Below are 57,671 nucleotides of genomic sequence, written 5' to 3'. Positions count from 1 at the left end.
ACAGACAATACGCGAATGTTCGAGGAAGCGTCCGATGATGCTCTTCACGTGAATGTTCTCGGAAAGTCCCTTGATACCGGGGCGCAAACAGCAGATGCCGCGAATCACCAGCTCGATCTGCACGCCGGCTTGGCTCGCACGATAGAGCGCATCGATCAGGCCGGGATCGACCAGCGAATTGACCTTCACCCAGATGGTACCGGGACGTCCGGCCCTCACATGCGCGATTTCATCCTCAATCAATTGCAGGATCGTCGGACGCAACGTCATGGGCGCGAAAGCGACCTTCTCTGTCCGCTGCGGTTTGGCGTAACCGGTCATGTAATTGAACAGCCGCGCCGCGTCATGGCAAAGGCCGGGGTCGCTGGTGAAGAAGCTGAGATCGGTATAGATCTTGGCGGTGATCGGATGATAGTTGCCGGTACCGTAATGCACATAGGTACGCAAGGTCGGGCCTTCGCGGCGCATCACCATCGACACCTTCGCATGGGTCTTTAAAGCGACGAAACCGTAGACGACCTGCACGCCGGCACGTTCCAGATCGCGCGCCCAGCGGATATTCGCTGCTTCATCGAAGCGCGCTTTCAATTCGATCAACGCCGTTACCGATTTGCCCGCTTCGGCCGCTTCGATCAGCGCTTTGACAATCGGGCTGTCTTCGCTCGTCCGGTACAGCGTCTGCTTGATGGCGACGACATTGGGATCCCGCGCTGCCTGCAGGATGAACTGCACGACGACATCGAAGCTCTCATAAGGATGATGGACGACGATATCCTTCTGCCGGATCGCGGCGAAGCAATCGCCGCCGACATCGCGAATACGTTCGGGGAAACGTGGATTGAAGGGCTGGAACTTCAGATCCGGCCTGTCCTCGATGATGAGCTTCGAGACGCTGGCAAGACCGAGCAACCCGTCGAGCACAAAAACGTCCTCGCGGCTGACATCCAATTCGTTGACGACGAAGCTTAAGAGATCTTCCGGCATTTCCGCATTGACCTTCAACCGGATCACAGTTCCCCGGCGGCGACGCTTCAAGGCGGATTCATAATGGCGGACCAGATCCTCTGCTTCCTCGAGGATTTCGATTTCGCTGTCGCGGACCAGACGGAAAAAGCCTTTGCTGATGACATCGGAACCGGGGAAGAGATGGTCGAGATAGAGACTGACCAGGCCTTCCAGGGTGACGAAGCGGACATTGTGGCTATTGCCACCGGGCAACCGGATGAAGCGCGGCAACTGGTTCGGCATCGGCAACAGCGCGCGCAGAATTTTACCGTCGATCGCCTGGCGCAATTCCAGCGCCATCGAGAAACCCTGGTTCGGAATGAAAGGGAAAGGATGCGCGGGATCGATGGCCATCGGCGTCAGAACGGGGAAGATCTGATCCAGAAAATAGCTGTCGAGCCATTCGCGTTCGCTGGCGGTCAGCTCGGCCAGATCAATCACCGCAATGCCGTTTTCGCGCAGCTCCTGGCGTAACTGATGCCACCACATCTGCTGATTGTGCATCAGCTCGCCGCTGCGACGCTTGATCGCCGCCAATTGCTGCGCCGGGGTCAAAGCGTCAGAACTGGTGATCGCGACACCTGCCCGGACCTGACCCAGGAGGCCGGCCACCCGAACCATGTAAAATTCGTCGAGATTATTGGCCGAGATCGAGAGGAAGCGGACCCGCTCCAACAGCGGATGAGCCTTGTTCCCCGCTTCTTCCAGGACGCGTTCATTGAAAGCCAGCCAGGACAACTCGCGGTTAATAAACCGATGCGGCGACGTGATATCGATCGAGGAGGTTATTTGCTGCGAATCGTCCACGTCTTCCACCCTTTCTCCCGACCGCTGAAACGGCCCAGTCGCGACGGCATATTGGTTTGGCCGGCACCATTTTAAGCATTCTGGCTTAAGCTGCCGTCTAATTAAAGATCGACCCTATAGCCAAGTTGTATGGCAATCATATGACATTTTCATTGAGCTCACACCCCGGCTTCAGGCCGACGGAGCCGAGTTTTCTTGAGATTTTCTCGGACTGTCCCATATTGATTAGACTTGATGACTCTGATGTTGCGGGTCTGGGTATCGTAAACTGTCGTTGGTCTGGGAAGGGGATAAACGTGAAAAGGCTGATGCTCTTGCGTCATGCGAAATCCGCCCGGGATCAGCCGGACCTCCCGGATGCGGAGCGTCCATTGGCAAAACGCGGTATCAAAGCGGCTCCGTTGGTCGGCCGTTATATTATGGCCGAAGGGCTCATCCCCGATCTGGTCCTCTGCTCCGCGGCTGTCCGAGCCAAGCAAACCTGGGACCTGGTTTCGGCAGCCTGGCCCCATCAACCGCGACGACAACAATTGGCCAGTCTCTACATGGCGACACCCCGCGAAATGCTGTCCACGGCCCGGGAGTATGGTGGCGATACCGACAGTATCTTAATCGTCGGCCACAATCCGGGCATCGGCGATCTTGCCACCTGGCTGGTCAATCAGGGCGATGCAGGCGAGATCACCAGGATGCAGAGGAAATTTTCCACGGCGGCTTTGGCCGTCATCGACCTGCCGATCGAAAGCTGGCGCGACTTTCGCGATACAACTGTCAGCGCCTGGAATGGCCAGCTCGTCCGCTTTGTCGTTCCTCAGGATCTCGCCGCGGGAATCTAGCGCGACTTCGGTCACTCCTACTTCCAGTAATGGTCGGCCTTCAGGAAGGTTTTCCAGATACGATGGAATTGCTGCAGGTTGACATCGATGCGACTGGCCTGCCAGCCGAGGACGATACCCCGTGCAAGTTCGATCTGTTCCTTGTCGACAGTCCCTGCGGCATGCAGATCGTCCAATAGATCAGGCAGAAGCCGCTGACCAACGAAGGCATCGTTCAAGACTCCGAGACAGTCCTGAATGTCGGAAAGCGCTTCGCTATATTCCTTATATGGCCGCGATTTGTAGAACGACTTAAAGGCGTCGCCAAGATATCGCATTTTTTTGCCGGCGACGCGCAATTCGTGCAACTCGCTTTCCGCGATCCGTCCGTCAGCCCCACGACGCATCAGCTTCTTGTGCTGCTTTTTTAATAGCCGACCGGCGAAATCGGAGGCCCTGGTGCTGAGACTGGCCGTCGCAGAACTCCGCTGCCAACCGCGCGAGGCAAGCCAGCGATAGAGACGCAACTGAATCTCAACATAGCGCGGCTGGTCGAGCGTTTTATGAGTATGGTGGCGGGCCTCATGACAGCGATTCTTAGCCACCTCGAGCAAATGCCCGATCGCATCCCGGTCGGGAAAGCGCGCATGAATTGCCGTCAGCGTTTCGGCAATGAAGACATCCAGATCCCGTGCCGGACCGAATTGCTGCTGCAACCAGCGCAGATCATCCGAGAGCTGGAGATAAACGACTTCATCCATCAAGTCGCGATATGCGCGCACGATGCTGCGAAAGCGCCGCAAAGCGACGCGAAATTGATGAATGCCTTCGGGATCTTCGTTCTGTATAACGGCCGCTTCATTGGCATGCAGGGACGCCAGGCAATGTCCAGCGATCAGATGAAAGGCCTCGCTGACGTCGCAATCCGCCGACAGATCGAAGCCAGAGGATTTGACCGGTCCTGCCACATGGCCGGCCCGTAATCCGTAGCCGCGTGCGGCCTTGGTTTGATGTCCGAGGCGAAACGGCAAACGTCCAACCGCCGCCTCGGCAAAAGAAAACAGGGCTGCCGGGTCGCCCTGTTTCAACTCCAGCTCAACTTCCTGGATTGGTAATTGTTGGTCGCCGACGATGATTTGTCCCCGATCCAAGGCCAGTTCGATCACCGCATTTTCGAGCGCAATTTCCCAAGTCGCCCGACGATAATCCGTCGTGAAAGCCGGCTGCAGCCGGGCCGCCAGATCGGCATCACGACATAGTTCCTGGATTTCGGCATCCTGCACGAGCGCCAGATTGGGCACATCATCGGCAATCTGGCTCTCGAACTCGCGATAGGCTTGCGCGCCCGTTACTTTTGTGGTCGGCGCTTTAAGCGTTTGAATACGATAATGTCCAGTCCGCCGGATCCGCAGCGCCATGCCCTGACGCCGCAGCCACTCGTCCTCGCTATCGAAATAGGTATTCTGCAAATGCCGATTACTGGCCGGTCGCATTTGCTCAAGGTCAAAGGCCGCAGCGATCTTGGCCGGCGTGTAGGTTGTCCGCTTGCCAGCTACCGATTCCGGCAAGGTCAACTTAAGCTCGATCTCGTCAGCCATTCCGTCCCCGTACGATACGTCGCGAGAACCTACACAGCCATCTATTTGCTTAATAGTGACATTTTTATTTCAAGAAAACTATATCTTCGTGATTTGTTTTAGGCAAATTGACCGATTTTGCGGCGGACCCCTAGCGAGAAGAATGACAGAAATCGCAAGAAATTAGCTAATGTTGCGATACTGGTTTTCGCCGGGAATAAATTGTAACCATTCCTCGTCTACTCTGACCGCGATCTCCACCGGGGACAACATCACATTAGGGAGAACTTGGCGAATGCATATTCGAAAACTGTTCATTATGACGCTGGCAGCCGCAGGCATTCTGGGCGCGGCGAACATGGGACATAAGAGCCAGGCAGACGAAAAGGTTACCGACGTCCGCGAAGACGGCATGAAGGAAATGGGCAAGGCCCTAAAGTCTATTAAGGGCCTGATCTCAGATAACGGCGATAAAGCGGAGATCGCCGCGCAGGCGCAGAAGATCGTCAACAACTCTGCGAAGATTCCCACTTGGTTTCCCAAGGAAGCCGGTCTCGGCGAAGCCGCCAAGCCGGTAATCTGGGAACAGTGGGATAAATTCGAAGGCAATGCCAAGAACCTCAATGCGCAGGCGTCTCAGCTTGTGGCGGCGGCACAAAACGGCAGCGACATGGGCGCCATCCAAACGCAGTTCACGAACACCGGAAAGGTCTGCGGCACCTGTCACGAGGACTTCAAGAACCAGAAGGACTGAGCGCTTCAGGCGGTTGCCTATAGCAGATGTTCAAAGGCGGCTGAGTCCAGCCGCCTTTTTCTTTGCTCTTGGCTTGCCCACGCGTCTAGAGGGGAAAGGCGAAATAGATCCAGACCGGCACTACCGCTGCAAGGACCAGACACAGCAAAGCACGCCACACGGACGCGCGTGTCGCGCGACCCTCGTTAACCGCAGTTTCCACAACATCCGCCGGCAAATTCGCCGTGCCGGTAATCATCGCGCGTACCAAGTTCTCCCGCTTCCAGAAACGGTAGAAGAGGATCGCGACGATATGCAAACCTGCCAGGGCGAGGATGAGATTAAAATTGAACTCATGATAATCGGAGAGAAAGTCGCTCACACGACCGGGGACGAGATTGTAAAGCGGTCCGTCGAAATCCTCGAAATCGCTGGAAAAAAGTCCCGTGCTGGCCTGTAAGGCGACAATCAGGAGCAGAGCGAGGGCCATCAACCCGCCAGCGGCATTATGGCCGAAGGTATAGGAAGGGCGGCGTTTCCCCGCCATGCGCAGATAGCTGAAGGCCGCGCGCGGATGACGGAGAAATTGGCTGAAGCGTGCCGATGGACTGCCGCAGATGCCCCAGAGAATTCGGAAGATGAGAAGCCCGATAATGGTCAGCCCGCTCAAGTAATGAAGCCGCAAAGGGCCATTCTCGCCCAAATACCAACTGGCCAGCAGGCAGGCGACCAGCAGCCAGTGGAACAGCCGCGTGGGCAAATCCCACAGCGGTACCGATCGGAGATTGATGTCGTCAGGCTTCATCTGGACCCTTCCGTTATTTGGCATGAGAACGCACTGGCTTGCGCGGTTTTTCAGGACACGCGATCGGACCGCCATCCTGAAACCATTCGGCCATCAGATCGACGAAGACCCGGACCTTCGGCGACAAATGCCGATTCTGGGGATAGACCACATATAGGTCGTGTTTATTCACCGAAAATTTCTGCAGGATCTGTCGCAGCCGCCCGGATTCAATATCGGGACCGACAACGAAAGCCGGCAGTAAGGCAATTCCTGCCCCCGCACGCAACGGGTCCAACAGCAACTGCCCGTTATTAGTGTGAATATTTCCGTCCACGCGCACTATCTGATGCCCCTGTGGCGTATTGAAACTCCATTCGAAAGGCGATGTCGACAGGGTATAGATCAGACAGTTGTGATGAGCGAGATCACGGGGCTCCTTCGGCGAACCATGCTTCTTCAGATAGGAGGGCGCCGCACAGACGATGCGTTCGACCGGACAGATACGCCGGGCAATCAGCGTCGAATCCGGCAGAGTGGTCCGAATGCGGATGGCGACATCGAAGCCCTCCTCCAGCAGATCGACAAAGCGATCGTTCAATTCGAATTGCACGGCCAGTTTCGGATATCGTTTCTGCAATTCGCAAATGAGCGGACCCAAGACGGCTTGGCCGAAATTGTTGGGCGCACTGACCCGCAACCGCCCTGCAGGCTCAGCCTGCAGATTGCGCACCTCCGCTTCGGCGGCTTCGATCTCCTCAAGCAGGCGCACGCAACTGTCGTAATATGCCCGTCCCGCTTCTGTCACATTGAGACGCCGCGTCGTCCGATGCAGCAAAGCGGCACCCAGATAGGTTTCAAGATCGCTGATCTGCTTGCTCACCGCCGCCTTGGAAAGGCCCAAGGTGTGTGCCGCCGCCGTGAAGCTGCCGAGGTCGACAACCTGACGAAAGGCGCGCATTGCGCCGACCTGATCCATGGAGGTCCCCAATTGTATCCAATTTCCGAACAATCTTATCAGGACTTTCCTGATTATCAAATGCGCCCGCGCCATTTAGGTTTTTGTCGAGGCCGGTCCAACGAGATGTGTGAGAGATGCGGCGCCGGCCGAGTCCAAGGAGAGATGTCATGAGCAAGATTTTGGTTCTTTATTATTCCAGCTATGGCCACATTGAGAAGATGGCCGACGCCATTGCGGAAGGCGCCCGCAAGGTCGCTGGCACGGACGTAACGATCAAGCGCGTACCCGAACTCGTTTCCGCCGAAATTGCCGAAAAGGCGCATTTCAAACTCGACCAGAAGGCGCCGGTTGCCACGGTTGATGAATTGCCGAGCTATGACGCGATCATTTTCGGCACGCCGACGCGCTTCGGTAATATGGCTGCCCAGATGCGCAATTTCCTCGATCAGACCGGCGGCCTCTGGGCCAAGGGCGCGCTGATCGGCAAAGTCGGCAGCGTCTTCGCCTCGACCGCCACACAGCATGGCGGACAGGAAACGACCATTACGTCTTTCCATACGACGCTGCTGCATCAAGGCATGGTCATCGTCGGCACACCTTATTCCTGCGCTGGCCTGACCAATATGAACGAGATCACCGGTGGCACACCTTACGGGGCCACAACAATGGCTGGTGCCGATGGCAGCCGCCAGCCGAGCGAGAACGAACTGTCGATTGCTCGTTTCCAAGGCGAACATGTCGCCAAGATCGCAGCCAAGTTGAGCGCGTAAACATCTCTCCGCGCTTCACAAGCGGCACCGGCCGGATGTTCCGACCGGTGCCGTTTTCTTTGGGGGACTTTTCGATCAAGCCAGCAATTCAATGGAGCGTCGACCCAAGGGCGTAAATCCGCACTTGACATCAGCCGTCCTCTTCGCGGAAATGAACGTGGGCTACGCTCCCCCACCGGAGCGCAAACGTTCTGGAAGGGACGACATGACAAGACCGACTCTGCGGCCGCTCGTGCCGCTGTTTTCGTCTGGTCCGTGCGCTAAACGGCCAGGCTGGACTCTGCAAACCCTCACCCATGCGCCTCTCGGCCGTTCGCATCGCTCGGCAGTCGGCAAAAAGCGCCTTGCCGAGGTTATCGACCGCAGCCGTGCTATGCTCGGCATCCCGGCCGATTACCGGATCGGCATCCTTCCTGGCTCCGACACCGGCGCGATCGAAGCAGCTTTATGGTCGCTCCTTGGACCGCATCCCGTCGATGTGCTCGCCTGGGACAGTTTCGGCCTCGACTGGGCCACGGATATCACGGAAGAACTGCGCTTCACTGCGCATGTGCAGAAGGCGCCCTATGGTGCACTGCCCGATCTTGCCGCAGTCGACTGGTCGCATGACGTGGTCTTCACTTGGAACGGCACAACCTCTGGCGTAAGGCTGCCGAATAGCGACTGGATCGCCGCCGACCGCGTCGGCCTTTCGATCTGCGATGCGACCTCCGCGGTCTTTGCCATGGATTTGCCTTGGGGCAAGCTCGATGTCGTCACCTGGTCGTGGCAGAAGGTGCTGGGCGGCGAGGCAGCTCATGGCATGATCGCGCTGAGCCCGCGCGCCGCGGCGCGGCTCATGGAACATCGTCCAACCTGGCCGGTGCCGAAGATCTTCCGCCTCGCCAGGAACGGCAAGATCAGCGAAGGCATCTTCAAGGGCGAAACGATCAATACGCCATCGATGCTCTGCGTCGAGGACCAGATCGATGCACTGAAATGGGCCGAAGGGTTGGGCGGCCTGCCCGCTCTCGTCGCTCGCAGCGAGAAGAACTTCCAGGTTGTCGCCGATTGGGTCGCGAAGACAGGTTGGATCGACTTCCTCGCCGCCGATCCGGCGACACGCTCGACCACCAGCGTTTGCCTGAAGATCGTCGATTCCCGTGTGACTGCTTTGCCGCAAGAAGCACAAGCGAGCATTGCCAGCGCCATTGCCAAGCTGCTGGACAAGGACGGCGTTGCTCATGATATCGGCAGCTACCGTGACGCACCACCGGGCCTGCGCCTGTGGTGCGGTGCGACGGTGGAAACAACCGATCTCGTCGCCTTGCTGCCTTGGCTCGACTGGGCCTTCGACAGCGTCATCGCCTCTCAACTCGAAACAGCGTGAGCATCATGAGCAAGGTACTCATTTCCGACGAGCTGTCCCCGGCAGCCGTGCAGATCTTCCGCGACCGCGGCATTGAAGTTGACGAGAAGATCGGTCTCAAACCTAAGGAATTGCGCGAGATTATTGGCCGGTATGACGGACTTGCGGTGCGCTCAGCGACCAAGGTGACGGCGGAAGTGATCGCCGTCGCCGAGAATCTGAAGGTGGTCGGCCGCGCCGGTATCGGCGTCGACAATATCGACGTCAAAGCGGCGACCGGGCGCGGCATCTGCGTCATGAACACGCCGTTCGGCAATTCCATTACCACGGCCGAGCATGCGATCGCGATGATGATGGCGCTTGCGCGACATATTCCCCAGGCCGATCGCACGACCCATGCCGGCAAGTGGGAAAAGTCCCGTTTCGTCGGCATCGAACTTTATGCCAAGACACTCGGCATCATCGGCTGTGGCAATATCGGCGCCATTGTCGCGGACCGTGCCCAGGGGCTGAAGATGAAAGTGATCGCCTTCGACCCGTTCCTGTCGCCGGAACGCGCCATCGATCTTGGCGTCGAGAAAGTGGAGCTCGACGAACTGCTGAGCCGCGCCGATCTCATCTCGCTGCATACGCCGTTGACCGAGCAGACCCGCGGCATCATCAATGCTGCCAATCTGAAGAAGTGCCGCCCTGGCATACGTCTGATCAATTGCGCCCGCGGCGGGCTAGTGGTCGAAGAGGACCTGAAAGCCGCCCTGGATTCGGGCCATGTCGCCGGTGCAGCTTTGGACGTCTTCCAGACCGAACCGGCGACCGATAATATCCTGTTCAATCACCCGAATGTGGTGACGACACCGCATCTCGGCGCTGCAACCATGGAGGCGCAATTGAACGTTGCCATCCAAGTCGCCGAACAGATGAGCGAATTCCTGCTTCATGGCGCCGTCACCAATGCGATCAACATGCCAGCGGTGACGGTTGAGGAGGCGCCACGGCTGAAACCCTATATGAAGCTGGCGGAGCAACTCGGCACCTTTGTCGGTCAAGCCGAGGAAGGCCCTATCGATCGCGTAATCATCGAATATGAAGGCCATGTCGCCGGTCTCAATACGCGCCCGCTGACCGCCATCCTGCTGCAGGGTCTACTGCGGCCGTTGATGGATTCGGTCAATATGGTGAACGCGCCTATCGTGGCCAAGGAGCGCAATATCGAGGTCTCCGAGGTGAAGACGGATCGCGAAGGCACATACCACACGCTGATTCGCCTGACCGTGGAAACAAAGAAGCGCAAGCGCGACATCGCCGGCACCCTGTTCGCCGACCGCCGCCCGCGCATTGTCGAAATCAAGGGGATAGAGATCGAAGCGGCCCTTGGCCCGCATATGCTCTATATCACCAATGAGGATAAACCGGGCATGATCGGCCATCTGGGGAGCTTATTGGGAGATAATGGCATCAATATCGCCACCTTCGCCCTGGGCCGAGCGGTCCAAGGTGGCGATGCCATCGCCTTGATCGAAATCGACGGGCCGATCCCCGCGAAGATCTTGCGTCAAGTCCAGGCTTTGCAGCATGTTCGACAGGCGAAGGCCCTGATTTTCTGACCTGCGGCGCCTCAATGGTCCCCACAATGAGAGAGGGAAGCAAATGGCAACGGAGCGAAAATCCAGCAAGAACGGTAAAAAGATTCAACTCGACAAGCTTCCCTCTCTCAATCACCGATCTTCCGAATACTATGAGGAATTGCTGACGGAGCAGCAAAAAAAACTGACGGAGATCCAGCATCTCTTCCTGTTCCGCGGCGAACGGGCGGTGATCGTGTTCGAAGGTATGGATGCCGCCGGCAAGGGCGGCACCATTCGCCGCATCGCCTGGGCATTGGATCCGCGCAGCCTCAGTGTCTGGCCGATCGCCGCGCCGAATGAAATTGAGAAACGGCAGCATTATCTGCAGCGTTTCTGGGCTCGCATGCCGGAGAAAGGGCATTTCTCCGTCTTCGACCGCTCCTGGTATGGCCGCGTTCTGGTGGAACGGGTGGAAGCATTCGCACAGGCGGCGGAATGGAAACGAGCCTATGGCGAAATCAACGAGTTCGAGCGGCAACTGACAGATAGCGGTATCCGCATCGTCAAACTGTTCCTGCATGTCAGCAAGGACGAGCAGCTACGCCGCTTTCAGGCGCGGCTGGACGATCCGCTGAAGCGCTGGAAACTTTCTTATGAAGATTTCCGCAACCGCGAAAAGTGGAAAGATTACATCACCGCAGCAGAGGATATGTTCGACCGGACCAACACCGCCAATGCGCCCTGGCATGTAATTCAATCCGACAACAAGCCCGCCGCACGCTGCGCCGCGTTTGACATCATCCTCAAACGGCTGAGCCAGGGCCTCAATCTGAAAGAATCGGTCATCGATCCCCAGGTTATTGAACTGGCGCGCGATATCCTGTCGGTCGGAGCCACGCGATCAAGCATGGGCAAACAGGTAAAGACCAAAGAAGGTTAGCTGAATTTCGCCAGATAGGCGTCGGCAAGATCGGCGGTGCCTGCGGTATAGGCGACACCGAGGCCGCGCGCGAGATTCGTCTCATGATGCGAACCGATCCAGGCCACCAAGAGAAGCCGGCGCATCATGATGAAGGTCGGAATCTCGGCCTCCTCCTCGACCGTCAACGGCGCGACCTTGCGATAGCCGCGTATCCAGGCATCGACCAGGTCCGGCACATCGGGGCGATGTTCGATGAAACTCAATGCCGTACCGATATCGTAAAGGAACCAGCTGAATCCCGAATCGTCGAAATCGATCACCTTGGTTGCCTCGCCTTCGACCAGAAGATTGGCCAGGCGGATATCGGCATGCACCAGGCCGAAACGTTGCGGGCCGGTGCCGAAAGCATCGAGCCGCTTTCGAATGGTTTCAGAAAGCCGTTCGAAAAGTTTCAGATAGGCGGGCGTCATGCCCATGCCGTTCTGCCAGTGTCCCCAGATCGACAGCGCCCCCAGCGCGCCATGATGGTCCCAGCGCTGGCGGATGAAGCCGTTCGGCAGCCGCCAGTTGCGGCTATGGCGATGCATATGGGCGCTGACCGCACCCAAGCGTTCGAACGGCCCCAGCAGATCGTCCTCGGATGGTTCGCGGCCCGTGAGGTAGGTGAACATCACGGCATGGCGCGGCTCGGGCAGCTCGTCATTGGCAAGGCGCTGGATCAGCGTGCCGTCGCTGGCGGGGATCGGGGCGGCGGTGATGACACCTTCCTCTTTGCGCAAGGCATCGATCCATTGCAGTTCCGATCGAATTGCCGCCTCATTGTGGTAGCCGCGGCGATGAATGCGAAGAATGCTTTGTTTGCCCTGGACTGGATCCTCGACGAGATAAGTGGCGTTTTCCGAGTAGTTGATCAATGTCGCCGTGGCGTCCGGCGAGAATCCATAGCGGCTCAATGCCTGCTCCGCCAAACGTCCCAGCTTCGCCAGGAACGCTTCGACCGTCATAACTGCATCGGCGCTCATGAAATCCTCTTAATCCGTTTTCAGGGGGGTAAACCCGCTTCTGATTGGCAAGAGGGGACTGAACGGTCAATAACCGAAGCGGCGTTGATCCCGCTGGCCGCGACATATCACGGCCGGCTGAACGATATCCGTCCGCCGCTCTTGCGAAAGCCGGGCTATTCTACGTACAACGGACCGGAATATCGATCGCGGCATCATGAAGACACACACGACCGGCAAGACGGATAGAGATGGATCCGGAAAGGACAGGGGAAGCAGCGGGCGCAGAGGCGGCCGCCGCCAGCCGGCCTCGTCCCGGCAACCCCGGAAACAACAGCAGCAATCTCAGAGCAAGTTTCCGGCACCGCTGTCCGAAGAGGAAACCCTGGCGCGCCTGCTTTACCGCGACGGCCTGATCCTGATCATCGACAAGCCGGCTGGCTTGCCGGTTCATGCCGGCCCCGGCGGCGGACCCAATCTGGAGCAATGCCTGGATGCCCTGCGCTTCGGCCTGCCAAACCCACCCGCACTGGCCCATCGCCTGGACCGCGACACCAGCGGCTGCCTCGTCCTGGGACGGCATCGAAAGGCCTTGCGGAAGCTGGGACTGATGTTCGCCGGCGGTCAGGTGGAGAAAACCTATTGGGCCATTGTGCGGGGCCGTCCGGCTGAAACCGCTGGCACGATCGACCTATCCCTGAAAAAGCTGAACCAGCGCACCGGCTGGCGCATGACGGTCGCCGACAAGGATGATCCCGAGACGCAAAAGGCGATCACCGATTACCGGCTGCTCGGCAGTGACGGTACGATCTCATGGCTGGAATTGAAGCCACGTACCGGCCGCACCCATCAAATCCGCATCCATTGCACGGCTCTCGGCTGTCCGCTGATCGGCGATCCGGTCTATGGTCCCGACGCCGCCGGCAATCGTGAAGCTGGCACCAAGCTGCATCTGCATGCGCGGGCCATCAGCCTGCCGCTTTATCCCAACCGGGCGGCCGTTGCGGTTGAAGCAGCGCCGCCGCCACATATGCTGGCGGCCCTTGCGCAATGTGGCTATATCGCCCCCGAGACGCTTACGCCGCAAACGGCAGGCTGAAGCTCACGGTCGTCCCATTGCCTGGCGAGCTTTCAATTTCCAGGACACTGCCGTGCAATTGCACAAGCCGGCGGCAAATCGCCAAGCCCAGCCCGGTGCCGGGACCTGCGTCAGTGTCGTTGTGACGGATCTGCCGATACGGTTCGGCAATTTCCTTGAGATCGTCCGCACTGATGCCGCGTCCGGTATCGCTGACAAAAATGCGGCAACCGGAATTTTGCATCGCCACGGTCACCCCGACATATCCGCCGTGGGGCGTGAACTTGATCGCATTGGAAATCAAATTGACCAGGATCTGTTTCAGCGCGCGGGGATCGGCCATGACAGCGGGTAACTTGGGGTCGATCTTGATGTCAAATTTCTGACGATGATCCTTGGCCAGGCCAGACATCATGCGATGGACCTGCGTCACCAGGGCGGACACATCCGTCGGTTCCGGCTTAACTTCGAACTTACCCGCTTCAATCTTGGAGAGATCAAGCAGGTCGTTGATCAGATCCAGGAGATGCTGGCCGCTGCTATTGACGATGTCGATGAATTCGCGGCGCCGCTCTTCGGGGAATTCCTTGGCGACATCCAGGCGCAAAAGATCGGTGAAACCGATGATGGCATTGAGCGGCGTGCGCAATTCATGCGCCATGGCGGCAATGAACAGCGACTTTTGCTGCAGCAGGCGTTCCGCATGGGCCTGGGCTTGGGCGCTTTCCTGTGCCAGGAGAGCCATGTCCTTTGCCTGCCGTGCAGCACTCTCTTTCAGTCGCCGCAGTTCCAGCGAGTCGACCACCATGCCGGCGAGGTCCCGTAACAGATCCTGTTCCTCATCGGTCAGCCTGCGCGGCTGTTGATCCATGACGCAAAGCGCGCCCAGCCGATCGCCTTGCGGTGTGATCAGCGGAGCGCCCGCATAAAAGCGAATATAGGGAGCATCGATGACCAAGGGGTTCTGGGCAAAGCGGTCATCCGTGACGGCATCCGGCACCATCATCACATGGTCTTGCCGGATCGTATGATCGCAAAAGGCGATGCTGCGGGCGGTTTCCTGAAGATCAATGCCGATCCGGGCCTTGAGCCATTGCCTGTCCAGATCGATTAGCGAGATGAGGGCGATTGGCACACGGAGTATCGCGGCAGCCACACGCACAAACCGGTCGAAGGCCTCCTCGGCCGCGGTATCCACAATGCCATAAGCATCGAGCGCCGCCAGGCGGGCGTGCTCGCTGGTATCCCGCGCAAGTACATCACCCGTTGCCAACATGCACCCGACACCGAAAATGAAGCCTCGCCGGCTACCGCTATCCGGGTATGCCGGTATGATAGTGACTATCCCAGTACAAAATTGCTGTTCGGTTAATGTCTTGTAGCCGCTGGCAAATACCTTCGCCAGCGCTTTCTGGCGGTTTCCGGCGTTCGATTGTGATTGTCGCGATAAGGCCACCTCGACCTGCCTGGACCACAATATAGCCATGCAAGTTCAATAGCTTGACGGCATGAAGGCCGGTCGCTTAGGACTTCAGACCGGTCGCTGCAGTCCTGCGGTTCAATCTTTCGCTCCTGGCGCGCTGCATGCCGGCAAGGGCTACAGTCCGGTCCATCGCGATCTTTCAGCATATTCAACGGTGATGACGCTCCATGAACAAGCCCAGCTTCGTTAAGCTCAGTGCCGCGGAAACGCATAAAGTGGTGCTAGGCGCAATGATCGCCCTGTTCCTGGCCGCGCTCGACCAAACCATCATCGCGACCGCCTTGCCGTCGATTGGCTCGGATCTCGGCGATTTTCATTTAATGGCCTGGATCGTTACCGCCTATTTGCTAACCTCGACCGCCGCGACGCCGATCCTGGGGAAGCTCAGCGATCTGCATGGCCGCCGGCCCATCATGCGTATCAGCATCCTGATTTTCCTCCTGGGCTCGGTGCTCTGCGCCCTGTCGCCCTCGATGCCGTTTTTGATCTTGGCCCGGGCGCTGCAGGGCTTCGGCGGTGGTGGTCTGATCACCCTGGCGCAGACAGTGGTGGCTGATGTCGTCTCGCCGCGTGAGCGAGGGCGCTACGGCGCCTATTTCGCCGGCGTCTGGGCAGGATCGTCGTTGCTGGGCCCCGTCCTCGGCGGCTTCCTGACGGAATATGCGAGCTGGCACTGGATCTTCTGGATCAATCTGCCCATCGGTCTTGTCGCCATCTTGATCACTGATCGGATCCTGCATCGCCTGACGGGCCGCGGCGGGGCACGGCGCATCGATTATGCGAGCGTTCTCTGCTTCATCATCAGCAGCACCTCCTTTCTGCTGGCGCTGTCCTGGGGCGGCACGGAATTTCCCTGGGTTTCTTGGCAGATCATCGTCGCCCTTGCCTGCAGCATCGTTACCGGATCGATCTTCGCCTGGCGCCAGCGTCGGCTTGATGAACCGATCATGCCGCCCCGGTTCTTCTCCGATACGGTCGTCACCCCGGTCCTGATCGCCATCTTCCTGGTTTTCGGCGCCTATCTTGCTCTGGCTGTCCTGGTGCCGACCTTCCTACAACTGTCGTTGCTGCAATCGCCTCGCGATGTCGGCCTGTTGATGATCCCGCTGCTATTGTCGAGCACGGCCGGTGCGGCGATGTCGGGGCAATATATCCATCGCACTGGCGGCTATAAGCTGCCGACGCTTCTAGGCCTTCCTCTGGCCATTGCCTGTCTGGTGCTGCTCGGTATTCTTGCCACCCAGGCAACGCCGATGCTGACCGCCGGATTGCTGCTACTGACAGGGCTGGGGATCGGGCCGATCTTTCCGATCGCCAATGTCGCCGCGCAGAACGCCGTCGACCGGCGCGATCTTGGCGCCGTCAGCGGCGCCATCAGCTTTGCCCGCGCACTCGGCGGCGCCGCTTCTACGGCGGGTGGTTCAGCCTTGGTATTAGGTCTCATGGTCGCGATGATGCCGGCCCGTGCGGCAGATGGCGGCCTCACCGAAATCCTGAGCCATCCCCTGGATGCGGCTGCACGGCTTGACCTTGCCCATGCCTATACGATCTTTTTCTTCATCGTCGCCGGAATCCTAGCCGCCGGCTTGCTTGCCTTTTCCAGAATCGAGCAACGGCCCTTGCAGGACAGGCGGACAGTAGACACCTCGGCAGAAGCGGGCTGACATAAAGAGGGGCATGCACCGCATGCCCCTTTGCTTCATCGGCAGAATTGGCTGCCTCAACCGCCGGCCTTCACTTCCTCGAACATCTTGGTGATCTTGTCGTTGTTGCGGATCGGCCGTGTAAACACGGTCGCTTTCAGCATCGTGTCCGGATCGGTCGGCAGCTGCAGCTCCTTCAGCTTCGCCTCGCCCACTGCCTTCATCGCATCGGCATTCGATGAGCCATAGCCGTAATTCTCGATCAAATATTCGCCAGAGGCGTCGGCGAGCCGGGCATTGATGAAGTCATAGGCCAGATCGGCATGCGGCGTACCCTTGATCATGACGAAGCCGCAGACCCAAGTGAGCATCCCTTCCTTGGGATTCATGAATTCAACGGGTACGCCCTGCTTCTTGAGGCTCACGGCCGAGGCATTCCAAGTCATCGCCGCAACCAGCTCACCCGAGGCCAGCGCCTGTTCAATCGACGTCATGTCGGTCGTGTACATTTTCAGCAATGGTCGCTGCTCCTGCAGCTTCTTGCGCGTCGCCTCAATCTGGTCGTCATTCATGTCGAAGGGATCGAAGCCCGCCAACAGCCCAGCCACCATCGGCGTATCGTGAACTGCGTCGATCGTCGCGATCTTGCCGGTATACTTCGCGTCCCAAAGCAGTTTCCAGCTCTGCTCGGGATTTTTCAGAAGATCGGTGCGATAGGTAATCGAGGTATTGCCCCAGTCCCATGGCACCATCCAGGTCTGGTCGCCTTCCACCAGCCCCGGCAGATTGCGCAGGACCGGCGAAATCTTGCTCCAATTCTTCAGCCGCTTGGTATCGATCGGCTCGATGAGGCCTGCTTGCCTCCAGCGCTCGACCTTGTCATAGCAGGGATGCGCCAGGTCCGGCCGGAAGCCGGCTTTCACCTTGGTGAAGGCTTCGTCGTCATCGCCGAACATGGCCACATCGAGCGAATCGGGATGCGCCGCTTCGTAGGCCTTATGGAAGTCAGGCAACTCGTAGCCGCTCCAGGTGAAGTATGAGAGCTTATCGGCGGCAACCGCCCGGCCGCCCCAAACGGCGGCAACGGCGCAGAGCCCAAGCGCGGCGCCGATCAAAACTTGCCGGCGCGAGCTTGCGGCAGATGTTTTCTGTCTCATGGGTACCTCCCAATTTCTGGCGGTCTTGCATGGACATGCCGGATGCCGCCCGGGCCGGCACGCTCTTCAAGTGACGTTTTGCGCCGCGCCGCGGCGACGAAGCATCTCACCGACAACGATCAAAGCCAGCGTGCCCAGCAACATGCAGGAGCCGAGAGCCAGAATTTCCGGTAACCGGCTGGGGAACCGTAATTGCCCCCAAATGTACAGTGGCAGGGTGACGTCGGTGCCGGCCAGGAAAAAGGCGATGACGAATTCATCGATCGACGCGGTAAGGCATAGAATGATTGAGGCAGCGATTGCCGAAACCGAGAGAGGCAATGTGATCTTCAAGAAAGTGCCAATCTCATTGGCACCGAGATCCAGTGCTGCCTCTTCCAAGGTGCGATCCAAGGTGACGAAGCGGCTCATCATGATCGAGAGGCTCAGCGGCGTACAGAAGACGATATGCCCAATTGTAATAGCGGTCAGCGAATTGCCGAAGCCGATGGTTCGCAACAGGACCAGAAGCGAAATGCCCATGATGATCGAGGGCATCAGCAGCGGCATCATGCTGAGTGCGGTGAGCCCCTGCCCGCCCGGCCAGCGATAGCGCACCAGGGCGAAGCCACCGAGCACGCCGATCGTCGTCGACATCAATGATGCGGCCACACCGACCTTCAGGCTGTTGCCGGCCGCCGTCAGCAAGGCCCCATTGCGACCAAGGGCGATGTACCAGTCGAAAGTCCATTCCTTCAAAGGAAAGGCGACGTGAATGCCGGAATTGAAACTGAAAAGCAGAATGAAGACGGATGGCAGATAAAGGATAACCGCAAAGAGACGGGTATAAAACCATAGCCATTGGCGCCGCATGCCGCGCAGCATGGCGGAGACAGATAGATTGCCGCTGGCCGGCAGGTAGCTTGCAAGAGGTTGCTCGGTGGTCATGCATTGCTCCTGGCGCGCCGATGGCCGAGCGAGAAGAGAATCAGCAAGGGAATGCCCACGGTCAGGATGGTTGCAACCGACATGGCGGAACCGGCCGGCCAGTCATTGGCCTTGCCGAAGGCCGATTGGATGAGATTGGCCACCATCACACCTTCCGGGCCACCGACCAAGGTGGGCGTGATGTAGTCGCCGACCGTTGGGACGAAGATCAGCACCGCCGCCGAGATGACGCCCGGTGCCGAGAGCGGCAGGACGATCTTCAAAAAGACGCTCGCCGGACGCGCTCCGAGATCGGAAGCGGCTTCCAGCAAAGCGCGCTCGATGCGATCCAGCGAGACATAGATCGGCAGGATGGCGAAGGCGAGATAGGCATGGCTGAGCGCGATGATGACGGCGCCAGGATTATAGACCAGGAAAGCCAGCGGTTGATCGATCAAGCCAAGGCCCAACAGGGCGGAATTGAGCACGCCATTGAACCCAAGAATGATCTTCCAGCCGAAGATCCGCAGCAGATAGCTGGTGAAGAACGGCGCAGAGACGATTACCAAGAGGATATGCTTGGCCTGCCCCGCTTTGAAGGAAATGAAATAGGCGACCGGATAAGCCAAAACGATGGTGACGATTGTCACCAGCGCCGAGATAACGAGAGACCTGCCGAGCACACGCCAGAAAAGCGGCCGCGCGACATTATCCTGATACGCCGCCCAGGTGAAATCGGTGAACAAAGCGGCGGGATCGGTGCGCTGAAAACTGAGCACCGTGATCAATCCCAGCGCGATGACCACCGTCAAGATCGAGGTCACTCCCAGCGGTGTCAGCAAAAGATATCTGCCGACTCGTTGGCGCATGCTTCGCATTGTCGCCCAGTTCCATTGCTCCCCTGCCCGCATCTTCGGTTTGGAGATTTGAACGAGTCAATCGATTTTTCAAAATTTTGAAAATCTTTGTAGTTCTTTTCGAATCGCAGGCGGTTAATCCCGACCGTTGCAGGCGGCAGAACCCGACAGCAAGGCTCGCCGATGCTCCGCTCGGCGAGCCTTGTGCAGCTTGATCAACCCGCCTGGAATCTGTCGGCGTATTCGTTGCGCTTCGAGACGAACCAGCTTGCCTGTTCCGGCCACCACCAGAGTTTGTTCAGGGCATCGCCGGGGAAAGCCGATTGCAAGAACTTCTTCTGCGCTTCGGGCGCAGCATCAGCCGCCCCTTTGGCAACTGGATTTCCACTATAGGCCTGGGCCCAGGCCAATGCTCCTTCCGGCGTGTTGACCCAGGACACCCAAGCCTCGGCCTGGGCGATATTCTTCGCCCCCTTGAACAGCACGAAGGTCTGCAGCCAGGCGGCAGCGCCTTCCTTGGGGGACAGATAGCCGATCGGCAGCCCCTCCCTCTGCAAGGCCTGGGCCGAGGTATCCCAGCAATTGCCGATGACGCAACCATTGGTGCGGAAAGCGCCCTGTGCCGAATTCTCGTCCTTCCACCATTGTGCGACGTGACTTTTGAGTTCCAGTGCCTTTTTGATGATGACATCGTAATTTGCCGTCATCGAGGCTTCGTCCTTGAAGGAATCGTCATAGGGCTTCGGCAGTTTGCCTTCACCTTCTAGCCACCGCCCGATCGTCATCAGGCCGGAATGCGGCCGCACGGTCACCTTGCCGGCATATTCATCCTTCCACAGATCGCCGAGACTGGCTTGCGGATAGGTGAGCTTCACTTCATCGGTGTTGAAGGTCAGGGATTCTGTTCCCCAGACACTGGGCGACGCATAGAGCTTGCCGCCCATCTGGGCCGGCTTCATCGCCGAGCCGTTCATGATACCGGGTTCGATACCGTCGGCATTGATGTTCTTGTCGCCCCAGGGCTGCAGGAAATCCTGCTCGACCCAGTTCTTGATACGATCGGCTGTCGGCTCGCAGACATCGAAGCCGCCGGCCGCTCCGCCTGCCTTGGCCTGCGCGACCATCGCATCCTGGTCAGGTTGTTCAGTAAAATTGACGGTGATGCCCGTCTTCTTGTTGAAGGCGTCGAAGGCCGGCTTGAAGTCATAACCGGCCCAGCCCAGGAAATTGAATTCGCCCGAGGATGAAAAGGCATCCCGGACGATCCAGGGTGCGCCTAAAGAGACCGTACCGATGACGGCTGACGCCTTCAACAATCGGCGCCGGGATATCGCGCGATCAAGGCGCGCGACGGAATGGTGATGCTTACGCTTTGCCGTTTTACGCTTTGTCATGGAGTCCTCCTTCAACCCGTTAGTCATGCCAAGTTATTCTTTGACATTCCGATGGCTGAACTGACCGCTCCACCCCAAGCAGCCCATCGTCACCGATAGGCTCGAAGCCGGCAGGCCTCCGGCACATCGGCTGATCGCCGATGTGCCGGAGCGGTTCGTGGCATTAGGCCGACATGAACCTATCAGCATATTCGTTACGCTTCGAAACAAACCACGTCGTCTGTTCCGGCCACCACCACAGCTTATTCAGGGCATCGCCCGGGAAAGCCGCTTTCAGGAACTTCTTCTGCGATTCCGGTGCCGCATCGGCACCGCCCTTAGCCACCGGATTACCCGACCAGGCAATGGCCCAAGCGAGCGAGCCTTCGGGGCTGTTGATCCAGGAGATCCAGGCTTCGGCCTGGGCGACATTCTTCGCCTTCTTGAACAGGACGAATTCCTGCAACCAGGCCGCAGCACCTTCCTTCGGCGAGATATAGCCGACCGGCAGGCCTTCCTTCTGCAGCGCCTGGGCCGAGGTATCCCAACACTGACCGATCACGCAGCCATTCGTACGGAAAGCACCCTGGGCGGAATTTTCATCTTTCCACCACTGGGCGATGTGGCTCTTCAGCTCGATCGCCTTCTTCAGAATCGCATCATAGTTCGCCACCATCGACGCTTCATCCTTGAACGAATCGTCATAGGGCTTCGGCAACTTGCCTTCAGCTTCCAGCCAGCGGCCAATCGCCATCAAACCGGAATGCGCACGCAGCGTCACCTTGCCAGCATATTGATCCTGCCACAAATCGCCCAGGCTCGCCTGAGGATATTCCAGCTTGATCTCATCCGTATTGAACATCAGGGCTTCCGTTCCCCAGACGCTGGGCGAGGCATAGAGCTTGCCGTCGACTTCGCCCTGCTTGGCGGCGGAGCCGTTCATGATGCCCGGTTCGACGCCGTCGAGATTGATCTTCGCGGTGTGCCAGGGCTGGATGAAACCCTGCTCGACCCAGTTGCGCACCCGATCGGCGGTCGGCTCAGAGATATCGAAGGTATCGCTGCCGCCAGCTTTCGCCTGGGCCGCCATCGCATCCTGATCGGGCTGCTCGTTGAAATTGATTTTGATACCGGTTTTCTTGTGGAAAGCCTCGAAAGCCGGCTTGAAGTCATACCCGGCCCAGCCGATGAAATTCAATTGGCCGGACGAGGAAAAAGCGTCGCGCACAAGCCAGGGCGCGGTCACGGCCGCGGCGCCGAGCGTTGCAGTCGTCTTCAGCAGCAGGCGGCGCGAAAAGGCGCGCGCGCTAGCGGCTGTCGAATGAGTTACGTCACGTTTCTTCAAAACATCCTCCTTGGTGACCTATATCGTGATTGGCTCCGGTCGAAGCGCAGGCGGGCGGAATCTAACCACCCCCTATTGCAATCTTGTGACCAAATTCAAGCAGCGCGAGCGAGAGCTGGGGATAAGTTGCGCGAAATCGCAAATAAATCTTGCGATCTCGAACTCCGCCAGCCGAACGCCCTTTTCAATATTTTGCCTGACAATGCATATCGCCCCCGTTTGCTGCGTCCCGCCTCATGGACGTTCATTATTTTGTAATTATTCAGCAATCGATCATAGCCGAAGGAGTTGAAAGAAGACAATGACGATCCTTTTCGCGGTTGCAGCATATCCTTTCATGACAGACCAATGCTCAAGGAATGACGAGCTTCAGAAGAGGCAGGTCAGGGCGCGTTTGCGATTTCGAACATAGGTGGCCGGAGTCATTTGCAGTAAAACGAGCCGCGCGCGTCCGAAAATGAAAAGCTCAAGGAGAGTTCATGACCACGCCGCGCACCTTGCTGCAACACGCCAATGCGCCCTTACATCCAAGCGCGCTTTCGCAATCCGCCGTGATCGTGATCGATGCTCAGGAGGAATATCGCTCCGGCCGCCTGCCCTTGCCTGGGATCGACGCGGCGACTGCTGAGATTGCGGATCTCCTCGCCATCGCCAGGCAGCATCACATGCCGATTTTTCATGTCCTGCAACAAGGTCGTCCGGGTGGCCTGTTCGATCCGCAAACGCCGTTCGCCCAGGCCATACCGACGCTTGCCGCCAAGGATGGCGAACAGATTGTCGTCAAATCCTTGCCCAATGCCTTTGCCAAGACATCGCTCGATGAGCTGATCCGGGCCAGCGGCCGGACTGAGCTGATCATTGTTGGCTTCATGACCCATATGTGTGTCAGCGCGACGGCGCGCGCCGCCCTCGATCTCGGATATCGCTCCACCATCGTGGCCAATGCGACGGCAACCGGCGATCTACCGGACCCTTTGCAAGGCTCGACAATTACGGCCGCAGAACTTCATCGCAACGCCCTGGCCGCCTTGGCCGATCGCTTCGCCATCGTGGTGCGGGATGTCGCCGCTTTGACCAAAGGGTAAGTTCAGCGTCGAATAGCCGCAGATGAATGATCGCATTGGCCTTGGGATGGAGGTAACATTGCATCCGCCGCCCTGCCGATCGAGGAACCGCAATGAATAGAGAAGCAGTCGATCCCAGCGATGCCATCGAGACGATGATACTGCCGCGCAGCAGGGATCTCGGCGGTTTCGAGGTCAGCCGCGTGCTGCCGGCGATCGGCAAGCGAATGGTGGGCCCTTTCATCTTCCTCGACCAGATGGGGCCAACGACATTGTCGCCTCAGCATGGCCTTGATGTACTGCCTCATCCGCATATCGGCCTTTCCACGGTCACCTATTTATTTGAAGGCACAATCGTGCATCGCGACAGCGTGGGCTCGGTTCAGGCGATTGAGCCGGGCGCCGTCAATTGGATGACGGCGGGCAGCGGCATTGCTCATTCCGAGCGGACACCGCCGGAACAGCGGCAGCAACCGTCCAGGATTTTCGGCATCCAATCCTGGGTGGCCTTGCCCAAGAGCCAGGAAGAAGTCGCACCGAGCTTCGTCCATCATGGGGCCGACACGCTGCCTCACTTCGAGATGGAGGGCAGCCAGGTTCGCGTGATCGCCGGATCGATGTTCGGTGCAACCTCGCCGGTCGCCACTGCCTCTCCCCTGTTCTATGCGGAAATACGCATGTCGACCGGAAGCAGCTTTGGCGTGCCGGCGGAATTCCAGGAGCGAGCCATCTATCTGATCGACGGACAGATCGAACTCGATGGCAAGGTCTTCGATGCCGCGCGTTTGCTGGTTCTGAAACACGGCCCCGCCTTTCGATTGAGGGCGGTGACGCCGGTGCATCTTTTGCTGCTTGGCGGCGAGCCGATGGACGGGCCGCGTTATATCTGGTGGAACTTTGTCTCCAGCTCCCAGGCTCGAATCGAAGCTGCCAAGGCGGATTGGAAGGCGAGACGGTTTGACCGGGTTATCGGCGAGACGGAGTTCATTCCGCTACCGGAATGAAGAAAAATTGCGACCTCGATCTCGCCGGCTGTCGCCGAACGGTCATCGAGCTGAGACAAAGAGGTAAAGATACGGCGGCATAGTTGCTCCTTATGTCAAATCTAGCCGCCCTTGAAATGGAGCCTATCGAGCTCAGCTATGCCAGCCAATGCGACGGGCTGGTGGCGCGCGGCTTCATCCACCTCACTGAAATTCTGACCGGCCAGATCAAGCTGAAACGGCTTTACGAGCTCTATCGGTCGGAAATGCGGGGTCGCATGGATTTCTGGGTGGCTGCGATGCGGCTGCTCAACATCAGCATCAGATATGATGCCGCCAAGCTGGCAGCGGTTCCGAGGAACGGGCCGCTGGTCATCGTTGCCAATCATCCCTTTGGCCTGGTCGACGGTTTGCTGATCGGCAATCTGACCAATCACATTCGGTCGGATTTCAAGGTTCTCACGAATGCACGGCTCTATCCGCCCGATGCCGATGTGCAGCAATATATTCTGCCGATCGATTTCGACCCCACCGAGGCTGCCCGCCAGACCAACCTTGCCACGCGCGCGGCGGCCCGAGCTCATTTGAAGGCCGGTGGGTGCCTGATCGTTTTCCCCGCCGGCGGCGTGGCCACTACGCCGACTCCCTTTGCGCGGCGGGCCATCGATTTGGATTGGAAGCCCTTTACGGCGCGCCTCATACACGAAGCGAAAGCCAGCGTGCTGCCGATCTATTTCCACGGTCAGAACAGCCGCTTATTCCAGATCGCCAGCCATATCAGCATGACGGCCCGCCTCGCCCTTCTGCTGCATGAAGTCGCCAATAAGATGGGGCGGCAGTTTCGTGCGACGATCGGCGATGTCTTTGCCTATGAGCAGGTGCAGCCGATACGCGATAGCCGGGCTTTATGCCGCTTCCTCAGAGACCGTACTCATTCGCTCGCTGACTGACCGGCAGCAGCCTTACACTCAAGCCGCCAAACCGCGTCAGGCGTGTGCTTCCGTCTCATGAAATGAATCATTGGCCACATTCTGCAGCATTCCGATATGGGCATTGTCCGGTTCCGCTAAGCGGCCGCGATAGAGGCAAGCAATCAGATCCGACTGGCTAACCACGCCGACAAGCCGGCGATCGTGATCGATGATCGATACATGATGCAAACCGCTATCCGACAATAACGGAACCAACTGAACGATATGCGTGTCATCCCGTGCCGTCGGCACCGATGAGGTCATGATATCGCCAACCGTTTTCCGGCGGTGCTTGCGGCCCCACCCTGTGCGTCGGATCAAGCGGCTGAAGCGTGCTTCGAAGCCATCGAACCGGTCCTGGTCGATTTGCTTGACGAAATCCTCCAGCGTGACAACGCCGAGAACGTGACGGGAATGGTTGTCGATCACCGGCAAAGCCTTCAAACGATGCCGCCGCAGCAGCGTCCAGGCATCCTGGAGATCCGTTGACGGATCGACGGCGATGACATCGCGCGACATGATATCGGCGCAGAGAATGTCACCGAAGCGCCGCCGATAGGCATGCATCTCCGTCTGCAAGAACAGATTTTCAAGATCGTCGCGGCTGATATCCAGGAGCTCGCGATATTCTTTCAGCACTTCATCCAGATCGGCGGGGACGAAACCGAGACGATCGCCCGGTTTCGGATCGGCGGTCCGATGGATATTCGTGTGCACCACCTGTGCCACGTGCGGATAACGATGCCGGGCGAGATTATTGAAGATCAAGGCAGCCAGCAGCAGGAAAACGGAGTTCAACCCCACCGGCAGCACCACAAACCCATAACCGAGATTGTGAATTGCTGGACCGCCAAGCACGGCGGTCAGGGCCACCGCGCCACTGGGTGGATGAATGCAGCGCAGCACAAACATCGCGCCGATCGCTACTGCTACCGCAACCGCGGCGGCAAGAAAGGGATCGCTTAGATAGAGCGCGGCGGTCACACCGATCGTCGCAGAGACGAGATTGCCGCCAATGATGGACCAGGGCTGAGCGAGCGGACTGGCCGGCACGGCGAAGAGCAGGACGGCGGATGCACCCATTGGCGCAATCAGCAGGGGAGACGCGCCGTCGGGTCCCAGAACGTAGCGGCTGGCAAGTCCGGTGAAGACGATACCGAGTAATGCGCCGACGCAGCTCCGCAGCCGTTCCCAGCCGTTGCCTGTCATCGGCCCCGGTACAAAACTCCGGAGCCAGCGTATTAGTCCCTGCACGATAAGCTATTCCCGAAAGCGAGGCCGAAGATGGTCGCCATGTAGCGGGCGATGCCGGAAATAGCAAGTCGCGGAGAATAAATTCTTATTCGAGCCGGATAAACTAAAACGGTAAAATCTTCTTTTTGGTATACCACACGTCTTTCGCGATTGCGAACCGCTCTGTATCATCGCTACCGCTGATTGTTGCTGGGGCAGGGAGCCTTATCATCCGTAATGATCCAACATCTGCTTTCCGGCTTCCTCGATGTAGTGCTACATGCCTCGGTGATCGGCCTCGCCTGCTTAGGGATCGGCTGGTATAAACGGGCGGTCGACAACCTCCAATCCTCGATACGCTGGCTTATTTGGGGCCTCATTTTCGGCGGACTTGCCGCCCTGACCATGCTCCAGCCAACCTTGCCGCTGCCCGATTTGCTCATCGATGTAAGAGCAACGATGATCGCGTTGGCCACCTATTTCGGTGGCTGGGCCGGCGGATTGGGCGCCACTGCGATCACCATGATCGTCCGGCTCTGGATCGGCGGATCGATGGCATTGGTCGGTATGGCCGGTATCGCCGTGGCCTTCATCGGCTCTTTAATATTGCTGCAATGTTTCGCCTATCGGCGCGGCAATCTGCGTCTATGGCAATGGTCGCTGCTCGGCCTCATAGCCGGCATGAGCGGCAGCGCTCCCTCTTTTCTGATATACGAGCCGAGCCAAGCCTGGCGGTTGGTCAGCTTGGGCGCGCCCCAACAGACCGCGGCTGTCTGCCTCAGCACCATCAGCTTTGCCTATATCATCATGCGTGTCGATCAATCACGCCGTAATCAACAGGCCCTCGCCCTGCGCGAGCAGCAACTCGTGGCCGCCAATGAAAAGCTGACCGCATTAATGCGGCAATTGGATCAGCGCAATGCCGATTACGCGGTGGCGCTCGAAAAGGCGGAAGCGTTCAGCCGCGCCAAATCGCAATTCCTGGCGAATATGAGCCACGAGTTGAAAACTCCATTGAACGCGATCCTTGGCTTCTCGGATCTCCTGACCCTGCCGGAAACCACATTGGACAGTGGGAAGATCATTCCCTATGCGGCCGACATCAACCGATCGGGACAGCACCTGTTGAAGATTGTCGATGATGTCCTGAGCATGGTGCGGATCGAAGCCGATACCATCGTCGCCGAGCGCGCGCAATTTCGGCTCGACAAGCTTGCTGAAGATGCGATCAACAGCCTGCGCCCCCTGCTGCACGAGAAGCAGCAACGCATCGTTACCAAGGTGGACGTAGAATTGCGCGGGAACGGCGATCCGGCGCTGATGCGACAGGCCCTGATACATGTGATCAGCAATGCGGCTAAATTCAGTCCACGCGGCGCCCTGATCCGAATTGAGGCCGAACAGATCGACGACGGTACGACCGAGCTCCGTATTATCGATAGCGGCGACGGGTTTGACGACGCCACGCGCGAAGATGCGTTCCAGCCCTTCTGGCAGCGTGACAATTCGAATTCGCGAGAATATGGCGGCCTCGGCCTCGGCCTCAGCATCGCTCAACACTTCATCGAAATACAAGGCGGCAAGATCAGTATCGATCGGGCCGCGTCCGGCGGTGCTTGCGTACGATTGCAGATCGCCGCCGCATTCGGCGAGGCTCCGTCCAGCAATTGAGTTCGATATCTGTTGCTACGACGCGGCCTGCCAGGCCCTCGCCATGGCCGCGGCGGCCATTGCGTCATAAACCGTTCGCCGCTTCTGGCGGTCCTCAGGCTCTGCGTAGATGCCGACGATGACTTTGCCGATGCCCGGCACGCCACAGGTCACCGGCAGGAGCAAACGGTGATATTTGGCCAAGGCTGATCCACCGATCGAGCTGTCAATCATCCAATAGACCGGCGCCAGTCGATCCACCATCTGATCATAAGGTGCGAGCAAGGCGCCGCGCGCATGATCCGGCACAGCTTCATCCAGCAACTGTCCCGTCCAGTCGCCACCATCATACTCCGTCACGGCGTGGCCGGAGAGCACGACGCGCCAGCGTGGATAGCGTGAATGATAATCCGGCTTTTCCGCCGCAATGATACCGATATGGCCGAACCAGGGACGGAAATCTTCGGGCATGAAATCCGTTCGATCGGGCATGCGGCGATGATGGAGGCGGGAATGCCAGAGGGTATAGAGATCCTGCAATTGCTGCTGGGGAATGTGCATGCTTCCTCCTGCGGCGATTTCTCAGCCAGTTTGCAGCAAAGATGCGGAAATTTGAAGGTAAAGCCGCGAATGATCGACACACGCTCCGCATTTTCCAAGTCATCCGTTATTGCAAATAAAAGCTGTCTTTCTGCGAGCACACTCGTCTTTACGAAATATAAATTTCTTTACCTCAAATGTAAGAATAACCGCGTCTCCGATGCTTAGAGGCGACAGAGAGAATTTTGGGGGAAATCAAATGTCGAAGGGACAACTCGGCGTCGCACTGGGCCGTTTGTCATTAAGCGCCAAGATATTGTTGTCGGTGATCGGCGCCCTGCTGATCGGGATGGCGGCGATGGCCTATATCCTGTCATCCAAGAGTTCGAACACCACCGAAAAAATGGCGCTAGAAAATGGACGCTCCCTGGCCAGCGGCATCACCTCTCGCGTGCAAAGCAATTTGAATCCCGGCTTCAAGACCATCGAGGCGATACGTGACGCCTTTATCGGCTTGCAGGGCAAAGGCGTTACCGACCGCATGATGTATTTGGCGATGATTGAAAGCGCGGTCAAAGCCAATCCGCAATATCTGGCGATCTGGACAGCCTGGGAACCGAATGCAGTAGATGGCAAGGATACGGACTTCGTCAACAAGCCGGGCCATGATGCCACTGGTCGTTTCGTGCCCTATGTCGTCTATAAAGACGCCAATAATGTCGATCTGACGCCACTGGTCGATTACGACAAGCCGGGCCCCGGCGACTATTACTTGTTGGCCCGAAACTCCGGCAAGCCGCAGATCGTCGAGCCCTATCCTTATCAAGTCAATGGCAAGACCGTCGTGATGACCAGTCTGGTGACGCCCATCATCATCGACGGCAAGATCAAGGGCGTTGTCGGCCTCGATCTTAATCTCGAAAGCATTCAGACCAGCCTTGACGCGATTAGGCCTTATGAAACCGGCAATGTCTCGCTGATTTCCAATCAGGGCAACTGGGCAACGTTCCGCGATACCAGCAAGATCACCCATCCGATCGACGCAGAAACCCCCTCGCTCACCCAGACGAAGGCGGCGATCGCGGCCGGCCAGCCATATACATATTCAGATTACTCGAAATCAGCAGGCACGACTGTATTCCGGGTGTTCGAACCAGTTACCATCGGCCAGACCACAACGCCCTGGTCGGTGATGGTCAACCTACCCCAGGATAAGATTTTGGCGCCCTCGCGTGAGTTGACCACGTTCATTCTGGTCGCTGCAGCCGTGTTGATCATCATCATGGCGATCATCATCACATTCCTGGTGCGCGGCCTGATCGCCCGTCCCCTGACAGGCCTGACGCAGACGGTCGGCGCCTTGGCTGAAGGAAATACCGCGGTTGACGTTCCCTCCACACAGCGCGGCGACGAGCTCGGTGTGATGGCGCGGGCGATCGATGTGTTCCGGGGCAAGCTGATCGAGATGGATGAAATGCGCCAGCGCCAAGCGGAAGCCGAGCGCGAAGCGGAAGTGGAAAAGAAGCGCTTGATGAACGAGCTTGCCGACAATTTCGAAAGCAGCGTTCAAGGCGTGGTCCAGGCGGTCTCGTCCTCGGCGACCGAGTTGCGGGCCAATGCCCAATCGATGTCCAGCGTCGCGGAAGAAAGCACGCGGCAGGCTTCGGCAGTCGCTGCCGCGGCGACCCAGGCATCGGCAAATGTGACGACCGTTGCCGCAGCTTCCGAAGAGCTCTCCGCCTCTATCGGCGAGATCAGCCGGCAGGTCTCGGACAGCACCAATGTCGCCCGCGCCGCGGTGGATGAAGTTGCGAAAACCGGTGAGACAATCGAAAGCCTCGCTCAGGCGGCCGACAAGATCGGCGGCATCGTCCAGATGATCAATGACATCGCGAGCCAGACCAACCTGCTGGCTCTCAATGCCACGATCGAAGCCGCCCGCGCGGGCGAGGCCGGCAAAGGCTTCGCCGTGGTTGCCTCCGAGGTCAAATCCCTTGCCAATCAAACGGCGCGGGCGACAGACGAGATTTCCGGTCAGATCGGCAGCATGCAGGAGATCACCCGCCAGGCGGTCGATGCCATTCAGCATATCAGCAGCACCATGGGGCGGATCAGCGAGATCTGCAGCACCATCGCCGCGGCGGTGGAGGAGCAATCGGCAGCAACCCAGGAAATCTCCAACAACGCGCAGCAGGCCGCGGCCGGCACCGATGAGGTCAATCGCAATATCACCGGTGTCTCCGAGGCGGCTCAGGAAGCGGGCGGTGCCTCAACCCAGGTCCTCACCGCTGCAAGCGAATTGTCGTCGCAATCCGAGATGCTGAAGATGCAGGTCGACACCTTCATCGCCAGGATCAGGGCCGGCTGAGGCATTACGCACAAGCATTAAACAAAAAGGGCGTTCCCGTGAGGAACGCCCTTTTCTTTGCGCGATGCGATCTTACGGTGCCGCCACCACCATGGCGGTGAACGGCCAGACATAAGCCTGCAACATGACCAGGATGCCAACCAGGCAGGCCAGCGCAATCGAATGCCAGAAGACGAAGCGCAGGATCGATCCCTCATGGCCAAACCAGTTGGTTGCCGTCGAAGCGACGACAATCGATTGGGCATCGATCATTTTGCCCATTACACCGCCCGATGAATTGGCAGCGCTCATGAGGATCGGTGACAATCCGAGCTGTTGCGACGTAATCTTCTGCAGGTTGCCGAACAAGACATTCGAGGCCGTATCCGATCCGGTCAAAGCAACGCCCAACCAGCCGAGCAAGGTACCGAAGAAAGGATAAAGGACGCCCGTCGTCGCAAAAGCAAGGCCGAGGGTCGCATCGATCCCCGACAAGCGGGTCAGCGTGCCGATGGCCAGCATTGCCGAAATGGTGATTAGCGAATAGGCGCAGACCCGGATCGTTCCGCCATAGGCCTTGACCAGGCGTCCCGGAGAAAAGCCCATAAGGAAGCCAGCAATGATAGCCGCGATCAGCATACCGGTGCCGGTGTAAGACAACCAGGTAAAGGAGAAGACGGCCCCTTCCGGTGTCGGCTTCGCCACGACGGGCGGCACCTTGGTGATCATCTTGTCGAGACCCGGCACCGGATAATTCCAGGTCGCCCAGGCATTCACCGCAGTTTTGAACCACCGGGTGCCCCAAACCAGCAGCACCACGCAGACAATGATCCAGGGCAACAGCGCCATCCAGACTTGGTTGTTGCTCGGCCTGGTTTCCGGCTCCCGCGGGACAATCCGCCCCTCACCGGAAACATCGCGACTGCGCAACGCCGGCGAGGTCCAGACTTCCCTCGGACGCCAGATTTTCAAAAAGCCGATCAGGCAGGCCATCGAAATCAGCGAGGCACCGACATCGACGATCCAGGGATTGATGTAATTGGAAATCACGAATTGTGGTACGGCGAATGAAATGCCGCAGACCAGGATCGCCGGCCAGATCTGCAACATCCCACGCCAGCCGGCGAAAGCCCAGATCAACCAGAAAGGAACAATTAAAGAGAAGAAGGGCAATTGCCGCCCCACCATCGCGCCGAGCAGGTAAGGATCGAGACCCGTTACCTGCGCCAGGCCCTGGATCGGGGTGCCCAGCGCACCGAAGGCGACGGGTGCCGTATTGGCGATCAGCGACAGGCCAGAGGCCGCCAAAGGCGAGAAGCCCAATCCGATCAGAATGGCGCCGGTGACAGCTACGGGCGTTCCGAAGCCCGAGGCGCCTTCAAAAAAAGCGCCGAAGGAGAAAGCGACCAGCAGCAGCTGAAGGCGCCGGTCATTGGTGACACCGCCGATCGCGGTTTTCAGGACATCGAATGCCCCTGTCTCCACAGTTAGGCGATAGAGGAAGATGACGTTGAGAACGATCCAGCCGATGGGAAAAAAGCCGGTCACTGCGCCTAGGACGGTCGCACGCAGGGACAATTCTGCCGGCATGGTGAAGGCAAAGATGGCGACGAGGTTGGCGACGATCAACGCAATGATCGCCGCGATATGCGCCTTGACCTTGTTGGAGGCAATCAGGATCAGCAGCACCAGGACGGGCAGGGCTGCCACGATCGTCGACCCCGCCATCGATCCCAATGGATTATATACTTGCTCCCACGTCATCGATTTCCCCCTTCGATGTTGGTGTTTGTTATCGACCTGGTGAGTTCAGCGAAACATGCGTTCTCGGACCGCTGCCGCTTGCCCGGAAAGTCCGTCGTTTGCAAATGCCTCGAACAGTGCAGTCGGCGCCAAATCAATGCGGTCACTATCCGGCTTAATCGCACGCAAAATCGCCTCGCCTTGGACTAGACGAGGTTTCTGAATTTAAGTGAACCGGAAATGCGAACGCATCCAACCTCCATGATCGATGGCGTAGACCGCCTTCACCCTCTCGATCAATACGGGCTGAAACTTGTCATCAAGAACCTACTATGATTCTCGCAGGCGGGCAAATTGACCTTTAGACCAATGATGTTGCCGACAAAATAAACCCGGCAGCGTTCCCGCTGCCGGGTTCATAATCGGCCAGATCATTACTGGCTAGAGCCAGATCCGCTGGGTGCGGGTGCCGTGCCGCTCGGCGAGGGTGCCGCTGACGGCTGGCCTGACTGGTTCGCAGAATTCATTTCGGAAGCCTGGGCCTCCTGCGTCTTGAAGCTCGGCGCCGCCTCAAGCTGTTCCTTCGAATAATTGACCTTTACCGCCTGCCGCTCCGGCTGCAGATCGATTTCTTTCCACTGCAAGCCTACCGGCTTCGCGCCGATGCCGAGCACGCCCCCCACCGACAGGACGACACCCTTCGCCGTCCCGTCCCTATCGAACAGCACGTCCTTTACCTTACCGACTTCTTTGCCGTCGGCGTTGTACACCTTCATGCCGATGAGCTTATCGGCACGGATTTCCCCGCTGCTTTCGGCCGCGATGATCGCATCCCCCGGTGGCGGGGTCGGCGCCTCTGCAGTGGTAGAGGTCGATGCATCCGGCGTGGCGGAGGGCGTCGGTGCAGGAGCAGGCGCCGGCGATGTAGTGGTGGGTTGGTTGCTATCCTGGGCGAGGGCCGGCGCAATACTCACCGGCATGGCGGCGACGCTCAGAACGGCGGTCGTTAACAGAAAGCGTTTCAGCATCTCGCATCTCCTTCCTGCCGTTTCCGGACGTGATAATGCCGGACGCTTCCGGCACTGACTGTCCAGACGATTAGCGAGCAAGACTCACGTAAGGCGGCTGGCTGGCACGCTCAAGCTGACTGCATTCACGCTATGGTGAGATTTGCGTCATATCCGTCCCCACCTCGTCACAAGCCCGTGACGAGGTGCCGGCATCTCTAAGGTGGAGTGCAGGGTGACTGAAATTTTATGAAAATTAGGACAAATGCTTGTTCAGAAATGCCAGACTGCGTTTAAGTGCAGCCTCATGGCTGGTTGCGTTAAACGACTCGCGTTCGTCACAGCTGAAGCCATGACCGGCGCCCTTGTAAACATGAATTTCGATTTCAGGGCGCGTTTGGCGAATCTTCTCGACATCGGTGAGCGGAATGCCGTGATCGTCTTCACCGAAATGCAGCAGTACCGGCACTTTTGGCTTCTCACCCGCATGGGCTGCGATCATTGCGCCATAATAGCCAATGGCACAAGCGAGACCGTTAAGCCGCGCTGCCGATAAAAAAGCCAGCGATCCGCCCCAGCAATAGCCGATGGTCGCAATCTTGCCGACATCAGACAGCGCCTGAATGCCCGCCTGAACGTCAGTTAACGTATCTGTCAATTGAACCTGGCTGCGCAGTTTAAGACCGCGTTCCATGCCCGTCTGGTCATAGCCGAGCTCCACATTGCGTTCCGCACGGTCGAACAAGGCAGGCGCCAGAGCGACATAGCCTTCCGCAGCGAAACGATCGGCCACAGCCCGTATATGATGATTGACGCCGAAGATCTCCTGCAGCACGACAAGTGCGCCTTTCGGGCGGCCGGCAGGCTCCGCGCGATATCCGCTGAGTTTGAACCCATCGGCGGCCTTCAATTCGACAGTATGTCCCATTTGCGTACCCATTCTGTAAAGATGCGTCCAACTATATTCATAATCGGAATGGCTATTCTACGCCCCCATCCCTGGGCTTCAAGGGTGGATGCTGCAAGCGGCTCAAGCGCAGCGGCACTTTGCGTCATCATTTAACTTGCGTCTTCGGAAATCTCTTACTCAAATGCTGGCGGAAGCCTGCGCTTTTTCGTCAGCTATTGCTCAGACGCGAAAGTCATATTGCGATACCGCGACGACCTGTCGATTATTCCCGGCAAGAGATACGATACGTATGACACAGCCACCGCTCAGGAAAACACATCGCGTCGATACACGCCCACCCTTTGATTGCATTGCATTGCTGTTACAAGGCGGCGGTGCGCTCGGCGCCTATCAAGCCGGCGTCTACGAGGCGCTTGCCGAAGCGGGACTGCAACCTGACTGGGTGGCGGGTATTTCGATCGGCGCCATTAATGCCGCATTGATCGCCGGCAACGCGCCGAAGGAACGTGTCGCGAAATTGCGACAGTTCTGGGAAGAAGTCACCGTGGTGGGGGGAACGGGTTGCGGGGATAGCTGGTTTGCACCGCTGCTGCGCGGTGATGCAACGCGCACGGCCTTGAACCAAATCAGCGCGTTTCAGGCAGCGACTTTCGGCGCCCCCGGATTCTTCGCGCCCCGTCTGCCGGGACCATGGTTCTATCCCCCCGGCATGCATCAAGCGACCAGCCTCTATGACACGAGTTCCCTGCTGACCACGCTCGAGCGTCTGGTGGATTTCGATCGCCTCAATCATGACGGAATGCGGCTCAGCGTCGGTGCGGTCAATGTCCGCAATGGCAATTTCAGTTATTTCGACACGACGACGCACAAGATCGGCCCGCTTCATGTGATGGCGAGCGGTGCCTTGCCGCCGGGCTTTCCTGCGGTCGAAATCGAAGGCGAGTTCTATTGGGATGGCGGCCTGGTATCGAATACGCCGCTGAGCTGGGTCGTCAATAACGAGCTGCGCCAGGATACGCTTGCGTTCCAGGTGGATCTCTGGAACGCGCGCGGCGTATTTCCGCGCGACTTGGCGGAAGTCATGATGCGCCAGAAGGAGATTCAATATTCGAGCCGGACGCGTGCCAATACCGACCAGTTCAAGCGCATGCAACGCTTGCGTTGCGCACTCGGCAATCTGCTGTCGCAATTGCCGCCGGAGCTACGCGAGAGTGACGAAGCGAAACTGCTCGGCACCGTCGCATCCCATAAGGTCTACAATATCGTGCACCTGATCTATCGCACGGCCAAATATGAAGGTCATTCCAAGGACTACGAATTCTCCCGGCAATCGATGGAGGACCACTGGCGTGCCGGCTATTATGATGCGGTGCGGACGCTGCGCCATCCCGAGGTGTTGCAGCGGCCCACCAATCTGGAAAGCGTGAGGACCTTCGATCTCGGCAGCGATGCACGTGATTGAAGGCCCGGCTCATCGTCGCGAGAAATGGCTTTTCAGCGCATCGAAGCCTGCCTGATAGACAGCCTGGCGGAAAGTGTTCACCAGTTCCTGGCTGCGTTGCGGCTCGCAATCGAAATCCGAATACCATTCGACGACGCAACGGTCGCCGTCAGTGACCGGCGTCAATTTGAGCGTGGACACATAATTGACCACGCCGAAGGGCGAGTCGAGAATCACATAAGTATAGCTATGGTCACGATCAGATAAGGCGAGAAGCTGTTCGCGGAAATTTGCTCCGTCCCGCAAATTGAAGTTTCGGATGCAGCCGATCTTGTCTGGAGCCAGCCCATCTTCGATGCGGCTGTCTTTGATCGCCGGATGCCATTGCGGCAAAGCGTTGAAATCGCGAATTCGCTTCCAGACCTGTTCAACTGGCGCGTCAATGACGCTGGAGACCGAAGCTCTTGGCATATAACCTCCTTCGCCGCTCTTTGCGAAATGCCCCAGGCGGTTGACGACGCCTGGGTTGGTCAGCCCTCCCACAACGCGACCGGATTTTCCAAAGTGCCGATCCGGTCGATTTCGATCCGCACGCGATCATCCGGCGCAAGATATTTCGGCGGCTTGAAACCGACTCCCACGCCGGCCGGCGTTCCGGTTGCAATGATATCGCCGGGCTGCAAGGTGATGCCAGCGGAAATGCTTTCGATGAGTGTCGGCACATCGAAGATCATATCCCGCGTATTGCCGTTCTGGCGCAATTCGTCATTCACCCAGCAGCGAATATTGGTGTTCTTGAGATCGAATTCGACGCAGCTGACCAGCCAGGGCCCCATGGGACAGAAGCTGTCTTGAGACTTGCCGATCAGCCACTGCTGATGATCGCGCTGCAGGTCTCGTGCGGTGACGTCGTTGACGATCGTATAACCCCAGACATGGCTTAGTGCATCGGCCTTGGCGATATGGCGACCCCCTCGCCCAATAACCACGGCAAGCTCGGCCTCGTAATCGATTTTCTTGCTGACTTTGGGATCTATCCGGATGGTGCAGTTGGGGCCGATGACACAATCCGGTATCTTGGAGAAGATGATCGGGACCGATGGCAAGTCTTCCTTTGCCTTATCCGCCTCGAAGCCGCCTTTGCTGAGCTCCTGAACATGATCGCGATAATTCTTGCCGACGCAGAAAATATTACGCCGGGGCCTTGGAATCGGCGCTTCCAGTTTCACGTCCTTGAGCGGGATCGGATCGCCCGCATCCCGTAAGGTGCCGCCGCCGGCCGCGAAATCGATGAGAGCGAGAACGCCGGCTTGCTGGCCGGAAGAACCAAGATCGATCGGTTGGATATAATCACCGCTCGGCAAAAGACGACAGACCGAGCGAGCGCCGCGATACGTGAACGTGGCAACGCGCATGTGCCTCCCCTCTAATTCTTAAGCCAATGTTGAACCATTGGTCGCTTGGCCGGAAAACTGTTTCAGGAAGACAGATCGAAGTCAATCGCGATCAGGAATGACGCCATATGCCTTGCGATTCCGCACCCAGAATGATGCGGTCGAAACCCGATTTCGGCAGATGCCACCGGCGCTTGCCAGCAAATGAACGCAAGTGCGTTTGTCCAAGCCACCTTCAGGCGGTGGCGGCATCCTTGCGTAGCCCGGACAGGAGAAGATCGACCGCTGTTTCTGACAAATGCGCAGGTCCGACACCGTGCTGGTCGACCCCCATCAGGCCGCCACGGACTACCCCGATAAAAATGGCGGGCAGAACATCCACATCAACGGCGCGGAATTCATTCTCATCAATGCCGCGCTGGAGGACCTTTCGGAAAGCGGTCATGATCAGGCCCCGACGCTGACTAAATTCCTCTCGCCACTGCACGATGAGCTGCGGACGGTCGCCGGTCAGCAGCCGCAGGGCCGAGACCTGATTGCCGAGCAGATTGAAAGACAGCCTGAGCAATTCGCTCAAGGCCTGGGTGGCCGTGATATCGGCTGACAGGATTCGCCCGATTCCCTGTTCCAATTGCTCCAAGGCTTCGCGGAAAACCTCGAGAAACAGCTCGTCTTTCGAGTCGAAATAGCGGTAGATCGTCGGCTTCCCCACGCCTGCCAGGCGGGCGATGTCGTCCATTTGGACAGCATCATAACTATCCCGGGCGAACAGCGCACCTGCTGCGGTCAGGATATTGCGGCGTCGCTTTTGGCGCCAATGCTGCTCCTCCCCGGGCTCACTTTTCGAGGAGAAGATGGCTATTTCGGCGGATTCAGGAAAATTTTCTGATGGCATTCATTGAAACTTTAACTTTAGAGTTCTAGTCTAAGATAAATGATCTGGTATGATCAAGTCATAGAACGCAGAATCTGAAAGTGGCCCGGGCAACACCATGCTGGCGCAGGATCTAGCGTCACATGGCGTAGAATGATGTCTAGGGCAATTCTCGGTGCGATCATCAGTCGATCGAACATCGATCGTAATCCAGGTAAGGCTGAATGAAATCGAAACTCTTGTTGATCGCCGCCGTCGCGCTGGCCGGGCTCGGCTATCTTGCCGTGCGCGGATTCGGCGATGGTGACGCTGCGCCCAATCCCAACGCGCATCATAGTCAGCCTGGATTGCCGGTCTACGCGGCGGAAGTCGTGCAACAGCCGATGCCACAACAGATCGCCACGGTCGCCCGGGTACAGCCGATGGCGACGGTTGCCGTCCAGCCCCGTATCGAAGGCGTGATTGCCAGCGTCAATGTCCAGGAAGGCCAGGAAGTCAAAGTCGGCGACGTGCTCATGACATTGGATGACCGGGCCCTGCAGGCGGCCTTGCGCCAGGCTCAGGCCAATCTCGCCAAGGACCGTGCGCAACTCGAAAATGCCAAGCGCAATGTCAACCGGTTGGTGCCGCTGGCGGCAAAGAACTTCACCTCGGCACAGACCCTGGACCAGGCAAAAACCGATGTCGCCGCCTTCGAAGCGACAGTTGCCGCCGATGAGGCCCAGGTCCAGGCGGATCAAGTCGAACTGAGTTATACCGTCATCACGGCACCGATCTCCGGGCGCATCGGCAGCATCAATTCCAAACTGGGTAATTTGGTGCGTCAGGCGGACACGACGCCGCTGATGACGATCAATCAGCTCCGGCCGATCTATGTCGCTTTTTCCGTGCAGCAAAATTATCTCGACGATATCCAGGCGGCGATGCAGGCCGGCCCGGTGCCGGTCGCGGCCACTTTCCCCGACGCCAAGCAATTGCCGTCGATCGTCGGCCAAACCCCGCCCGCCCAGCAAGGTGAGGTCGCCTTCATCGACAACACCATCGATTCAGCCAGCAATACCCTTACCGTTAAGGCCAAATTCAACAATACCGATGAACGTCTCTGGCCAGGCCAGTATGTCAATGTCGTCATGACGCTAAAGACCGATCCGAATGCGATCGTGGTCCCTGCCGATGCGCTGCAGATCAGCCAGCAGGGCTCCTATGTCTGGGTCATCAAATCCGACATGACCGTGGAAATGCGCCCGGTGACCGTGGCGCAACGGATCGACGACAAAGCGGTCATCGCCAAGGGCCTGTCGCCGGGTGAAAAGGTCGTCACCGAGGGCCAGATGCGGTTGGAGAATGGCGCCAAGGTTTCGGTCGAGCAACGTAAGGCCGAACAGGCGACCTCGGTGGAGGCCATGCAGTGACACTGCCGGAGCTTTGTATCCGCCGACCGGTCATGACCACCCTGCTGATGATCACTTTCGTGGTCATCGGCATCTTCGGATACCGCCTGCTGCCGGTCGCGGCCCTGCCGCGGGTTGACTTTCCAACCATTCAGGTATCCGCCTCCCTGCCCGGCGCAAGCCCGGAAACCATGGCCGCATCGGTGGCAACGCCGCTGGAACGGCAGTTCATGACGATTGCCGGTATCAATACCATCACCTCGACCAGCACCCAGGGCTCCACCGATATCCAGCTGCAATTCGATCTCAATCGCGATATCGACGGCGCCGCTCTGGACGTCCAATCGGCGATGACCACGGCCGCCCGGCAATTGCCCGAGGAAATGACGACGCCGCCCAGTTTTCGCAAGGTGAACCCGGCCGACTCGCCGATCCTGTTCCTTTCGCTGACATCGGATACGCTGCCGCTTTCGGCTGTCGATGAATATGCCGAGACTTTGATCGCCCAGCGCATATCGACCTTGCCCGGCATCGCCCAGGTTCAGGTCTATGGTGCGCAGAAATTCTCGGTACGGGTTCAGCTCAATCCCAATACCCTGGCCGGCATGGGCGTCGGTTTCGACGACATCCAGAATGCCGTCAATGCGGCCAATTCCAATACCCCTGTCGGCTCGCTCAGCGGCACCGATCGCAGCGCGGTCATCCAGGCCAATCAGCAGCTCACCGAAGCGGCGCAATATCGGCCGCTGATCGTCGCTTATCGAAACGGCAATCCGGTCCGATTGGGCGATATCGCCAATGTCGTGGACAGCGTTGAAAACGACAAGACCGCGAGCTGGTTCAACGGCAGGCGCACGATCCTGCTGGCGATCCGGCGCCAGCCCGATGCCAATACCGTTGCCGTCGTCGATGCCGTCAAGGAGATGCTGCCTTATCTGAATGCGCAGATTCCCGCCTCGGTAAAGCTGAATGTCATGCTCGACCGCTCGGAATCGATCCGGGCGTCGGTCGCGGACGTGCAGTTCACGCTCGCTTTGACCATTGCGCTTGTCGTGTTGGTGATTTTCCTGTTCCTGCGCAACTTGACCGCCACCCTGATTCCGGCCGTCGTGCTGCCGGTCTCGTTGGTCGGTACATTCGCCTTGATGTATCTGATGGGTTATTCGATCGATAACCTATCGCTCCTGGCCCTCACGCTTTCCGTCGGTTTCGTGGTCGACGATGCCATCGTCATGCTGGAAAACATCGTCCGACATATCGAGGAGGGCGAAAAACCCTGGACCGCGGCCATGAAGGGGTCGCGTGAGATTGCTTTCACCATCCTGTCGATCACCCTGTCGCTGGTCGCCGTTTTCATCCCGGTTCTTTTCATGGGCGGCATTGTCGGCCGTCTGTTCCGTGAATTCGCCGTCACCATCAGTTTGACCATCCTCATTTCAGGCTTCGTGTCGCTGACGCTCACCCCCATGATGTGCAGCCGGCTGCTGCGCGCAGGCGGCCACAATACCCAGCATGGCCGCCTCTATCGCTTCTTCGAGGCCGGCTTCGATGCGATGCACCGGCTTTATGACGTCACGCTCTCCGCCGCCCTGCGGATCAAGCCGATCGTGCTCCTCATCACCCTGGCGTCTCTCGGTCTCACCTTCTATCTGATGAGTGTGGTGCAGAAGGGCTTCTTCCCGATCGAAGATACCGGGCAGATTTCCATCACAACCGAAGGACCGGAAGATATCTCCTTTGCCGGCATGACAGTGGTGCAACAGCAGGCCGCCGCCATCATTGCCGCCGACCCCGCCGTATCGACGGTCAATTCCAGCGTCGGTTCATCAAGCGCAGGCGGTGAAAATTCGGGCCGCATGTTCGTCGGGTTGAAGCCGCTGGAAGAACGCAAGGTCTCGGTCAGCGATGTGATCAACCGCCTGCGGCCGAAACTGTCGCATCTCCCTTCCCTGAAGGTTTATATGCAGCCGGTCCAGAACATCCAGGTCGGCGGGCGCTCATCCAAGAGTCTCTATCAGGTCACCATGCAAGGGACGGATCTGGATGAATTGAACAAGACAGCACCGGAATTCGAAAAGCGGCTTGCCGCTTTGCCCGGGCTTCGCGACGTGACCAGCGACCTGCAGATCCGCAGCCCGCAAATCTTCGTCGATATCGATCGTGACCGTGCCGCACTGCTCGGTATCACCACGGACCAGATACGTAGCACGCTTTATGGCGCCTTCGGCAGTCGGCAGATCGCCACGATCTATCAGCCGAGCAACGATTATGAAGTCATCCTGGAAGTCCTGCCGGAATTCCGCCAGAACGAACAGACGCTCAGCAGCATCTATATTCACAGCAGCACCGGCCAGTTGGTTCCCCTTGACTCCCTGGTCACGATCCATCGAAAAGCCGGGCCGCTCAGCGTCAACCACCAGTCACAGCTTCCATCGGTCACCGTCTCCTTCAACCTCGCGCCAGGGATCTCGCTGGGCCAGGCGGTCGATTCGATCAATCAGGTAAAGACCGATATGAAGCTGCCGCCGACCATCACAACCAGCTTCCAGGGCACGGCGCAAGTCTTCCAGGACTCGCTCGCAGGCCAGGGACTGCTGTTGTTGGCGGCAATTTTTGTGATCTATGTGGTGCTCGGCATTCTCTATGAAAGCTTTATCCATCCGATCACCATTCTTTCCGGTCTGCCCGCAGCCTGTCTTGGCGCCTTGATCACCCTGATGCTGTTCAAGACCGATCTGAACGTCATCTCGATCATCGGCATCGTAATGCTGATCGGTATCGTCAAGAAGAATGCCATCATGATGGTGGACGTGGCGATCGTCCATCAACGTGACAAAGGCATATCGGCGGAACAGGCCATGCGTGAAGCCTGCCTGCTCCGTTTCCGGCCGATCATGATGACGACCATGGCCGCGATCATGGGTACCTTGCCGATCGCCTTGGGCCATGGGGCTGGCGCCGAATTGCGCCGACCGCTCGGCCTCGCCGTGGTCGGCGGCCTCGTCGTCTCGCAGTTGCTGACGCTCTACATCACGCCGGTCATCTATATCTATTTCGAAAAGCTCTCGCGGATGTTCAAACGGCAACGCAGCGGCGAACTGGTTCATCCGGCCGAATGATGAGGATGGTGCGGTCTACATCGCTTCGAAATAGCGGGCTTTCTCGGCAGCACTAACCGCGCGTTGCAGTGCGTGGAATTCATGGCGGCGCGACTGGGCGAACCGCTCGACAAATGCGTCGCCGACAAACCCGCCGCGACCTTGCTGCCGGACAAAGCCTCCGCTGCCAAGCGCAAGTCATGCGGTAAAATGCGCGTGCCAACCGGGACATCGACCCTGCCGTCGCTGATCACCGGCACCGGCGGTTCGATCCGTTGTTCCATGCCCCATAGCCCGGTGCCAAGCAGCATGGCAAGTGCCAGATGCGGATGCACATCTGCGCCCGGCAGACGGAATTCGAGACGACAAAGATTGGCATTGTCCGTCACGGCGCGGATCGCAGTTGAATAGTTCTGCACGCTCCAGGTCGCGGTGCGTGGCGCCCAATTGCCGGGCGACAATCGGCGATAGGCATTGACCGTATGCAGGGGCAAAGCCAGGCAATCCGGCAGCAGGGCAAGAACGCCACCGATAAAATGCCGCATGGTCGCGCTCATACAGTCGGGACCGTCGGCATCATAGAAGAGATTGCGTCCGCGCTTATCCCGCAGGGAGAGGTGAATGTGACCGGATAGACCGGGTGCGTTCGCATCGGGCTGTGACATGAAGACGGCCGTCTGGTTGCGACGGCGGAAGAAGGCCTTGGTGTAAAGCTTGAACAAGGCTGCCTCGTCGGCGGCCCCAATGGCATCCGTTGCGGCGAGCGTGCCTTCCAGGCAGCCGGGTCCCAATTCCATGCCAAGTCCCAGGAGACCAATCCCGCCATCACGCAACAAAGCCTCCAGCTCGCAGATCGGCTCGGCATAGATGGGCGCACTGAGACCGTCCCAACAGCGATTGTCCACCGCCCAGGGCGTGAGCCGCATGAACTCTTTATCGCGCAAACTTTTTGCCGTTTCGTCGTAAACCAGCCATTCGAATTCAAAAGCGGTCTTAACGACAACGCCTAGCTTGGCCGCACACTCGACCTGTCGACGCAAGACGGCACGCGGCACGGTCTCCGCCTGATCCCCGGTATATTCGGCCAGCAGCATGATAGCGCCGGATTCGAATGGATAAGGCCGGGCGGAAGCCGGATCGATCCAGACGGCCTCACCGACGAAAGGGCCCGGACCGAAAACCGCGTCGCTGACATCCCATTGATTGACGACATTGCAGAAGGTGCCGCCGGGGCCGAAGACCTTGTCGATATCGGCAACGGCGAGGCGGCGCTCGCGAAAGCCGCCATCAAGATCGATCATCCCGATATGGGCGATCCTGGCCTGTTGGCGCACCGCCTTACCGGCCGCCTTCTGACGCGGTGATCTGGCCATGAGCTTCCTCCCCCGGCCGGTATCTCGCCTGGTCACTGCTGCACGCAGTCACCGCGTCAGTTTGCGGCGCAATGCCGCTGGAAAGCAACGCCGAATCAGGCGGCGATCTTAAAGCCGTCCCGACGCAAATCGTCCTGAACTTCGCTCATGCAGGCCCGCAAAATGGCCACGGCTTCATCGATCTGGGCACGGCTGATGACCAAAGTCGGCGAGAAGACGATGAGATGCCCCATCGGCCGGATCAGCAGGCCGCGCGGCATGCATTTCTCGAAGATGCGCCGCGCCACATCCCATTCTGCCGGCGGCACCGCCTTGGTCTTCTTATCCGCCGTGCACTCGATGCAGACCATGAAGTGGCTGCCGCGCACGTCACCGACCATATCGAGATCGGTGAGGGTTTCGAGCTGCTGATGGAAATAAGGTCCGACCCGTTGCACATGCCCGCAAATATCGTCGCGCTCGATGATATCGAGATTGGTGAGGGCAGCGGCACAGGCAACCGGATGCGCGGAATAAGTATAGCCATTGGAGAACGACTGGCCTTTGCCGGCGGTCTCCGTCAATTCGCTATAGAGACGGTCGGAAACCAGGAAGGCACCGAGCGGCACATAGCCCGACGTCAGCCCCTTGGCGCAGGTGATGATATCCGGCTGGATGCCGAACACCGGCTCCGACGCGAAGATATGACCGAGCCGGCCGAAACCGGTGACCACTTCATCGGAAATATAGAGGACATCGTATTTGCGGCAGATTTCCCAGGTACGGCGTTGATAGCCCGGCGGTGGCACGATCACGCCGCCAGAGGCGAGAAGTGGCTCGGCAATGAAACAGGCGACATTTTCCGGGCCGAGTTCGAGAATCTTGCGCTCCAGATCCCCGACCACCTGATCGCCATATGACTCAAGCGACATGCCGTCGGGCCGACGATACGGGTTGGGCGCCGGCAGATGGTGAATGAAGGAGGTAATGAGGTCCATGCGACCCCGGTCGGCCGGCTTGCCGGAGACCGAGGCCGAAAGCAGCGTGCTGCCGTGATAGGCATATTCCCGGGTGATGATCTGCTTCTTGTTCGGGCGCCCCTTGAAGTTGTTGTAGAAATGCACGAAGCGCAAAGCCGAATCCACCGCCGTCGAGCCGCCCGTGGTGAAGAAGACATGCTTGAGATCGCCCGGTGCGTGCCGGGTCAGCCGCTCGGCCAGCTCGATCGAGGGCGGGGTGCCGATGATGCCGAAGGGCGAAAAGTAGCAGAGCTTGCGCGCCTGATCGGCGATCGCCTGAGCCATTTCCTCACGACCATAACCGATATTGACGCACCACATGCCGCCGATCCCGTCGATCATGCGCTGGCCCTGGACGTTGTAAATGCACGCGCCCTCACCCTGTGCCACGATCAGCGGTTCGCGCGACTGAACGGTTCCCAGATCCACCCAAGGATGGATCATGTGATCGCGATCCTTGGCGGTCAAATCGGCAATGTCATAAGCGAAATTGCTGTTCGGCAAGACACGTACTCCCCTTTTTCTTGTCGTTGCTGTTTGTTGAACCGCCGTTTCAAAGCACGGCGGCGACCTTCAATCCCTCCAAAACGGCTTCCTCGGCGGTGCGCGGGGTCAAGCAATCGCCGATGACATGTGTTTCCACCGCCAAGCCGGCTAGCGCGTCTTCCAACTTGTGCACTCGCTCATGACCCAGCGATGCGACCAGCGTGTCGACCTCTTCGACGACCATGGCAGCGCCGCTGGTGGCATGCTGCAGATAGACGGTCGAGCCATCGACACCGAACAGGCGAGCATAGGGAATGACCTCGACGCCGAGATCATGCAACACACCGACCCAATGATCGCGGACGTATTGATGGACCCGCTGGCCGGCCATATAGCCGTCAACGGCCAGGCGAACGCGGCAGCCACTGCGCGCCAGCTTTTCTGCAAGGCCGAGACCGATCCAGTCGCAGCGCCAATCGGCGATCAGCACGGAAGCACCGATATTCACTTCGTTGCGGATGACCTGCCAGGCATTCACCACATGCGCCGTTTCCGCACCTTCGATCTCCGGCGTGCGCGGCTGCGCACCGGTGGCGATGATGACCACATCCGGCTTCTCCGCTTCGACAAGCTCGCGCGTCACCTCGGTTCGGGTCCGCACATTGACACCGGCCAGTTCCATCTCGCGGGTGAGATTGGTGACGATGCCGCCGAATTCGGCGCGGCTCGGCAGAAGCTGGGCCAGCAAGGCCTGGCCGCCCAGACGGGGTGAGGCTTCGCAGAGCGTGACGTCGTGGCCACGGGCCGCCGCGACCGCCGCGGCTTTCATCCCGCCCGGCCCGCCGCCGGCGATGAGGACCTTCTTTTTCACGACCGCGGGCTGCAGCTTGCCGTATTTCAGCTCGCGTCCGGTCTCCGGATGCTGAATGCAGGAGATCGGATATCCCATGTGGAAATGGCCGATACAGGCCTGGTTGCAGGCGATGCAGGCACGAATATCGTCAAGCTTCCCCGCCTCGGCTTTGGCGGGCATTTCCGGATCGCAAATCAGCGCGCGGGTCATGCCCACCATATCAGCCTGGCCGCTGGCGATGATCTTGTCGCCGTCCTGCGGCTGGTTGATGCGCCCGGCGACAAAAACCGGCGTCTTCACCTTGGCCTTCGCGGCAGCTCCGAAAGGAGCGACATAGCCGCTGGGAAAAGCCATCGGCGGGGCGATGTGAACAGCACCGCCGATGCTGGCTGAGGATCCGGCAACGATGTTGAAGTAGTCGAAACTACCGTCAAGCGCGACCAGCGCCTCCAGCGATTCGGCATCGGTCAGACCGTCGGCATCCTTTTCATCGCCGCTGATCCGCAAACCGATGATGAAATCCGGACCGGTCGCCGTCCGGACTGCCGCCACCACGTCGCGCAAAAAGCGAAGGCGGTTCTCGAAAGAGCCGCCATATTGATCGGTCCGCAGATTGACGCGCGGATTGAGGAACTGGGCGGGCAGATAGCCGTGGCTGGCGACGACTTCTACGCCATCGAGGCCTGCGGCTTGCAACCGCCTGGCAGCGGCGGCGTAGCCTTCGATCACTTCCTGGATCATGGCCAGCGACATCGGCCGCGGCATCACATGAAAACGCTCATTCGGCACGGCGGAGGGCGCATAGGCCACCGGCGCAGTGCCGTCCGAGCTTTCCATGATTTCGCGGCCCGGATGGAAGAGCTGGCCGAACAAGGCACAGCCATGCTGGTGCACAGCCTCGGCCACCTTGCGATAATGGGGGATGCAATCGTCGTTGGTCGCCATCAGAAGGTGCGAAGTATAGCGCGCCGTCTCATGCACGCCCGACACCTGCATGACGATCAACCCCACCCCGCCCTCTGCACGGGCCTGCTGATAGGCGACCAGCGCGTCATTGGGGACGAAGTTGGTGGGCAGGGTGGTGTCATGCCCGGTCGACAGAATGCGATTCTTGATCTCCAGGTTACGGATCTTGATCGGCGAAAACAGATGCGACAACTCGGCCATTGCCGGCACCCCCATCCTTTCTTCTACGCAGTATTGAATGCGACGTTGTTGTCCGGGCCGGTCCGGCCCGGTCAGCGGTTACAGATTGTGCCGGGCACGCCAATCGACGGGATGCAGGGCGTAGCAGACGACAGCCTTTTTGCCCTCATAGCGCAATGGCGTATTTTCCGGAATCCAGATGACATCGCCCGGGCGGCCTTCGATCACCCGGTCAGGCAGCCGCAGGCGAAACTCGCCTTCCAGCACGACGATCACTTCATCATAGAGAACGGTCCATTCGATCGAGCAATCGTCGAATTTGGCGACGCCGACGCCCATGGTCTTGCTGACATCGGGCCCAACCAGACGGCAAATCTCGGCGCTGCCCGGAGGACCGCCATATTTGTCGAATTGCATCTCCGCGCGCTTGAAATGCAAAGTCTCGGCCATTTTTGCTCCCCCTTCGTTCCATTGAAAAAATTGTTGCAGATTTCATCCCTAACTAGCCCCAGCGTGCCGGCCTGAGTCAAACGCAATCTTATGCTGATCGGCCACGCACCAGCGCGTGACAAAGGGATCATGGGTTCATGTCGGGGATCAGGCGCGCCTTGTTGCATTGCGTGAACGGGGTTGGCGCTGGGCGAAACAGTGATTTAAGCTCACCCGCAATGAGAACCGCATGGGTTATAAGCCGCCGCGCCGCCGGTTGTATGGGATGAACGTCATGTGGCTGGGTCAAGACCTGATCAGCACCAAATACCGGCTGCCGCCGAGCCCCGCCAATCTGGTGGAGCGGTTGCGGCTACAATTGCTGCTGGACAAAGCGAACGGCCGCAAGCTGACGACGATCTCCGCCCCGGCCGGTTTCGGCAAGACCACCTTGCTATTGCAATGGGCGCAACGGCTGGCACAGGACGGCCGGCGCATTGCGTGGCTGTCGCTGGATGCCGATGACGACGAAGTTCGCCGATTCCTATGTTATCTGATCGCCGCCTTGCAGACGGTCGACGCTGATATCGGTAAATCGGCCCTTACCTTGCTGCGCTCCAGCCCGATCCTTCCGACCGAATCAGTCTTGGCCGGCGTGATCAATGATCTGGAGCAATTGGGCTGTTCTCTGGTGATGATGCTGGACGATACCCATTGGCTGCAATCCCCCGCCGTCATCCAGGTGCTGGAGAGCCTGCTCAGCTATGCGCCGGCAAATGTTCATTTCGTCCTCGCCGGGCGCGGTGTCGTCCCGCTGGCAGCGGCGCGCTTGAAAGTCCATGGCCAGATGATCGATTTGCACGAAACCGATCTACGCTTCGATCTTGCCGAAACCGATGACTTTCTCAATCGCCGCCACGATCTGGCCTTGAGCCGCGACGATCTGATCGTCCTGCAGCACCGCACCGAAGGATGGATCGCTGGCTTGCAATTGGCCTCCCTCTCCCTGGACCGCCGCGTCGAACGCTCCGCTTTCATCAAGAGTTTTTCCGGTACGGATCGGGATATCGCCGATTTCCTCGCCAATGATGTTTTCATCCGCCAGCCGAGGGCGTTGCAGGATTTCATGCTCCGCACCGCTTTCCTCGATCGGCTGAATGCGGAGGTCTGCGCCGCCGTGACCGGCCAGGCCGTCAGCGAGAGCGCCGCCCTGCTGGCGATATTGAGCGAAGCGATCTCTTCCTCATACCGCTCGATGATGGGGCCAATTGGTTCCGATATCATCACCTTTTCGCCGATTTCCTGCGCCATCGAATGGAACGGCGCGCCATTGCCGAAATCCCGGACCTGCACCGCCGGGCGGCGAACTGGTACGAGGGCAAGGGCGACCTGATGGCGTGCATCAATCATTTGCTGCTGGCGGGGGCCAGCAATGAGGCGGCCGACAAGGTCGAGGCCTGCGCCATGGCCCTGATCGGCCAGAGTCACGTCCTGCAGCTCAGCGACTGGCTGCGCAAGATTCCCTATGAAATCACCGCGCATCGGCCGCGTCTGCTCCTGGTGCATGTCTGGCTGTGGTTCCATATGAACAAGCCCGTCGAAGCCGCAAAAATGCTGCGAGCCGCACGCCGCGCCATCACCGCTTTGCGTGATACGGTCAGCCCAGCCCAGTACGCGCTTTGGCAGGCGGAAATGCGCACCCTGGCAGCCGGCGTCACCAGTGCAGCCGACCGTTCCACCCGCGCCCGCCGTATCGCCGAAAGGTGGGCACCACAATTGCCGGAGGACCAACCCTTCCTGCATGGCACCCTGATGAACATCCGGAGCTATTGCGATTACTCCCTGGGCGATCTCGAGGCCGCCAAACAGGCCAGTGCCACGGCGCGGCGCAGCCATGTCCGCGCCCAATCGGTTTTCGGTATCGTCTATGCCGATCTCCTCTATGGCCTCGCGGAAAAGGCGGCTGGCAATCTCCGCCAGGCCGCCCAGCTTTTCGCGCGCGCCCAGGACATTGCCGAGGAGGCTTTGGGCGAAGGCTCATATGCCGCGGCTTTGGTCGGCATATTCCAATGTGAACTGCATTACGAATGGGACGATCTCGATGAGGCCGCCAGGCTGTTGAGCCGGCACCGCGAGATTGTCGAAGACAGTGCGCTCGTCGTGCATGAGGTCGTCGGCAAATTGATGTATACGCGCCTCGAAGCAGCTGCCGGCCGCATCGATAGCGCCTTGGGGCAACTCGACCGGGTCGAGCATCGGCAAGCGTCAGCGACACGGCGCACGCGCCTGTCGTTTGCGGTGTTGCATGAACGCGTCAAGCTCCTTCTGCAGCGCGGCGATACGGTAGGAGCGCGTCTGGCACTGACGGCGGTCGGCATCGACCCGGATGTATTTACCGGAAGCAGCAGCAGCGGCTTTTGCATTCCAACATCCGATTTCGACACGCTTGCCGTAACGAGGCTGCTGATCGCTGAAAAGCAATATGCACGGGCAACTGCAGTGCTCTGCAATCTCAATGCGCGGCTGGATCGGCAGGGTCGCGGCCGGCGCCTGATGCAAGGCAGGCTGCTTTTGGCCTTCTGCCGGCAGCAGGATCATGACCAGCAAGGCGCTGCCGATGCCATCGCTGCCAGCCTCCCGGCCATGGCGCAGCAGAACGTCATCCGTAGCGTGGTCGATGAAGGTGCACTGGCAGCGAATCTGCTGGCACTCCTCAATCAAGGTCCGGCCAGACAGCGGATTGCTGCGGCGGCCGGCAGCGATCACGAGATGGTCGAGCAATATTTGGCAAAGCTCGCAGCCCTCCTCGTCCCGGCGTCCATCAATGTCGACGCTTCCCAGCGATCGGGATTGAGCAGCCGGGAACTGGAAGTTCTTCGCCTCCTCAGCGACGGCCTTAGCAATCGCGACCTATCGCGCAAGCTTTCGATCTCGCACGATACGGTGAAGTGGCATCTGAAGAATATTTTTGGCAAGCTCGGCGTCGATAATCGGGCGCAAGCGATCTTGACCGCGCAACGTCTGCGCCTGGTCGATATTCGACGGCTATAAAGTCAGCAGCATTCCATGCCCGTCACCACCCGAAGGGGTGGGGCGTTTTTCGCACCACCCACCTGTCCGGGGCGTGACAGTTTTCGCAGGACCATGCAGCATTGGGATCATCACGACTGTCAGGGGAGAGCCATGGCGACCGGCTGGGTTTTTCACGAGCTTTATCTATGGCATGACACGGGCACCTACGCCTCGGTCTTCCAGCCCGGTTTGACCATCGAACCCGGCGAACATGCCGAAAATCCCGCGACCAAGCGCCGGTTCCGCAACCTTCTCGAAGTCTCCGGCCTGCTCGATCAATTGACACCGATCAAGCCGGTGATGGCGACCGATGCCGATCTCAATCGCTTCCACACCCGCGATTACATCGAAAAGATCAAGTCGCTGAGCGCCGCCAACGGAGGCGATGCCGGCCAGCTTACGCCTTTTGGCCGGGGCAGTTACGAAATCGCCTGCCGCTCCACCGGCGGGACCATGGCGGCGATCGATGCCGTAATGACGGGCCAGGTGAAGAACGCCTATGCTCTGGTGCGTCCGCCCGGACACCACGCCGAACGTGATCGCGGCCTTGGCTTCTGTCTCTTCGGCAACGTCGCCGTCGCCATCCTGCAGGCGCGGGAGAAGCATAAGCTCGCCCGCGTCGCCACGGTCGATTGGGACGTTCACCACGGGAATGGAACACAGCAAGCCTTCTACGAAGACCCGCATGTCCTGACGATCTCGATCCATCAGGATCGGCTGTTCCCTACACGTGGCGGCGGAATCGACGAGATCGGCAGCGGTGCGGGCGAAGGCCGAAACATCAATATCCCGATGCCCGCCGGTTCCGGCGTCGGCGCCTATCTCGCCGCCTTCGAGCGGGTGATCGTGCCCGCCTTGCGTAAGTTCAAGCCCGATCTGATCGTCGTTCCCTCGGGCTTCGATGCCGGCGGCACCGATCCGCTTGGCCGAATGATGGTGCATAGCGGCGGCTATCGCCAGATGACCCGCTTGTTGATGGAAGTGGCCGCCGATATTTGCGGTGGACGTCTAGTCATGTCGCATGAAGGCGGCTATTCCGCCACCAATGTGCCTTATTGCGGCCTTGCGGTGATGGAGCAGCTCAGCGGCAGTGCCACGGAGGTCAAGGACCCCTGGCGCCGATCATGGAAGAATGGGGCGGGCAGGATCTGCAGCCGCATCAGGAAGCGGCAATCGATCGCGCTGCTTTGACCTTGAACCGTTTGAAATAGCGGATTGGCCTGGCAGCTTCGCGTGGCAAGGATAAACATTCCCGTGGGAGGGACAGATGAAGAAAAATCAAAAACCGGACATCGTTTCCGAACTTGAAAACCCAGCGCGGCGCGGATTCTTCCGGAAATCGGCGGGCCTCGCCGCCGGGTCGGCCGCGATCCTCGCCGCCATGAATGACGGCGCGAAGGCAGATGGCGACCCCATCCCGGTTGGCCAGGCGACACCACTGACCAGCACTTTCGCCGCAGCCGACGGCAAGGAATTCCAGCGCGGCCTGCAACTGGCCTGTGAAGAGATCAACGCCATGGGTGGCATTCTTGGTCGGCCGCTGGAGCCAGTCTTCGAGGATACCAAGGATATGGGCGACGACGTGATCGCCCAATCGATCCAGCGTCTCATCGACCGGCATAACGTACATGCCATCATCAATGGCTACAATGTCGGCACCGGCACGGCGGAGCTTGATCCGGCGGCCGATGCCGGCATCATCCTCGTGCACTACAACACCGTGATTGCCCATAATCAGATGGTGAAGTCCGATCCCGACCGTTATTTCGGCTGCTTCCAGGGCGATCCTCCGGAATACTGGTATGGTCCTGGCCTGCTCGCTTATCTGGATACGTTGAAAAGCTCGGGCGAATTCAAGCCTGCCAATAACAAGATCGCCATCATCACCGGTCCTGGCACCTATAGCAGCAATATCGCCAATGCGGTGAAGGACAAGGCGGCTGAGCATGGCTGGCAGGTGAGCCTCTTTGAATCGGTGAATGTGCCGATCTCCCAATGGGGCCCGACCCTCGCAAAGATCCGGCAAGATCCACCCGCCGTCATCGCCGTCACCCATTTCTATCCCGCCGATCTGGCGCAGTTCATGCTGCAATTCGTGCCCGATCCGACGCCGAGCCTGATCTATATGCAATACGGCCCCTCGCTGGCCGCCTTCCGCGAGATCGGCAAGGAAGCGACCAAAGGCGTGCTTTATTCCACCGTGGTCGCTGCCTTGCAGGATGAGATCGGCAAGGATTTCGAAAAGCGCTACAAGGCGAAATTCGGTCCCGATGCCTCGCATTTGTCCGGCTGCCAGCCTTACGACGGCTGCTATATCTGGGCGCTGTCGGCGGCTCTGGCGGGCGGCACCGGCGAGCCGGGTAATGACGCGCAGAACCGGAAGGTCGCCGCAAGAATGCGTCAGTTGATCTATCGCGGCGTCAACGGCACCAGCCGGTTCATCCCGAATGAACAATCGGTCTATACCTATCCGACGCAAGTCAATGACTCGTCGCTCGGCATGCCCCATCAATATCTGCAGATCCAGGACCATACCAAAACACCGTTCCTGATTGCGCCGGCGCCTTACAGCACGGCCGCGTTCCAGCTGCCGCCCTGGATCAAATCGTGATGGCCATGACAGAAAGCATTCGATGACTGCCGACCAGACGCCGGTCTTATCCTGCCGTAACGTCAGCAAGAGATTTGGCGCGCTGGCGGCGGTCGCCAATCTCAGCTTCGACGTGAGACCTGGCGAGGTTCTCGGTATCGGCGGCCCCAATGGTGCAGGAAAGACGACGCTGTTCGAAGTCATTTCCGGCCTCAGCCCCGCCAGCGACGGCACTGTGGTCTTGGACGGCGAGAATATCACCCGTCTTTCACCGCATGCGATCTGTCATCGTGGCATCGCCCGACTGTTCCAGCTGAATGCCAGTTTCGATGGGTTGAGCATGCTGGAAAACGTGATGGTCGGCGCCTATTTCGGCAAAGCGAACCGCCTGCTGCCAGGATTGCGGATCGATGCCGCAAGCCGGCGCCGGACCCGCGATCTGCTGGGTCTGGTCGGCCTTGCCGATCGCGCCGATCTGCCAATGCGGCTTGCTTCGGTCTTGGAACGTAAGCTGATCATGCTGGCGGGCGCCCTCGCGACCGAACCGAAAGTCCTGCTGATGGACGAGCCGGTCGGCGGCCTGACCCCATCGGAAATCGACCGGGTCGCGGAGGTGGTGCGCAAGCTGCCGTCGCTTGGCGTGACTGTCCTGCTGATCGAACATGTGATGCGTTTTTTGACCCAGCTCTCGGACCGGGTTCTGATCATGCATCATGGCGAACGCCTGTTCGAAGGACCGCCGGATCGCCTTGCCCATGATCCGGCCGTCGTCTCGGTCTATCTCGGCATCGATGCCGCCGCCGCTTTGAAACAGACCGGCGATTCCGGAAGAGTTGCGCATGAGTGATCAGCCGCTTCTGCTCTGCCGCAAGCTTTCCGGCGGATATGCCAATCGCCGCGTGCTGCACGATCTCGATCTGACGGTCCGCGATGGCGAATGCGTCGTCGTGATCGGACCGAACGGACATGGCAAGACGACCCTGTTGCGAGCGATATCCGGCCTGCTGCCCGATATCGGCGGTGACGTCTCCTTGGCCGGTATCAACCTCCGCGCAAAATCTCCCGATGCGATCGTTGCAGCCGGTGTTGTTCATATCCCGCAAGGCGATCTTCTGTTTCCGGATATGACCGTGATCGAGAATCTCCTGATGGGCGCCTATCTCACGCGCGACCGGCAGGAGATCAATCGCCGTCTTGAGGAGGTCTTCACGCTTCTGCCCAAGCTGAAGGAACGCCAGAAGCAATTGGCGAGCACCCTCTCGGGTGGCGAACGTCGCATGGTCGGCATCGGGCGTGGCCTGATGAGCGGCGGCAGGCTGCTGCTGATTGATGAACCTTCCCTCGGCCTCGCGCCCATCGTCATCGAGCAGATATACAAGCTTCTGGACCAGCTTCGCCGCAGTGGTCGCAGCATCATGCTGGTGGAAGAAACGGCAAATCGTGCCCTGCCTTTGGCCGATGAGATCTATTTACTTGATGGCGGTCGTTTCGCCTGGCACGGCAATCCGACGGAACTGGCGAGTCGCACCGAATTGATCAACACCTATCTCGGAGCCTGAGCGATGGCGGTCGTCGTCCAGATCCTTGCCACCGGCCTGACTTTGGGGGCCATGTATGCCCTGGCGGCGATCGGCCTCTCTTTGGTCTGGGGCACGCTTGGCATGCTGAACATGGCGCATGGTGCTTTAATGACCATCGGCGCCTATCTCTGTTTCTGCGCCATCGCCATGCTCGGTCTGCCACTGATTCTCGGCCTTCCCGTGGCACTGATCGGCGGCGCCGTATTGGGCGCCGTCATCTACGAGCTGTGCGCACGCTTTCTCCTCCGCCGGCCGCAATTCGAGAATGCCGTCATGATCGCGACCTTCGGCATCGGCATTGCCCTGGAAAATAGCATCCTCAAGCTGTTCGGTGCCTATCCGACACCGCAGCCGCTTGCCGTTGCCGGCGACTTCGTCATCGCCACCGTTCATATTCCATATCAGAATTTGCTGATTTTCTGTCTCGCGCTCGTCCTGATGGCGCTGGTAGCCGGCTTGCTGGACTATACCCGCATGGGACGTGCGATCCGTGCGACCGCCCAGAACCGCGATGCAGCGCAATTGATGGGCGTACCCGTCACGCGGGTCTATCGACAGGTATTGGGCATTGCCGGCGCTCTTGCCGCCGCTGCCGGCGTGCTGATCAGTTCTCAATCGACCTTATCGCCTAGCATGGGCGGCGATCCGATGCTGAAAGCTTTCATCATCTGCGTCGTGGCCGGGCTCGGTAATGTGCGGGGCGCTGCAGCGGCTGCTATCGTCCTCGGCGTCATCGAGGCAGCGGCCCAGTATCTGTTCGGCGTGCGCTTCGGATTTGCAACCTTGCTGATCATCGTCATCGCCGCCCTGATCTGGCGTCCCTACGGCGTCTTCGGCCGGCGGCAAGTGGTGAGGCTGTGACATGATACGTGGGCTGCTCAGCCGCAAGGAAACCTGGTTTGGCGTTCTGCTGGTGGCGATGTTTGCCGCCTTGCCCTGGATTTCCGGTAATCGCTATCTGATCGGCCAGATGATCGTCTTCTGTCTGTGGGCGACCGTGGCGATGCAGTGGAACCTGGTACTGGGCTATGCGGGAATCTTCTCGCTGGCGCAGCTGGCGCTTTATGCCTGCGGTGCCTATGCAACCGCCATGTTGGGCTTCTTCCTCGGCTGGTCGATCTGGGCCGCCATGCCGGTCGCCGCCGTCATTACCGCCCTCCTCGGCCTTGCTATAGGCGCCGCATGTCTAAGGCTGCGCGGCGCCTATGTGGCGCTCCTGACCTTGGCCATCGCCCAGGTGATCTATGTCTTGATCATCACCGAGGCCGATTGCTTCACTTATATCGATGGCGTTTGCCAGCAGCTCTTCGGCGGTACGCGCGGCCTCAGCCGCTTCGGCGATCTCGGCTTCCGGCAGCTCTTTGGCTATAAGTTCATTTATGCCAATTTCTACCTGGCGCTGGCACTGCTGATCGTTTCGTCTATCGTCATGCTGATCATCATCCAAGGGCCGATGGGACTTGCCTTCCGGGCCTTGCGGGACAATCCCGGCTATGCCGTCTCGCGCGGCATCGACCGCTTCAAATACCAGTTGCTGGTCTCGCCGTTTCCGCCTTCTTCACCGGCCTGGCAGGCGCAGTCCAGGCAGCACATTTCAAATCGGCCGGCCCCAGCCTCTTTTCGCCGGCTTTGCTGCTCTTCCTGTTGGCGGCAATCGTCATCGGTGGTGTCGGCCGTTTCTGGGGACCGATCCTCGGGACCGCCTTGCTGATGCTGGCCGATGAGGGCCTCAAGGAAGTGTCCGATTACCGCAATATCGGTCTGGGGTTGCTGATTGCCGCTTTCGTCATCGTCATGCCACAGGGCCTCGCAGGCTGGATCGGTGGGGTGACGGAAAAGTCCCGGCATCGCCGGCTGGAGCGATCTCAAGGCGCCCGTCGGCCGGATTGAGGCTTCGGACACCAGGCGAAGAAAAGGGCCGCATCCCGAAGGATGCGGCCCCGATGTTTCGGCTAATGCGGGGTCGGCGGACTTAGAAGTCCATCCCACCCATGCCGCCCATATCGGGCGCACCGGCCGGAGCGGCCTTCTTCTCAGGACGCTCGGCGATCATCGCCTCAGTGGTGACCAGCAGGCCGGCGACCGAAGCCGCATCCTGCAGGGCGCAACGCACGACCTTCGCGGGGTCGATCACGCCGGCCTTCACCAGATCGGTGAATTCGCCCGTCTGGGCATTGTAGCCCCAGTTGGCCTGCTTGCCTTCCAGCAGCTTGCCGGCGATGACGGCGCCGTCGACGCCGGCATTTTCGGCGATCTGACGGACCGGCGCCTGCAGGGCACGACGGATGATGTCGATACCGACCTTCTGGTCGTCGTTCTCGTACTTCACCTTTTCCAGCGCCTTGATGGCATAGAGCAGAGCAACGCC

General features: G+C 59.0%; 47 protein-coding genes and 1 pseudogene (1 of these 48 running past the window's edge). 24 read left to right on the top strand and 24 right to left on the bottom strand.

Features of this window, described 5'->3' with window-relative positions; translation table 11 throughout:
- A protein-coding gene (locus tag SMD27_RS22260) for an RNA degradosome polyphosphate kinase (RefSeq protein ID WP_320510708.1) crosses the window boundary here: on the bottom strand, positions 1-1,812 show its 5' portion. Its footprint begins 351 nt before the window's first position; 1,812 of the gene's 2,163 nt are visible here — the first part of the coding sequence; its start codon is at positions 1,810-1,812; its stop codon lies beyond the left edge, outside the window.
- A 296-nt stretch (positions 1,813-2,108) separates the two neighbouring features.
- Here SMD27_RS22260 and SMD27_RS22255 point away from each other — a divergent pair, with 296 nt between their 5' ends.
- A complete protein-coding gene (locus tag SMD27_RS22255) occupies positions 2,109-2,648 on the top strand; it encodes a SixA phosphatase family protein (protein WP_320510651.1) in 540 nt (179 codons plus the stop codon).
- 17 nt (positions 2,649-2,665) lie between these two features.
- On the opposite strand, the gene SMD27_RS22250 is transcribed toward SMD27_RS22255, so the two are convergent.
- Positions 2,666-4,225 (bottom strand): CYTH and CHAD domain-containing protein, encoded by a 1,560-nt coding sequence (locus SMD27_RS22250; RefSeq protein ID WP_320510650.1) that lies wholly within the window; start codon positions 4,223-4,225, stop codon positions 2,666-2,668.
- 298 nt (positions 4,226-4,523) lie between these two features.
- Here SMD27_RS22250 and SMD27_RS22245 point away from each other — a divergent pair, with 298 nt between their 5' ends.
- The gene (locus tag SMD27_RS22245; protein ID WP_320510649.1) at positions 4,524-4,958 is read left to right on the top strand and encodes a c-type cytochrome; all 435 of its coding nucleotides are present in this window, start codon (positions 4,524-4,526) and stop codon (positions 4,956-4,958) included.
- A gap of 85 nt (positions 4,959-5,043) precedes the next feature.
- Here the strand turns inward: SMD27_RS22245 and SMD27_RS22240 are convergent, their stop codons facing one another.
- Both SMD27_RS22240 and SMD27_RS22235 read right to left on the bottom strand, forming a co-directional pair.
- Complete coding sequence (locus SMD27_RS22240; protein ID WP_320510648.1) at positions 5,044-5,742, bottom strand: cytochrome b/b6 domain-containing protein; 699 nt, start codon at positions 5,740-5,742, stop codon at positions 5,044-5,046.
- 13 nt (positions 5,743-5,755) lie between these two features.
- The gene (locus SMD27_RS22235; protein ID WP_320510647.1) at positions 5,756-6,700 is read right to left on the bottom strand and encodes a LysR family transcriptional regulator; all 945 of its coding nucleotides are present in this window, start codon (positions 6,698-6,700) and stop codon (positions 5,756-5,758) included.
- Positions 6,701-6,849: 149 nt separating this feature from the next.
- Between SMD27_RS22235 and wrbA the strand changes: the two genes are divergently transcribed.
- The 4 genes from wrbA (at position 6,850) to SMD27_RS22215 (ending at position 11,305) form a co-directional block, all read left to right on the top strand.
- On the top strand, positions 6,850-7,452 hold the full coding sequence (wrbA, locus tag SMD27_RS22230; RefSeq protein WP_320510646.1) for an NAD(P)H:quinone oxidoreductase: 603 nt from the start codon (positions 6,850-6,852) through the stop codon (positions 7,450-7,452).
- A 205-nt stretch (positions 7,453-7,657) separates the two neighbouring features.
- Positions 7,658-8,821 (top strand): phosphoserine transaminase, encoded by a 1,164-nt coding sequence (locus tag SMD27_RS22225; RefSeq protein ID WP_320510645.1) that lies wholly within the window; start codon positions 7,658-7,660, stop codon positions 8,819-8,821.
- A 5-nt stretch (positions 8,822-8,826) separates the two neighbouring features.
- Positions 8,827-10,404: a phosphoglycerate dehydrogenase gene (serA, locus tag SMD27_RS22220; RefSeq protein WP_320510644.1), complete on the top strand. Its 1,578-nt coding sequence runs from the start codon at positions 8,827-8,829 to the stop codon at positions 10,402-10,404.
- Positions 10,405-10,447: 43 nt separating this feature from the next.
- On the top strand, positions 10,448-11,305 hold the full coding sequence (locus SMD27_RS22215; protein WP_320510643.1) for a polyphosphate kinase 2 family protein: 858 nt from the start codon (positions 10,448-10,450) through the stop codon (positions 11,303-11,305).
- Here the strand turns inward: SMD27_RS22215 and SMD27_RS22210 are convergent.
- The gene (locus SMD27_RS22210) at positions 11,302-12,309 is read right to left on the bottom strand and encodes a phosphotransferase enzyme family protein (RefSeq protein ID WP_320510642.1); all 1,008 of its coding nucleotides are present in this window, start codon (positions 12,307-12,309) and stop codon (positions 11,302-11,304) included. The two genes, SMD27_RS22215 and SMD27_RS22210, sit on opposite strands and share 4 nt — an antisense overlap.
- A 196-nt stretch (positions 12,310-12,505) precedes the next feature.
- Between SMD27_RS22210 and SMD27_RS22205 the strand changes: the two genes are divergently transcribed.
- Entirely contained in the window at positions 12,506-13,387 is an 882-nt protein-coding gene (locus SMD27_RS22205) for an RluA family pseudouridine synthase (RefSeq protein WP_379990842.1), read from the top strand.
- On the opposite strand, the gene SMD27_RS22200 is transcribed toward SMD27_RS22205, so the two are convergent.
- Complete coding sequence (locus SMD27_RS22200) at positions 13,365-14,642, bottom strand: GAF domain-containing sensor histidine kinase (protein ID WP_320510641.1); 1,278 nt, start codon at positions 14,640-14,642, stop codon at positions 13,365-13,367. The two genes, SMD27_RS22205 and SMD27_RS22200, sit on opposite strands and share 23 nt — an antisense overlap.
- A 374-nt stretch (positions 14,643-15,016) precedes the next feature.
- On the opposite strand from SMD27_RS22200, the gene SMD27_RS22195 reads away from it, so the two are divergent.
- Positions 15,017-16,513 carry an MDR family MFS transporter gene (locus SMD27_RS22195; protein WP_320510640.1) on the top strand — a complete coding sequence of 499 codons (1,497 nt, stop codon included), beginning with the start codon at positions 15,017-15,019 and terminating at the stop codon, positions 16,511-16,513.
- A 56-nt stretch (positions 16,514-16,569) separates the two neighbouring features.
- Here the strand turns inward: SMD27_RS22195 and SMD27_RS22190 are convergent, their stop codons facing one another.
- From SMD27_RS22190 to SMD27_RS22170, 5 genes are all read right to left on the bottom strand, one after another.
- On the bottom strand, positions 16,570-17,649 hold the full coding sequence (locus SMD27_RS22190) for an ABC transporter substrate-binding protein (protein WP_320510639.1): 1,080 nt from the start codon (positions 17,647-17,649) through the stop codon (positions 16,570-16,572).
- A gap of 66 nt (positions 17,650-17,715) precedes the next feature.
- On the bottom strand, positions 17,716-18,576 hold the full coding sequence (locus tag SMD27_RS22185; protein WP_320510638.1) for an ABC transporter permease: 861 nt from the start codon (positions 18,574-18,576) through the stop codon (positions 17,716-17,718).
- On the bottom strand, positions 18,573-19,424 hold the full coding sequence (locus SMD27_RS22180) for an ABC transporter permease (RefSeq protein WP_320510637.1): 852 nt from the start codon (positions 19,422-19,424) through the stop codon (positions 18,573-18,575). Before SMD27_RS22180 ends, SMD27_RS22185 begins: the two co-directional genes overlap by 4 nt.
- 203 nt (positions 19,425-19,627) lie before the next feature.
- The gene (locus SMD27_RS22175) at positions 19,628-20,806 is read right to left on the bottom strand and encodes an extracellular solute-binding protein (protein ID WP_320510636.1); all 1,179 of its coding nucleotides are present in this window, start codon (positions 20,804-20,806) and stop codon (positions 19,628-19,630) included.
- Between the two features lie 163 nt (positions 20,807-20,969).
- Positions 20,970-22,130 (bottom strand): extracellular solute-binding protein, encoded by a 1,161-nt coding sequence (locus SMD27_RS22170; RefSeq protein ID WP_320510635.1) that lies wholly within the window; start codon positions 22,128-22,130, stop codon positions 20,970-20,972.
- A 479-nt stretch (positions 22,131-22,609) separates the two neighbouring features.
- Between SMD27_RS22170 and SMD27_RS22165 the strand changes: the two genes are divergently transcribed.
- From SMD27_RS22165 to SMD27_RS22155, 3 genes are all read left to right on the top strand, one after another.
- Positions 22,610-23,215, top strand: a complete 606-nt coding sequence (locus SMD27_RS22165) for a cysteine hydrolase family protein (RefSeq protein WP_320510634.1) — start codon at positions 22,610-22,612, stop codon at positions 23,213-23,215.
- A gap of 92 nt (positions 23,216-23,307) precedes the next feature.
- Entirely contained in the window at positions 23,308-24,198 is an 891-nt protein-coding gene (locus SMD27_RS22160; RefSeq protein WP_320510633.1) for a pirin family protein, read from the top strand.
- A gap of 92 nt (positions 24,199-24,290) precedes the next feature.
- Positions 24,291-25,127, top strand: a complete 837-nt coding sequence (locus SMD27_RS22155) for a lysophospholipid acyltransferase family protein (protein ID WP_320510632.1) — start codon at positions 24,291-24,293, stop codon at positions 25,125-25,127.
- Positions 25,128-25,163: 36 nt separating this feature from the next.
- Here SMD27_RS22155 and SMD27_RS22150 read toward each other — a convergent pair whose 3' ends face one another.
- Entirely contained in the window at positions 25,164-26,357 is a 1,194-nt protein-coding gene (locus tag SMD27_RS22150) for an HPP family protein (RefSeq protein ID WP_320510631.1), read from the bottom strand.
- 261 nt (positions 26,358-26,618) lie between these two features.
- On the opposite strand from SMD27_RS22150, the gene SMD27_RS22145 reads away from it, so the two are divergent.
- Positions 26,619-28,052 (top strand): sensor histidine kinase, encoded by a 1,434-nt coding sequence (locus tag SMD27_RS22145; protein ID WP_320510630.1) that lies wholly within the window; start codon positions 26,619-26,621, stop codon positions 28,050-28,052.
- Positions 28,053-28,067: 15 nt separating this feature from the next.
- Here SMD27_RS22145 and SMD27_RS22140 read toward each other — a convergent pair whose 3' ends face one another.
- Positions 28,068-28,592: a PAS domain-containing protein gene (locus SMD27_RS22140; RefSeq protein WP_320510629.1), complete on the bottom strand. Its 525-nt coding sequence runs from the start codon at positions 28,590-28,592 to the stop codon at positions 28,068-28,070.
- 238 nt (positions 28,593-28,830) lie between these two features.
- On the opposite strand from SMD27_RS22140, the gene SMD27_RS22135 reads away from it, so the two are divergent.
- Positions 28,831-30,939 (top strand): methyl-accepting chemotaxis protein, encoded by a 2,109-nt coding sequence (locus SMD27_RS22135; RefSeq protein WP_320510628.1) that lies wholly within the window; start codon positions 28,831-28,833, stop codon positions 30,937-30,939.
- Positions 30,940-31,011: 72 nt separating this feature from the next.
- Here the strand turns inward: SMD27_RS22135 and SMD27_RS22130 are convergent, their stop codons facing one another.
- The 3 genes from SMD27_RS22130 to SMD27_RS22120 form a co-directional block, all read right to left on the bottom strand.
- Positions 31,012-32,682, bottom strand: coding sequence for an L-lactate permease (locus SMD27_RS22130; RefSeq protein ID WP_320510627.1), 1,671 nt, complete (start codon positions 32,680-32,682; stop codon positions 31,012-31,014).
- A gap of 413 nt (positions 32,683-33,095) precedes the next feature.
- On the bottom strand, positions 33,096-33,689 hold the full coding sequence (locus tag SMD27_RS22125; protein ID WP_320510626.1) for a PRC-barrel domain-containing protein: 594 nt from the start codon (positions 33,687-33,689) through the stop codon (positions 33,096-33,098).
- 235 nt (positions 33,690-33,924) lie between these two features.
- The gene (locus tag SMD27_RS22120) at positions 33,925-34,596 is read right to left on the bottom strand and encodes a dienelactone hydrolase family protein (RefSeq protein ID WP_320510625.1); all 672 of its coding nucleotides are present in this window, start codon (positions 34,594-34,596) and stop codon (positions 33,925-33,927) included.
- Between the two features lie 271 nt (positions 34,597-34,867).
- Between SMD27_RS22120 and SMD27_RS22115 the strand changes: the two genes are divergently transcribed.
- Positions 34,868-36,040: a patatin-like phospholipase family protein gene (locus SMD27_RS22115; RefSeq protein ID WP_320510624.1), complete on the top strand. Its 1,173-nt coding sequence runs from the start codon at positions 34,868-34,870 to the stop codon at positions 36,038-36,040.
- A 9-nt stretch (positions 36,041-36,049) separates the two neighbouring features.
- Here the strand turns inward: SMD27_RS22115 and SMD27_RS22110 are convergent, their stop codons facing one another.
- The 3 genes from SMD27_RS22110 to SMD27_RS22100 form a co-directional block, all read right to left on the bottom strand.
- Entirely contained in the window at positions 36,050-36,490 is a 441-nt protein-coding gene (locus SMD27_RS22110; protein WP_320510623.1) for an SRPBCC family protein, read from the bottom strand.
- A 59-nt stretch (positions 36,491-36,549) separates the two neighbouring features.
- Positions 36,550-37,434, bottom strand: a complete 885-nt coding sequence (locus SMD27_RS22105) for a fumarylacetoacetate hydrolase family protein (protein ID WP_320510622.1) — start codon at positions 37,432-37,434, stop codon at positions 36,550-36,552.
- A 214-nt stretch (positions 37,435-37,648) separates the two neighbouring features.
- The gene (locus tag SMD27_RS22100; RefSeq protein WP_320510621.1) at positions 37,649-38,308 is read right to left on the bottom strand and encodes a TetR/AcrR family transcriptional regulator; all 660 of its coding nucleotides are present in this window, start codon (positions 38,306-38,308) and stop codon (positions 37,649-37,651) included.
- Between the two features lie 203 nt (positions 38,309-38,511).
- Here SMD27_RS22100 and SMD27_RS22095 point away from each other — a divergent pair, with 203 nt between their 5' ends.
- Complete coding sequence (locus SMD27_RS22095; protein WP_320510620.1) at positions 38,512-39,699, top strand: efflux RND transporter periplasmic adaptor subunit; 1,188 nt, start codon at positions 38,512-38,514, stop codon at positions 39,697-39,699.
- Complete coding sequence (locus tag SMD27_RS22090; protein WP_320510619.1) at positions 39,696-42,797, top strand: efflux RND transporter permease subunit; 3,102 nt, start codon at positions 39,696-39,698, stop codon at positions 42,795-42,797. Before SMD27_RS22095 ends, SMD27_RS22090 begins: the two co-directional genes overlap by 4 nt.
- Here the strand turns inward: SMD27_RS22090 and SMD27_RS22085 are convergent.
- The 4 genes from SMD27_RS22085 to SMD27_RS22070 form a co-directional block, all read right to left on the bottom strand.
- A complete protein-coding gene (locus tag SMD27_RS22085) occupies positions 42,782-44,149 on the bottom strand; it encodes a type I glutamate--ammonia ligase (RefSeq protein WP_320510618.1) in 1,368 nt (455 codons plus the stop codon). The genes SMD27_RS22090 and SMD27_RS22085 overlap by 16 nt on opposite strands.
- Before the next feature lie 95 nt (positions 44,150-44,244).
- Complete coding sequence (locus tag SMD27_RS22080; protein ID WP_320510617.1) at positions 44,245-45,651, bottom strand: aminotransferase; 1,407 nt, start codon at positions 45,649-45,651, stop codon at positions 44,245-44,247.
- 49 nt (positions 45,652-45,700) lie between these two features.
- Positions 45,701-47,653 carry an oxidoreductase gene (locus SMD27_RS22075; protein ID WP_320510616.1) on the bottom strand — a complete coding sequence of 651 codons (1,953 nt, stop codon included), beginning with the start codon at positions 47,651-47,653 and terminating at the stop codon, positions 45,701-45,703.
- A gap of 78 nt (positions 47,654-47,731) precedes the next feature.
- Positions 47,732-48,082: a hypothetical protein gene (locus SMD27_RS22070; RefSeq protein WP_320510615.1), complete on the bottom strand. Its 351-nt coding sequence runs from the start codon at positions 48,080-48,082 to the stop codon at positions 47,732-47,734.
- Positions 48,083-48,356: 274 nt separating this feature from the next.
- Between SMD27_RS22070 and SMD27_RS22065 the strand changes: the two genes are divergently transcribed.
- The 8 genes and pseudogenes from SMD27_RS22065 to SMD27_RS24285 all read left to right on the top strand — a co-directional run bounded on the left by SMD27_RS22065 (position 48,357) and on the right by SMD27_RS24285 (position 57,193).
- Complete coding sequence (locus tag SMD27_RS22065; RefSeq protein ID WP_320510614.1) at positions 48,357-49,454, top strand: P-loop NTPase; 1,098 nt, start codon at positions 48,357-48,359, stop codon at positions 49,452-49,454.
- Entirely contained in the window at positions 49,376-51,112 is a 1,737-nt protein-coding gene (locus SMD27_RS22060; RefSeq protein ID WP_320510613.1) for a LuxR C-terminal-related transcriptional regulator, read from the top strand. Before SMD27_RS22065 ends, SMD27_RS22060 begins: the two co-directional genes overlap by 79 nt.
- A 132-nt stretch (positions 51,113-51,244) precedes the next feature.
- Positions 51,245-52,324: a class II histone deacetylase gene (locus tag SMD27_RS22055; RefSeq protein ID WP_320510612.1), complete on the top strand. Its 1,080-nt coding sequence runs from the start codon at positions 51,245-51,247 to the stop codon at positions 52,322-52,324.
- 76 nt (positions 52,325-52,400) lie between these two features.
- A complete protein-coding gene (locus tag SMD27_RS22050) occupies positions 52,401-53,744 on the top strand; it encodes an ABC transporter substrate-binding protein (protein WP_320510611.1) in 1,344 nt (447 codons plus the stop codon).
- Between the two features lie 22 nt (positions 53,745-53,766).
- Complete coding sequence (locus SMD27_RS22045) at positions 53,767-54,570, top strand: ABC transporter ATP-binding protein (protein WP_320510610.1); 804 nt, start codon at positions 53,767-53,769, stop codon at positions 54,568-54,570.
- Positions 54,563-55,282 carry an ABC transporter ATP-binding protein gene (locus tag SMD27_RS22040; protein ID WP_320510609.1) on the top strand — a complete coding sequence of 240 codons (720 nt, stop codon included), beginning with the start codon at positions 54,563-54,565 and terminating at the stop codon, positions 55,280-55,282. Before SMD27_RS22045 ends, SMD27_RS22040 begins: the two co-directional genes overlap by 8 nt.
- A 3-nt stretch (positions 55,283-55,285) precedes the next feature.
- Positions 55,286-56,164 (top strand): branched-chain amino acid ABC transporter permease, encoded by an 879-nt coding sequence (locus SMD27_RS22035; protein ID WP_320510608.1) that lies wholly within the window; start codon positions 55,286-55,288, stop codon positions 56,162-56,164.
- A 1-nt stretch (position 56,165) separates the two neighbouring features.
- A pseudogene (locus SMD27_RS24285) lies at positions 56,166-57,193 on the top strand (branched-chain amino acid ABC transporter permease).
- Positions 57,194-57,275: 82 nt separating this feature from the next.
- On the opposite strand, the gene SMD27_RS22020 reads toward SMD27_RS24285, so the two are convergent.
- The coding region (locus SMD27_RS22020) for a TCP-1/cpn60 chaperonin family protein (protein ID WP_320510607.1) at positions 57,276-57,671 on the bottom strand (396 nt) is incomplete at its 5' end.

Origin of the sequence: Dongia soli (assembly GCF_034044715.1) — a bacterium.
GTDB classification, from domain to species: Bacteria; Pseudomonadota; Alphaproteobacteria; order Dongiales; family Dongiaceae; genus Dongia_B; species Dongia_B soli.
The sequence above is the reverse complement of the archived record's forward strand: the minus strand, read 5'-3'. Positions and strand labels throughout refer to the sequence as shown.

Bases quoted from the DNA above. Each gene is read 5' to 3' on its own strand.
- SMD27_RS22135 (WP_320510628.1), top strand. From the start codon at position 28,831: ATGTCGAAGGGACAACTCGGCGTCGCACTGGGCCGTTTGTCATTAAGC.
- SMD27_RS22215 (WP_320510643.1), top strand. From the start codon at position 10,448: ATGGCAACGGAGCGAAAATCCAGCAAGAACGGTAAAAAGATTCAACTC.
- SMD27_RS22045 (WP_320510610.1), top strand. From the start codon at position 53,767: ATGACTGCCGACCAGACGCCGGTCTTATCCTGCCGTAACGTCAGCAAG.
- SMD27_RS22225 (WP_320510645.1), top strand. From the start codon at position 7,658: ATGACAAGACCGACTCTGCGGCCGCTCGTGCCGCTGTTTTCGTCTGGT.
- SMD27_RS22125 (WP_320510626.1), bottom strand. From the start codon at position 33,689: ATGCTGAAACGCTTTCTGTTAACGACCGCCGTTCTGAGCGTCGCCGCC.
- SMD27_RS22155 (WP_320510632.1), top strand. From the start codon at position 24,291: ATGTCAAATCTAGCCGCCCTTGAAATGGAGCCTATCGAGCTCAGCTAT.
- SMD27_RS22180 (WP_320510637.1), bottom strand. From the start codon at position 19,424: ATGCGCCAACGAGTCGGCAGATATCTTTTGCTGACACCGCTGGGAGTG.
- SMD27_RS22200 (WP_320510641.1), bottom strand. From the start codon at position 14,642: ATGTTGGCAACGGGTGATGTACTTGCGCGGGATACCAGCGAGCACGCC.
- SMD27_RS22145 (WP_320510630.1), top strand. From the start codon at position 26,619: ATGATCCAACATCTGCTTTCCGGCTTCCTCGATGTAGTGCTACATGCC.
- SMD27_RS22085 (WP_320510618.1), bottom strand. From the start codon at position 44,149: ATGGCCAGATCACCGCGTCAGAAGGCGGCCGGTAAGGCGGTGCGCCAA.
- SMD27_RS22165 (WP_320510634.1), top strand. From the start codon at position 22,610: ATGACCACGCCGCGCACCTTGCTGCAACACGCCAATGCGCCCTTACAT.
- SMD27_RS22190 (WP_320510639.1), bottom strand. From the start codon at position 17,649: ATGAGACAGAAAACATCTGCCGCAAGCTCGCGCCGGCAAGTTTTGATC.
- SMD27_RS22250 (WP_320510650.1), bottom strand. From the start codon at position 4,225: ATGGCTGACGAGATCGAGCTTAAGTTGACCTTGCCGGAATCGGTAGCT.
- SMD27_RS22150 (WP_320510631.1), bottom strand. From the start codon at position 26,357: ATGACAGGCAACGGCTGGGAACGGCTGCGGAGCTGCGTCGGCGCATTA.
- SMD27_RS22070 (WP_320510615.1), bottom strand. From the start codon at position 48,082: ATGGCCGAGACTTTGCATTTCAAGCGCGCGGAGATGCAATTCGACAAA.
- SMD27_RS22065 (WP_320510614.1), top strand. From the start codon at position 48,357: ATGTGGCTGGGTCAAGACCTGATCAGCACCAAATACCGGCTGCCGCCG.
- SMD27_RS22205 (WP_379990842.1), top strand. From the start codon at position 12,506: ATGAAGACACACACGACCGGCAAGACGGATAGAGATGGATCCGGAAAG.
- SMD27_RS22095 (WP_320510620.1), top strand. From the start codon at position 38,512: ATGAAATCGAAACTCTTGTTGATCGCCGCCGTCGCGCTGGCCGGGCTC.
- SMD27_RS22195 (WP_320510640.1), top strand. From the start codon at position 15,017: ATGAACAAGCCCAGCTTCGTTAAGCTCAGTGCCGCGGAAACGCATAAA.
- SMD27_RS22245 (WP_320510649.1), top strand. From the start codon at position 4,524: ATGACGCTGGCAGCCGCAGGCATTCTGGGCGCGGCGAACATGGGACAT.
- SMD27_RS22115 (WP_320510624.1), top strand. From the start codon at position 34,868: ATGACACAGCCACCGCTCAGGAAAACACATCGCGTCGATACACGCCCA.
- SMD27_RS22235 (WP_320510647.1), bottom strand. From the start codon at position 6,700: ATGGATCAGGTCGGCGCAATGCGCGCCTTTCGTCAGGTTGTCGACCTC.
- SMD27_RS22160 (WP_320510633.1), top strand. From the start codon at position 23,308: ATGAATAGAGAAGCAGTCGATCCCAGCGATGCCATCGAGACGATGATA.
- SMD27_RS22130 (WP_320510627.1), bottom strand. From the start codon at position 32,682: ATGACGTGGGAGCAAGTATATAATCCATTGGGATCGATGGCGGGGTCG.
- SMD27_RS22050 (WP_320510611.1), top strand. From the start codon at position 52,401: ATGAAGAAAAATCAAAAACCGGACATCGTTTCCGAACTTGAAAACCCA.
- SMD27_RS22035 (WP_320510608.1), top strand. From the start codon at position 55,286: ATGGCGGTCGTCGTCCAGATCCTTGCCACCGGCCTGACTTTGGGGGCC.
- SMD27_RS22060 (WP_320510613.1), top strand. From the start codon at position 49,376: ATGGAACGGCGCGCCATTGCCGAAATCCCGGACCTGCACCGCCGGGCG.
- SMD27_RS22055 (WP_320510612.1), top strand. From the start codon at position 51,245: ATGGCGACCGGCTGGGTTTTTCACGAGCTTTATCTATGGCATGACACG.
- wrbA (WP_320510646.1), top strand. From the start codon at position 6,850: ATGAGCAAGATTTTGGTTCTTTATTATTCCAGCTATGGCCACATTGAG.
- SMD27_RS22040 (WP_320510609.1), top strand. From the start codon at position 54,563: ATGAGTGATCAGCCGCTTCTGCTCTGCCGCAAGCTTTCCGGCGGATAT.
- SMD27_RS22185 (WP_320510638.1), bottom strand. From the start codon at position 18,576: ATGACCACCGAGCAACCTCTTGCAAGCTACCTGCCGGCCAGCGGCAAT.
- SMD27_RS22240 (WP_320510648.1), bottom strand. From the start codon at position 5,742: ATGAAGCCTGACGACATCAATCTCCGATCGGTACCGCTGTGGGATTTG.
- SMD27_RS22075 (WP_320510616.1), bottom strand. From the start codon at position 47,653: ATGGCCGAGTTGTCGCATCTGTTTTCGCCGATCAAGATCCGTAACCTG.
- SMD27_RS22120 (WP_320510625.1), bottom strand. From the start codon at position 34,596: ATGGGACATACTGTCGAATTGAAGGCCGCCGATGGGTTCAAACTCAGC.
- SMD27_RS22100 (WP_320510621.1), bottom strand. From the start codon at position 38,308: ATGCCATCAGAAAATTTTCCTGAATCCGCCGAAATAGCCATCTTCTCC.
- serA (WP_320510644.1), top strand. From the start codon at position 8,827: ATGAGCAAGGTACTCATTTCCGACGAGCTGTCCCCGGCAGCCGTGCAG.
- SMD27_RS22140 (WP_320510629.1), bottom strand. From the start codon at position 28,592: ATGCACATTCCCCAGCAGCAATTGCAGGATCTCTATACCCTCTGGCAT.
- SMD27_RS22175 (WP_320510636.1), bottom strand. From the start codon at position 20,806: ATGACAAAGCGTAAAACGGCAAAGCGTAAGCATCACCATTCCGTCGCG.
- SMD27_RS22210 (WP_320510642.1), bottom strand. From the start codon at position 12,309: ATGAGCGCCGATGCAGTTATGACGGTCGAAGCGTTCCTGGCGAAGCTG.
- SMD27_RS22105 (WP_320510622.1), bottom strand. From the start codon at position 37,434: ATGCGCGTTGCCACGTTCACGTATCGCGGCGCTCGCTCGGTCTGTCGT.
- SMD27_RS22110 (WP_320510623.1), bottom strand. From the start codon at position 36,490: ATGCCAAGAGCTTCGGTCTCCAGCGTCATTGACGCGCCAGTTGAACAG.